The sequence below is a fragment of the Kordiimonas laminariae genome, from assembly GCF_023008165.1.
Classification (GTDB): domain Bacteria; phylum Pseudomonadota; class Alphaproteobacteria; order Sphingomonadales; family Kordiimonadaceae; genus Kordiimonas; species Kordiimonas laminariae.
In genome coordinates, this window is record NZ_JAKQZA010000011.1 from 1 (window position 1) to 57671 (window position 57671).

Sequence of the window (57671 nt, forward strand, 5' to 3'; positions counted from 1 at the left end):
TCAGCAGAGACCATTTTGTAGTATTCCACTGTAAGCGTGTATTCAGTATCGAGAGCTGTTTGTTCAAGATAGGTGGCTGCATTTGATACCAATGCCTCGTTGGGAAGGTCGCCTTTTTCTGGAACACCATTTTTATCTAAACGGTATCGAAGCCCGGTGGTTTGTGCATAAATGTTCAATTCTTTTAGTAAAGGGCTGAGGCCTTGCTCTTGATAGATAGCTTCGAAAGGGCATAGTTCGCAGGCATAAATGTCTGCCGTGGTTTCTTCGATTTGGCGATCAAACCACCTATCTAGATACAGGCTCAACGTAGCAATAGCCATGAAAGCTGCGATACCGTATATGGCAACCATACGGCCAATATAACTATTCAACATTGTTTGATACCTTGTACCCTATGCCCCGAACCGTATGTAGGAGGGGGTGGTCAAAGTCGTGATCGATCTTTTTTCTCAGATTGCTCATATGAACATCGATAACATTGGTGTTGGTGGTAAAGTTATAGCCCCACACATTTTCTAGCAGCATAGTTCGTGTCTGAACTCGATCAGGGTTTTTTAGCAATTGTTCGAGAAGTGTGAATTCTCTGGTTTTTAAATCGATTTTCCTGCCAGCTCGCGTTACCTCTCTAGTGAGGAGATTCATTTCTAAATCACCGATGGTTAGCCTTGAGTTTTCCTGGTTTGAAGAAAGTGGTTCAGAGCGGCGCATGAGCACTTCAAGCCGAGCTGTTAGCTCACTAAAGGCAAAAGGTTTTACAAGATAATCATCACCACCGCTTTTAAGGCCTTTCACACGTTCATCAACATCCGCAAGGGCGGACAGGATTAAGATAGGAACTTTGTTATCCACGGCGCGAAGCGCTTTGATAATAGACAGGCCATCCAGTTCGGGAAGCATTCTATCGACAATTAGAATATCGTATTTTTGATCCATTGCTAGAGTGAGGCCATCGCGCCCGTTACTGACGTGATCAATGCTATGCCCTAATTCTCGGAGCCCTTTAATCAGATATTCTGCAACGCCTGGGTCGTCTTCAATGAGCAAAAGATGCATCTTATCTACCTGTTGTTCCCGAACTGAAAGCCTTCTTGTGCAAGGCTAGTCTTCTATAGTTTCTTTATATTGACCAGTGTCTTCTGGCTGCCAGTCATATTCCATATTTCTGGCCGCCATTTTTGCAACCTTCAATCCTTTTAATCTAGCTACCAGATGAAGGGCCCCGTCGATGCCTGACGAAACACCGGCAGTGGTTAAAATTTTCCCATTATCAACGAAACGTGGACCTCTAATAGCTTCAAACCCTTGTTCTGCAGCCATGGCTGTGAGCCATTCCATCCAGGCTCCGTGAGTGGTGGTTTGCAAACCATCCAACATAGAAGAACCACCTAGAATGAGCACGCCATTGCAAACAGACATGGTGATAGCGCTTTTAGCTGAGGTTTCTTTGATCCAATCTATGGTCTCTTGTTGGTGGAGGATAGAGGCAACGGACCCACCTGGAATTATGAGAATATCTGCATCGGGCATATTAGCGAAACTATATTCTGGGATAATTCTATGACCCATGCCTTCATAAGCTTTATTTAAAGGGGCAACCGTATATGCATTGAAGACGTGAGCGTTTGCAAAAACTTCCATAGGGCCTGCCCAATCAAGAACATCAACGCCATCGAACACCAATATGGCAACATTCATTGTGTCAGTTGTCATCATATGATGGTCATCGGTTTTGACCTCAGCGAGGATATCCTTCTGTTTGAAGCGCATTAGTTGCTTGCGTCCTAACCAATCGAGTGTGCCTTCTATTTCTCCGGCGGTAATCAGTGTTCCTTGGAACTGAATACCCGCGTCAGCAAGAAGGAAGCGGATGTTCTTGCCGTCTGCTGCAAAGTGGATATCAGTGCTTGGCTTATTTTCCATCGCTCTCGTATCCATGCCCATATAAGTAAAGGTGGCTTCCAGACCTTGCCGTTTCTGGGTAACTTCGAAACTGATGGGATGTGTATGAGAAACCATTGGCATCTCTCCGTGCCAGTATCCGACGAGGGGAGATGGCACCTTCTTGAGAACCATCTGGTCCTTTGTATGATTTGATTTATATCGCTGTGTTACTCGGGTTTCACGTCGGCTGACATGGTCTGATGTTTTGTTTTCGGATTTAACATACACTTCTTGCGCGTGTGTTTTATCGGGTTGTTGTATTTCGGCGAAGAGGCCGAGACAGGCTGTCGTTAACACCAATCCAATCGTGGTGTGCTTTAAGGAGAATGCCATCACTATCGTTTCCTTTATTTGATGAGTGACGGCACGCTACTGTTTGCTCATTAAAAGAATCTTCGACTTAGATTAAAAGTTTTTCATGTTGCTCCTAGATTGATCAACCAGCTGATGGTCAGTACTTGTGGCAAAGTGATAACAGGAAGGAAAAGGGCAAATTTCCAGGATTTTGCTGTGTCTTTTAAAATCATGATTTCTGTATAATCTGTCGACACACCGGTCATTAGAAATGCGAAACTGTTTCCTGGTGCATTTGCTCGAGTGAGGAGGTCAGCTGCGATTGGTGTACTACCCTCTGAACATACTTCTATAATGGTTGCTACCAGTACAGTCAGACCAAGCCCGGCAAGGGTAGGTCCAAAGTATGTTTGAAAGCTTGCTGTATCAACAAACGCGCGAATTAAGGCAGCTAGTACTACACCAAATAAAATCCAACGAATAACCATTCGACTATCTTTTATACCCGTGATGAGCAAATCCTTGAAGTATGTGGAATCAAACCTTGTCGCTTTGATACCTGCAATAGCTGCGGGCCAAAATTTGAACTCTTCAGGTAAGTCTAGAGTGTTGGGGTTTTGGGGAAGCTTTCCTTCTTTAACCAACCAATCGAACAATAGCCCAGATATAATTGCGATCACCAATGAAAGGCCAATAAACGCTAAAGCCCAATTGAGACCAATCAGCGCAATGAGCACTATCGTCAAAGAAAAGCTATTCCAGGGACTTGCAACAAGAAAAGCAATAACTTGTCCTGCTGTGGCGCCTCGCTCATATAATTTGGCAGCAACCATTAAGATACCATGACTACATAGATCAAGTAGAACCCCTCCTAAAGTAGCTCTGACAATCCCGCCAAATCCACCATGGCGTCCAAAGATAGAAATAACAAATTCTCTTGGTATCTTAGCAAGGACTGCTACCATGAAAATCCCAATGGTAATGCCCCACCAAATGGTATTGATAAGTTCATAGACCGTAGTACTTAGTGTTTTAAGCCAAGCGATTTGCATCTGAATATCAGGTTGCACCAAATACGTTAAATACAGTGCAGCTACCATAGTTAATGATCCCCGCAGGAGCCAGTCAGGCTTACCTTGTTTACCATGGCATTTGGAGTTGGCTTGTTGGGAATAGCAACTATCCGTCATGAGTGATCTCCTCACCATAGAGATGACTTATAATACTACACTCGCTGAGTGGCTGTTCATCCGCGGGACAATATTTGGCTAGCCGTTCTAAGCTAGCTTGCATAAGCTGTAAGCGTTGAATTTTCTCCTCAATTTCTTGCAACTTTGTTTGAGCGCGGTCGTTTACCTGCGCACAGTCTGCTTCAGGATTGCCTGTTAAAGCCAACAATTCGCTAATTTCAGATAACGAAAACCCAAGGGTTTGAGCTTCTCGGATAAAACGTACCTTGTTTACGGTATCATCACCATAAACCCGATATCCAGATGAAAGCCTGTCTGGAGCAGGAAGAAAACCACTACGCTCGTAATAACGAATTGTTTCAACACCAACTCCTGTGTGTGCGGCCAATTTACCGATAGTAAAATGCTTCATGTTCGTCTCCTACACCCTGATTTTCTATGAGGGTGTCAAATTGATTCGTCGAACCCTACACCTTGAACTCTACTACAAGGTCAAGGGTTAATTCGCTGAGCTGGAACGCTGGAAGAATATTGGTTAATTTAATGATTGACCTTGGAGCATGGTCCAAGGCTATCCCTTTACTGATTGACTGCGGACCTTCTTTGAAGGGCTGTATTTCCCCTATGCATGTTCAATTGAGGCCCTGACACTATTTCCTCAATTGATACGGTTACGTTCCTCATGTGGCCAATCCTCGCATCGTATGTATAGGGTTACTTCCGGGAGGCGGTTATGCCTCCCGGCTTTTTATGCAAATAATGAAATATTTTTTCTTGACCCTGTAGGTAGGTCAAAAGTTATCAAGAGTTGTATGAAGGCGTTAAAGAACATCCTATCAATATTTTTTATATTCTCACTGTGTATAGGGGGAAGCGACGGGGTAGCGCTTGCGAGCATAGAATCAAACTTATCATGCCCCAAAATGCATCATGAAGCAGCTATGGCAATAGTACCTCATTCACTTGAGGGCAGTGAATGTACCAAGGCTGGGCAAGGCTTATGTAATGTATATTGCGGAACTGGCCTTCAGTATCAGGCGTGTGATGTTGAAGAGCCTTTCAGGCAGTATGTCTCGGGAAAAATAGTGTTCGACAGAATATCCAAGACATATATTGGATTTGTAGAGGACCAGCTAATTCCCCCTCCCGAATTGGTATAGAAAGCCGGAATTTATGAGAGTTTGTGGTTCAATCCTACTCCCAAGAACTACACCCTTCCCAAGAAAGCGAGCAAAGTATCATTCCCTTTAAACTTTGCTCCTGCATAAATTCCAGCTTTCCACGTTGGCCCAACGGTAGCAGTGCGGGTCAACCTGCCCTGAGAGGGGAGATACCGTACCAACCGCAAAAAGCTCTCTTCTCAGGGCTTAGTTTGATGGGCGTGTAGCTTGTAAACCAGCGGATATACAGACCCTGAGTTCTGTACAGAGGTTGTCATGAGGCCACCATTTCTCTTGATAACTTGGCATTGAGCCATCTGTGCAGAGTTCGTAACTTCCGGCAGGTCACCACTCGGCCTGCCGGCTTTTTACCAAGATGTTTCATGCATTAAACATGGCCATTTATTCAAGCACGCACTCTTCTCTATAGATACGGTTATCTCCTTTTTAATAGGAGTCGTATTATGAAGATATTGCGGGTGTGCTTGGCTATTTTATATGTCCCATTCACATTGATAGGTTTCAATTACATTGCCATTCAGATTGTCGTATCTGGGTATGATTACTATTTTTTAGTAATGTTGTTGGCCTTGGCGATCATGCTTTCATTTTTTGTAGAATACCTGATTCCTTACCAGAAAAACTGGAATACTGCACATAATGACAGTGTGAGAGACCTCCTTCATGCTTGTGTAAATGAGGCCGCCAACAGTATGTCGGTAATACTCTTGCCTATAATTGCGGCTTTTGTTCCCCATCTAAATTTTTGGCCAGATGAATGGCCAATATGGGGACAATTGTTACTAGCAGTTTTTATATCAGATTTAGGAATCACACTTGTCCATTATGCAAGCCATAAAAACATGTTCCTATGGCGATTTCATGCTGTCCATCATTCGGTCAAACGTATGTACGGTTTCAACGGTTTAATGAAACATCCTATACATCAAGCTTTTGAAACAATTGGAGGTACTTTCCCGTTAGTAGCTCTCGGAATACCAGTTGAGATCGCTGCTTTACTAGCATTTGCAATAGCCGTTCAACTGTTGTTACAGCATAGTAATGTAGATATGAAAATTGGCCCTTTGAGATATTTTCTTGCTCTTGCTCCCTTACATCGATTTCACCATATCAAGCGACCAATTGAGGGCGATGTAAATTTCGGCCTGTTCACGACTATATGGGATCGAATGCTTGGTACGGCTGTTTATGATGCTGATCGCATCTTTACATCCGAAGATTTAGGGATAGAGAAAGAGCCTGATTATCCCACTAAATATGTAGCTCAGATGCTTAAGCCCTTTTCTCGAGCGAATGATCGGGTGCAATAGTTATATTGATATTCAGAACTCCTTGAGAAGGAGAAACACCAAATGTTTGTTTCATAGTTCGAGAGAAATGTGCAGAATCTGAAAAGCCAGCTTCATGGGCGGCCTGTGTCAATGAATTACCTTTTCCAGTTAAATGAACTGCTTTGCAAAGACGACGCCAAAGAACATATCGCCTCAAAGGAAGCCCTGTAGCATTGCGGAATTTATTACTAAAAGAACTTTTAGACATGCCTGCTTGTTGCGCGGTGTTTTCTAACGTGATGTTACTGATCAATTGCTCTTCAATAAGAGTAAGAGCATGCTCAATTTTTCCATTAGAGACAATACGGGATGCCTTGCTTAGGTAAGCACACCATTTCTTGACATTGCACTTCTGCAATAGTTGAGGTGGAACAAGGGTGGGTTCAGCGTACACAATATCTACGTCATGGTGCGTAGGCCTCAACTGATGGAATGTATTAGAAGGGATTACAGTGAAATCATTTGTGGTTTTTTCAGAACCGTCAACATTCATTGCAAGTGGAACGTCAGCAGAAAATACGGCTTGTAAAGGATAATGCCTATGAGGGTGGGTGTCGCCAACCGGGCCTCTATAGTGTGCCCAGCCTAACCCCAGATTTAGTTTACCTACCCATTTTTTTTCAGTGCGATGATAAGTCATAGGAATGGGATGAAGCCTACTTGGGTTTGATATCTCACGAATGGTTTTCTGTATTGCCGTAAAGGTGGTTAACAATGCTACACTCGCTGAGGGGGCGGTTATCAGCTGGACAATATTTAGCCAAAGTTTTCAAACTTGCCTGCATTTTTTCAAGTTGAGAGATTTTGGCTTGTACTTCCTTTAACTTAGACTCTGCCTTCCTGTTAATCGTCGCACAGTCTGTATGAGGGTTGTCGGTTAATTGAAAAAGCTCGGATATTTCTTTCAATGTAAAACCAAGCTTTTTTGCTTCCATAATAAATCGCATTTTTCCAACAGTATCGTGATCGTATACTCGATATCCTGATGGGAGTCTTTCTGCTTTGGGAAGAAAGCCTTTACGTTCGTAATAACGGATCGTAGCGACATCCACACCTGCCTGTTCTGCTAGTTTGCCGATAGTAAAAACTGCCATCAAAACCCTTTCTGTGCGTCTGGCACTTTTAGGAAAACTAGGCAACATCATACGTTAAATGTAGCGATTTGAGAAGGTAGTTGAACCCCGTCATGATTGTGAGAAGAGGTTCAATGTTCTTCTGTAAGTATGGTAGTTAAATCCTCTTTTTTTCCCCAAGGAGGAAATTAAAATCTCTTCGGTAGAAGCGAAAAAAGAGTAACCCTATACCACTGATCGAAAAGAGAACTGCAAACAACGATGTAATAATAACGAGCCAATTGTTTGTGTCATGCCGTTCGTTGTAATCCATAATGTGGAGCATCCAGAAGAAGTCGTAAAACCTCCATATAGATGAACGCCGTGCGACAACTTTGCCCTCTACTGGGGAGACATAAATTGCAGAATTCTCTTTATCATCAAACGTGACCTGCCACACAGGTAAAGGGCCACGATAGTCCACACTCTTTTCACTTATCTCCACAACGCGTTTGATTTTTGCATTGAGAGCGAAATCAGCCAGAGCTACCTGTTGAGCTAGATCTGCTCCAATAGGAGAAATCAGGTTACCAGTTTGAGCATCTCTCAACTGCCTTTGGCCATTGTTGAGTTCAAGGTAGATAACCGGGTTCCCTAAAAAGTTACGGAATTCAATTTGTTTTGCAGAGTTCCCTGCTTTTTTCAGCAAGGCCGATATGGATATGAAATTTTGTTTGTTGGAAAAAATAAATTCCGTCTGAGGTGCAACTTTGTGTTGGCCTCTTACGGTATCAATGGGAATCCAAGTCATTACGAGACCACCAACGGTCCAAAAGACAAGTTGTACTCCCAATATTAATCCAATCCATTTATGAGTTTTGGCAAACAAAGTATGCCACTGCCTTTTTTTCATGACATTTTCCCAATAAACCCTGCTGAAAATTCAGCAGGGTGATTTAATTACTTATCGGCCCATTGAATCAAAGTGATGTACCAATTCCCCTGAACTTTCTGGAGCACCAGAAATTCTCGCGAGGTACGATCTATCTCTTTTCCTTTGTAAGATCCCGTAAGTCGGGAAAAGGTTGTTACCCAGGCTATATTTTCCATTATGCCTGTTTCGCGGGAGAGAATTTCGTGTTTGAGGTTTGGAAGAAATGCCATGTCAGACTTCATATGGCCATTCATATAACTAGCTTTACTTAGCTGAGCATGTTCGCCCTCTATAATAACTACATCATCAGCCAGTACTCTGGAAACGGTACTCACATCACCTGCTTGTAGGGCATTAAAGAACAGGCTTGCGATTTCTGCAGGCCCAGCCTTTCCAGGCAAAGAAGTAGTAGCTGGTTGGTTCCCATGATCATGTTCAGCACCTGAGGCCTCAGGTCCGTGATCGTGAGTTGGCTTATTGTTTTCATGGTCTGTACCGCAATCAGATCCCTTTTCTTCATGATTTCCATGATCGTGTTTTTTGGGGGCGGCACTGGTATTTCCGTGGTCATGTTGCGGCTGACTTGAAACTGTATCTCCATGATCGTGGCTTGCACCGTCTGCATGAGCATGGCCTTCTCCAGAAGTATCAGGTAGACGCATAACACCGACGCCATGTCGATACACAAGTTCTGCACCCAGGTATCCAGTTACGCCGACTAGACCGCTAACAACCACACTTAGTACAATAGTAAGGTTGGAAATAGTTTTTGCCTTATATACCCAGAAGGCCAATAGAAGGATGCTTGCAGCTGTAACTAATGCCCATAAACGGTGCACTTTCATAACCTTGTGGGCTATATCATCGTGAGCAACTGAGCTATAAGCATCAAAACCCGCCCAAAGTGTAAATGCTGTGATAATTGCACCTAACCATAGTGTCCATTTACCTGCTGTTTCTGCATAAGATTGCCAATCAGGCTTAAGCTTTGAAGCAAGCATAAAAAATGTAGACGACAGTATGAGGCCCACAGTGAAATGCACTAAAAAGGGGTGCCAGTTTGGAATGATTAAATTGTCCATTTTATTCCCATTTGTATTAGCCACTCCTTTAATGTGGGCGGCGGTCATAGATTACAATAACTCGCGGCAGGCCGAAGCCTGCCGGTTTACTAACTTGTTTAAAAGGTTCTTTTGAGTTGAATGCCGTATTGGCGTGGTTCGCCAAAGACCGATACAGGAAGAGAGCCATCTGCTTCTCCCAAAACATTCCTGCCTGAGGTAATGTAAGTTACATACCTATTGTTGGTTAGGTTTTGGCCATAAAGCGAAACCTCCCAATTGCCGTCCTCTGATAGATATGAAATGCGAGCATTCAGAAGTGCATATGTATCAGCACGGAATTGAGGCTGGTTGTTGCGCTTAAAGTCTACATTGTCGCGCCAAGCATAGTCAGTTCTGAAAGTCAGTTCACCAAAATCAGGCACTGAATATCGGTACTGTGCTCCAAATGAATACGCCCACTTCGGAGAGTTCGCGAGCCTATTACCGGAGAAATCTACACCATCTTCAAAGAAGTTTGTGTATGTCGCATCAAGATAAGCAACTGTAGCATTCAGATCAAAACCATCAGACACCCGTGCAACGAATTCACCTTCAAGGCCGTTAATTGTCGCTTTACCAGCGTTGGAAGTTGTCGCGACACCACCAACATATTCAACAACCTGCAAGTTGGTGTAATCGTACCTGAACGCGCCGATATTGGCTCGTAGACGACGATCAAACAATGTGGACTTAAGACCTGCTTCATAGCTCCATAGATATTCTGGGTCGAAGGAACCAGCATCACCCAACTGGAAGCCACCAGATTTGAAGCCGCGTGTTGCTGAAGCATATAGCAACACATCATCGCTGATATCATAGTCAAGAGCGAAACGAGGCGTCCAGGCTTTCCAGCTATCTTCTGGTGACCCACCATCGACTTCGGTACCGTTAACTATGGTCGCGAAATCATAGCTTTTCTTCTCATAGCTATAGCGAAGACCAAAAGTCGCTCTGAAACGGTCTGTAATAGAGTAAGTTCCTTGACCGAAAAGCGCATAAGCGTTGGTTACATTTCTTTCAGGAATTTCAATGGTGGGGTCTTGGAAGATCAGATCAATTCCGCCTGTACCATCTTCGTTCAGGAAAAAGGCACCAACAATCCATTCGAGCTTTTCTGGTTCATTGTTGGAAAACTGGATTTCCTGCGTGAAGGAACGTGATTGTTCTCTGAAATTGATATCAAACAGCGAAAGGTCTGTAGCATCCGCATCGATAACTTGGGCGATATCGCTTTCTCTATATGAAGTGATAGATTTGAAAGTAATATCTTCACCACTCCATGTAGCTGTTGAAGAAACACCCCAAACTTCAAGATTGCTAACAGGTGTAGTGTCGAAAGCTACTTCCCGGTCGCCTGTGGGAATTGTCGCACCAGCATCAGCAAAGCTTTGTGGATAGAAGGTACGTACTGCTGGGAAACCAGTTTCCCGTTCGTTGGTAAAGTCACCTCTCAGAACCACTTCAAATTCATCAGAAACATCGATAGCAATAGTTGCGCGTGCGCCGAAATTATCCTGATCTTGATAGGTGTCATCAGAAAGAATATCGGTGTAAATACCATCCCGATCATTCTTAAGAACTGTTGCCCTTGCTCTGACTTTATCGCTTAGTGGTCCAGATAGCGTGCCGCTGAATGTACGCTTGTTGAAGTTTCCTAATGTTACGCCTAGTGCGCCTTCCCATTCATCAGTTGGAGCTTTGGAAATAATATTCAGCGTACCACCTGTTGAGTTTCGACCAAATAATACCCCTTGTGGACCACGGAGCAGTTCAACACGTTCAATGTCAAACATATCCTGATAACCGGTAGTTGGACGAGGCTGGTAAACGCCGTCAATCTGAACAGTTGAACTCGGATCAGTCGCAACACCAAAAGCGGATGTACCAACACCGCGGATATTCACAATTGCCATGGAGTCATTTGTAACGGTGATGCCAGGAACAAAAAATGTAAAATCTTCAATGTTTCTGATGCCGATAGCAGCCATTACATCACCAGACAAAGCACTGATGCTCACAGGTGTATCCTGCAGGCTGGATTCGCGCTTCTGTGCTGTAACGATTACTTCTTCAAGCAAGCCGTCTTGATTGCTTTTCTCGGTTGCAAATGCCGTGCTTGAAAGGGTTAAAAGCGCACAACTTGATAGTAGTTTGATAGATTTTGAATGACTATATTTGATCATAGTTTCCTCCATATGGGCTAAGCCCAAATCTTCCTATTCCACGCAATAGACGCGGAATTCCTTATGAATGAATGAGTAAGGAAACGGGTTTTGGAGGGTGAACTAATGATGAGGGTATTGCGCTCACACAAGAGGTAGTATCCCAATCTACATAGTTGCGATTGGTATTCAGGTTCATTGACAATGCGATCAATTCCAACCCTGAATCACAAAGAACTCCTCCGGCATCGCAACAACTATCTGTATATGCATGAGGGTGAGTTTCTTCGGTATCAATGGATAAATTAAGATGCAAAGCGGCAAGGCTTCTAAATTCTAATTCATTTATTTCTACAATTGGATGCCTATTGGGAGCGTCGAACGAAGAAGGCGAATAATGCGATGTTGTTTCATCGTGAACAGAATATAGGTCTCCATTTTGCAATGTGATTGTTGGTGAAACAATCCATATTACAATTTGCAAAACATATATAAATGGAGAGGGTTTCATAATGTCAAACCGCTACCTTGAAGCCTTCTGATATAACTACAAATAGTACTGATGATTGAGGAGCCTAACGTTTGACCATGGTTCAGGGTCAAGCGTTTTATTGAGCTTGGTTAAAAAGCCTGTTCAGGAATTTCCGTATAAATGATTGATGATGGAGCAATCCGAAATCGGTTGGGAATTCGCAGGACAATATTGAGCAATAGCATCAAGATCTCGTCGCATGTTCTGTAATATTGCTATTTTTTCTTCTATTTGCAGTATTTTCTCCTTGGCCAAATCGTTAATCTGCTCACAATTTGAAGTTGGGTCTGTTGACAGTGACAATAGATCGGAGATTTCTCCTAGTGTAAAACCTAGAGCTTGAGCTTTACGAAGGAAAAGCAACTGTTTAATGTTTTCTTCCGTATATACTCGGTAGCCAGAGGGTAATCTGTCTGGTTTAGATAGAATACCGCTCCTCTCATAATAACGGATAGTTTCTACGCCAACGCCCGTTTTTTTCGCAACTTTCCCAATAGTAAGATACGCCATGGCTACACCTCTATAGCTCTATATTTCGTAGTCTTAGCGAATTGCCAATGACCGAAATAGAACTCAAACTCATGGCTGCTGCGGCAAATATAGGGGAAATCAATATACCTAAGAAAGGATATAGAACTCCAGCTGCTACGGGAACTCCTGCGGCGTTGTATGCTAAAGCAAAAAATAGGTTTTGTTTGATATTACTCATTGTAGCTTTTGCCAATCTACTGGCTCGGACGACACCAGTAAGATCTCCTTTAACCAGCGTGAAACCGGCGCTTTCTATGGCAACATCAGCGCCAGTTCCCATGGCTATTCCGACATCAGCTTGAGCCAAAGCAGGTGCGTCATTCACACCATCACCAGCCATAGCAACTATGTGTCCTTTGCCCTGCAATTCTCTGATAATTTTTGCTTTATCTTCAGGTAAAATATCTGCCTGAACGTTGTCTATTCCAAGCTTGTCAGCTACGGCCTTTGCAGTTTTGAAATTGTCACCTGTGGCCATGATAATCTGAAAGCCTTCGCTCTGCAGAAGACGTAAAGCTACTTCGGCGGATTTCTTAATAGGGTCCGCAACAGCTATCAAGCCGGCTAAGTTATTTTCAACGACGATGAACATGACCGTCTGCCCTAAATTTCTCCGACCATCTGCTAAGTTTGAAAGATGACCTGTTTCTAACCCCAGGTCGGCAGCCATTTTAGTATTGCCTAAGGCAACCTTCTTACCTTGAATTTTACCAATAACCCCCTTGCCTGTGATGGCTTCAAATTCTTCAATGTTCTGGAGGGCAATATGTTGATCGATTGCTCCTGTAACAATCGCCTCAGCAAGAGGATGTTCAGAACCTTTCTCCAGGCTTGCAGCAAGTGATAGAAGCTCCGTATCCGAAAAACCCTCTTCGGGAATAATATCAACTAATTTCGGCTTTCCTTCAGTTAGTGTTCCAGTTTTATCTACAATTAAAGTGTCCACTTTTGCGAAGCGTTCTAGAGCTTCGGCATTTTTGATCAGAATACCAACTTGAGCGCCTTTACCCGTGGCCGTCATAATTGACATTGGTGTCGCTAAACCCAGAGCACATGGACATGCGATGATAAGAACTGCCACAGCAGCAACAAGACCATAGGATAATGCCGGTGCGGGTCCCCACAAGGCCCATGATAAAAAGGACAAAACAGCGATCAAAATCACTATGGGAACAAATTGGCCCGCAACTGCGTCAGCTAGTTTTTGAATAGGCGCTCGAGATCTCTGTGCATTTGCCACCATCTCGATGATTTGACTCAACGTAGTATCTGCACCTACTCGCTTAGCTACAATAATCAGGCTACCTGTACCGTTGATTGTCGCCCCTGTAACATTATCTCCAATAGTTTTTTCAACGGGTACTGGCTCGCCAGAAATCATGGACTCGTCTACAGAAGAACGACCTTCTAAGACCGTGCCATCCACAGGTATTTTATCTCCTGGACGAATTCTGATTTTCATACTAGGCTCAACTTTTTCTAGAGGAACTTCTGTTTCAGAACCATCTTCAGCAATAATTCGAGCTGTTTTTGCAGCTAAATCCAGCAATGCTTTTATTGCCGACCCCGTTTTCTCTCGAGCTCCTAGTTCCATTAGCTGGCCAAGAAGCACTAAAACAATGATTACTGCTCCTGCTTCAAAATAGACACCAACATTACCATCGGCATCTCTGAAACCATCCGGGAACGTTTCAGGAAAAATAACTGCCGAAATACTAAATAAATACGCAGCTCCCACACCCATTGCGATGAGAGTGAACATATTAAGGCTTTTGAGTTGAATGGATTGGATCCCGCGCTGAAAAAAAGGTGCTCCGGACCATAGTATCACTGGAGTGCCTAAGACTAGCTCGGTCCAAAGTGTTAAACGTTCTCCCAAAAGATCTCTTATGAATCCTAATCCAACAAACGGTCCCATAGAGAGTATCAAAAGCGGAATAGTTAAAAGTGCGCCAATCCAGAACCTTTTTTTGAAATCAATGAACTCAGGGTTAGTATCCATGTTTGTTGCAGGTATACCTTTCGGTTCCAGTGCCATACCGCATTTAGGGCATGTGCCGGGGCCAATCTGCAAGATTTCCGGGTGCATGGGACATGTATATTCAGTTCCGTCAGGAAAGGTATCTGGAAGCGCTTCTGGATTAGTGTATTGATTGGGGTGTGCAACAAACTTTTCTCTACATTTTTTTGAGCAAAAGTAATGTTGAATCCCGGCATGAATTTCGAAGAATTCGGCAGATGGTTTGTCTACTGCCATGCCGCAAACAGGATCTCTGACAATTTCGATGTCATGACATAAGTCTAGGTTATCTTGCTTTAAATTCATCGGCTCCAATCCTTCACCTTTCACAGTTCATTTAAGGATGGAGCGAGTCTAAAACTTCCAGTAACTGGAAGAGCAAGGTGTATTGACTTTAGAGCTTAGCTTAGACTTACAAACAGTTTCAGATAGAATTACATCTATATTTTCTGCCTAAACGCGGGATTTCGAGGAAAGATATTTTCTACCCTTGACCCTGAACCATGGTTCAAGGCTATAAATTTGAACCATGCGATTCTACGAGTTCATAAAAGGCATCGTATCATTCATGATGCTGACAATCGTAATTACTTCCACTGCGCTAGCTAGTACAGTGGACCATTCGTGTTGTCCTGAGCTTGAAGAAATAATTTCTATGGATAGCGTCGCTGTGCATTTGGAGCATATCCAATACATGGAACCTATAAATGGTTCAGATGACACTCGACATGACAATTACCTTCAAACGCCTTGTGAGATTTCTTGCTGCATCAATTTAAGTGCTCTTGGTATTATGCCATATAATAAGATCGACTTATGCTCAGAGTTTAATCTGCGAGATTCCTCACTCCTCTCCTCTGATTTTGCCCGTTCAGCAGCTAACAGTCTAAATACACCGCCTCCACGTTTCCTGTCCTAGTCAGTTTTCCGAGTTGGATAACCGATTGCTGAAACGCATCTCGTTTGCGTCAGTCGTATATTCCCAATATACCCAAGGACATAGTAATGATAAAACCATCGTCGGCTTCGTTAGCCGTCTTATTAGCGACCCTGCCAAGCGTCGTTACATCGGATGTTTTCGCATATGAAGAAGCGCAACATCAGATACAAAATGAAATCAATATTGTACTCACGATCGATGAGGCTGTTAGGCTGGCCCTGACTTCTGATGACCCTTACCTCCGGCAACCGGAAGAAATGGCTTCTTCATACGAACAGGCTGGTATCGCAGATAGTCAGTTAGCGGACCCTAAAGTGCGGCTAAACTTTGCAAACTGGCCTTTGGATAGTTTTAGCTATTCTCAGGAGCCTATGACCCAAATTCAAGTTGGGGTAAGTCAGTCCTTTCCAAAAGGGAATACTCTCAAATTTCGTCGTGAAAAACGCAATGCTCAGGCAAAAGGTGAAAGGCATAAGCAAGCACTTCGTGAACGTGAAGTAGTCCTGGATACTCGTATGATTTGGTTAGAACTGAGCTATCTCAGTGGCGCAAAATCAAAGATTCAGGAAAGCCGTACCGCAGTAAAAGAACTACTAACTGTAATACAATCGGTATTCTCTTCCGGCAGGCAAACTTCTCAAGATATCCTTAGAGCTGAACTGGAGATCAGCATTCTAGACGACCGTCTTGTCAATATTGAACGACAGACCGCTATGTTGCGCGCTAAGTTGGCCCGTAGAATTGGAAACAAAGCATTCAGTGCACAAATCCCATCGTCCCCTCCTGGGTTGAGGCATCCAAGCGACCCGACTGCTGTCCTTGAAACATTAATTAGCCATCCTGCTGCAAAACTGCGAAGCGCGATGATTGAAGCGGCAGACAAGGATGTTTCAATCGCAGGGGAATCATACAAGCCAGGTTGGACCATCAATGCTGGATATGGGGCCAGAGGAGGCGATAGAACGGATTTTGCCTCTGTCGGAGTTACTATGGACCTCCCTTTATTCACTGAAAAAAGACAAGATAAAAGAGTTCAAGCCGCTAAAAAAGCCCGTCAAGCCAATCGCTTTTCAAAAGATACGGTGCTTTTGGAGTTGCGTAAGCAATTACAGGTGGCTCGCGCAGACTGGGAACAATTGGATGAAAGGATAAAACTCTATCAGTCTGTGGTCCTTGTACGTGCCAAAGATACACGAGAAGCAAGCCTAAATTCCTATCAAAGTGGTGTGACAGACTTTCCTGAACTTGTTCGTTCGAGATTGGCAGAACTAGACACCGAACTCAAAATAATTCGCCTTAAGGCTGATCGATTTAAAGCTCAGGCACAACTCCTGTTTTTAGAAGGTGAAAATGATGCGTAAAATTCTTCTGACATCTACAATTGCACTTAGTGTAGGGCTAGGCCTTGGTTTTATTGGGCGCGATATGTTTGGCGACACTGGGCAGTCTGGTCCTTCAAATTCGAAGGAAAAGGAAATTTTATATTGGGTGGCACCCATGGATAAAAATTTCCGCAGTGACAATCCTGGTAAATCCCCAATGGGTATGGATCTCATACCTGTATATGAGGGTGAGGAAGCTGGGGCAGATGACCCAAATGCACTCAAGATTAGTGCTGCTGTAATTAACAACATTGGTGTTCGTACTGAAAAAATCGGCCTAGAAGATTTAGCCCGAGAAGTTGATACCGTTGGCTATATTACACCAAATGAAGATTTAAGTTCACATGTCCATGTACGTTCAGCGGGCTGGGTTGAAAAATTGTACCGCAAGGCCGTAGGTGAATGGGTACAAAAGGATGAACTAATTTTCGAGTTGTATTCTCCAGAATTAGTTAATGCTCAAACTGAGTTTGTTCAGGCGATTAAGCTAAAGCAAAGTGCGTTAAAGGTTGCGGCGAAAGAACGTTTGAGAGCACTGGGGATGGAAGAAGGTCAAATTTCCCAGTTGGAACAGACAGGTAAAGTCAAACAATTGATAGAAGTCAGAGCACCACAGGACGGCGTTATACTAGCTCTTAATATCGGAGAAGGTATGCATGTTACACCAGGTAAAACGGTGTTTTCGCTTTCAGACTTGTCCAGTGTTTGGGTGAAAGTCGATGTCTTTGAAGGACAATCAGATTGGATTAAGGAAGGCCAAGATGTCCAGATGACATTGCCATTCCTTCCTGGAGAAAACTGGCAGGGAGCAGTTGACTATGTTTACCCCTTGGTGGACCCCAAAAGCCGAACAGTTCAGGTGAGACTTGCATTTGAAAATTCTGCAGGTCGATTGAAACCTAACATGTATGGTGAAATCCGAATAGAAGCCGAACCACTTGAGAATGTCTTAACTATTCCTCGTGAAGCTTTGATCAGAACAGGTAAAAATGACAGAGTGATTATCGCTGTCGAAGACAATAAATTTCGTCCGGCTGAAGTTTTAGTTGGTCGAGAATCTGGCGATAGACTGGAGATTAAAGCTGGTCTGCAAAGTGGCGAAACTGTCGTTACCTCGGGTCAGTTCCTTATTGACTCCGAAGCGAGTATTAATAGCTCATTCCTCCGCCTTCTAGATGCTGGGACAGAATCTGAGGATAATTTAGCCCATGAGATGGAAATGGAAACCCATCACGGCATGGGCACAGTAAATTCTATTACCGGCAAACATACCGTTAACCTTACACATCAACCAATTACCTCTTTGGGGTGGCCAGAAATGACCATGGACTTCACGGTTTCCAATTCTGTGGATCTCTCCCAATTCAGCGTTGGTGACATGATGCACTTTGAACTTCGAAAGAATTCAGAAGGCATGTTTGAAATCACTAGCGCATCGAAAATGTAGGAAACGGAGACGGAAATGATTGCTAATATTATTAAATGGTCAATTTCCAACCGTTTTCTGGTTGTGATATTGACCCTATTGTTTACTGGGTGGGGGGCTTATTCGCTTTCCAAGACCCCTTTGGATGCAATACCTGATCTGTCGGATGTACAGGTAATTATTAAGACAACGTACCCTGGGCAAGCTCCGCAAGTTGTAGAAGATCAAGTAACTTATCCTCTAACCACGGCAATGCTCTCTGTACCTGGGGCGACGACGGTTCGGGGGTATTCGTTCTTCAATGACTCGTATGTATATATCATCTTTGAAGACGGTACAGATCTATACTGGGCAAGATCGCGGGTACTGGAGTATCTAAGCCAAGTAGCGCCAACTCTCCCAGCTGGAGCACGATCAGCACTGGGACCTGACGCAACAGGGGTTGGTTGGGTCTATCAATATGCTCTTATCGACAGGAGTGGCAAGCATGATCTAGCCCAGTTGCGTAGTATTCAGGATTGGTTTCTGAAGTATGAGCTACAAACGGTAGAGGGTGTCTCCGAAGTTGCTACGATTGGAGGCATGGTTAAGCAGTATCAGGTTGTGGTGAACCCTGCGAGACTACGTGCCTACGACATTCCCCTCAATAAGGTAAAAATGGCGATCAAGATGGGCAATCAGGAAACTGGTGGTCGTGTTATTGAGATGGCCGAAGCAGAATATATGGTTAGAGCTTCAGGCTACATTGATGAAATTGCTGATCTTGAAGCAATCCCTGTCAGTTTGTCACCCAATGGTACCCCCGTCCTATTAAAAGATATTGCTGAAATTCGTATGGGGCCAGAGCTTCGCAGAGGTATTGGAGAACTCAATGGTGAAGGCGAAGCCGTCGGTGGTGTGATCATCATGCGTTGGGGTGAAAATGCGCTCTCAACAATTGATTTGGTGAAAGAAAAGTTAGAAACTTTAAAGAAGAGTCTACCAGAAGGTGTTGAAATCGTTGAAACCTATGACCGTTCTTCACTTATAAATCGCGCTGTTGAAACGCTGAATGAAAAGCTGATCGAAGAGTTTCTTGTTGTTGCTTTAGTATGTGCAGTTTTCCTTTTCCACTTAAGGTCATCTCTTGTTGTGGTGTTAAGCCTGCCAGTAGGTATTTTGGCCGCAATTATCGTTATGAATAGTCAAGGTATTAATGCCAACATTATGTCTCTTGGCGGTATAGCTATTGCTATCGGGGCAATGGTAGATGCAACAATTGTTATGATTGAAAACTTCCATAAACATATGGAAGAAGAGGAGATAACATCAGAAAATAGATGGGAGGTTGTCTCAAAGGCTGCTGTAGAAGTAGGGCCACCACTATTTTTCTCTCTACTGATTATTACGCTAAGTTTTGTGCCGATTTTTGCATTGGAAGCGCAGGAAGGAAGGTTATTCCATCCTCTAGCATTCACCAAAACATATGCAATGGCGGCAGCTTCAGCTCTCTCTATTACTATTGTTCCCGTTTTAATGGGGTATTTTATCCGGGGTAAAATCGTTCCAGAGCACAAAAACCCTATCAACCGAGGGTTAATGGCAATCTATAAGCCGTTCATTGGCGCTGTGCTGAAATACCCTAAAATGATGGTCGTGATTACGTTGTTGATCATGGCAAGTGCATATTATCCTCTCAGCAAGATTGGTGGCGAGTTTATGCCGGATCTTGATGAGGGCGATTTGCTGTATATGCCGAGTGCCTATCCCGCTATCTCTGCTGGTAAAGCGGCGCAGATTGTCCAACAAACCAATAAACTGATTAAGACTATTCCTGAAGTGGAGGTTGTCTACGGAAAAGCAGGCAGAGCTGAAAGTGCTACAGACCCTGCTCCTCTCACGATGATTGAGACGACAATTAAGCTTAAGCCGCGCAGCGAGTGGCGTAAAGGAATGACCACAGAGAAATTGAAGGCTGAGCTCAACCAATTGGTCAGTGTTCCTAGCTTAACCAACGTATGGATCATGCCAATCAAAAACCGCATTGATATGCTAGCAACTGGAATTAAAACACCAGTTGGTATCAAGGTAGCCGGTCCTGATCTAGAAGTTATCAGTCAAATCGGTCAGGACATTGAAGCTGTTATGAAAGATGTACCTGGCACTGCTTCGGTTTATGCAGAGCGGGTAACTGGCGGGCGCTATATCAATACCGATATTGATAGAGTGAAAGCCGCACGATATGGGCTGAATATAGCAGATGTTCAAGATGTCATTCGCACAGCAATTGGCGGTATGTCAGTTACTGAAAGCGTTGAAGGTCTTGAGCGCTACCCCGTCAATTTGCGCTATCCTCGCGATTACAGAGATTCTCTTGATCGTTTAAGGTCTCTCCCTATTGTCACACCAATGGGGGGACATATTCCGCTTGGCCAAGTTGCAGATATTACCGTTAGTGGTGGCCCAGGTGTTATTCGTAGCGAGAATGCTCGTTTGAACGGTTGGATTTATGTAGATATTTCCGGCGTTGACATCGGCAGTTATGTAAAAAAAGCGAAAGAAGTTGTTGAAAATAACATTGAACTTCCCGCTGGTTATTCAATCGCATGGTCCGGCCAATATGAATATATGGAAAGGGCAAAAGAAAAGCTGAGTGTAGTGGTTCCTGTTACACTGATTATCATCTTACTTTTGTTGTTTATCAACTTCAAAAATCTAACATCTGTTCTCATCATTATGGGTACATTACCTCTATCGCTCGTAGGCGGTATCTGGCTCTTATATTGGCTTGATTACAATCTATCAGTTGCTGTTGGCGTAGGCTTTATCGCATTGGCCGGTGTTGCCGTTGAAATTGGTGTGCTGATGATCGTCTATCTCAATCAGGCCTGGGAGCGCGTTCAAAAAACAGTTGAAAAAGAAGGTCGAGAGCTAACCAGATCTGATCTGGCTAAGGCTGTTGTTGATGGTGCACTTCTCAGAGTTAGGCCAATCATGATGACGGTTGCTGTTATCATCGCAGGTTTGCTGCCAATTATGTTGGGTACAGGCACTGGCTCCGAGGTGATGCGGAGGATTGCGGCACCAATGGTTGGTGGCATGATTAGCGCTACAATACTAACGCTGCTGGTTATTCCTGCTGCCTATTTATTGTGGAAGTCTCGGGAAACTGTTGTCGAAACTCAAGCAATAAATCAGAAATAGGGGGCAGCAATGACTAATCTGTTGTTTTGGAAGTTACATGCTCTTTTAGCGCATATTGCGGCTATCCTTATCATTACATCTACTGTGTTTTTTATGGTTGATTACCTTAGGAAAAAACACAGCGAACAAATGGGTGGTGTCGCAAAATGGCTTCTCTGGGCAGGTGTTTTGGCTGGTATATCAGGAGCATGTTTTTGGCTTATAGGCCCAAGTGAACTGCAAGGCGTGAGTAATACCCACGCACAAATTTCCTCGTATATTGGAACAGCAACATTTGCACTTGTTGCAGCTGTTGTCTTTGCATTCTTATTTCCTCACGGAAAAAAAGTGAGTGTGCAACAAGCAGCCAGTTCTTTCTTCGTTGGTGCTTTGGTCATCGTCGCCAGTATCGAAGGGTTTGGATTGTTCTATGGAGGAACACCGTTCTTTCCGTCTAACAATGAAACTTTAAAAGATACATCTTCAGGGATGAATAGCACGAGTAGCTCAGATTCAGTGAAAGAGTTTGTTGTTCAGTTTCAAACGGCACTACACAGTGATCGTTTTCTGGAAGTTTCAAATGCCTTTGATAGACAAGCCATCATCTTTGAAAATGGCGCAAAAGAACCTTCACTTGATGTTTATTTAAATGACCATCTTAAACCAGAAATGGCAATGCTTAAAGCAGCCAGACGCACTGTTCTTTCTCAGGAAATTACTGAGCATGGGGCGATCGCATCCGTTGCAACCCGTTCCTTGTTGAGCTTCTCAGTTAAAGGTGAACAGAAGCAATTTGATAGCACTGAGACGTTAGTGCTCTTCAGGTCTGATAGCAGTTGGAAAATCGTGCATGCCCATTGGTCATCACGGCCACACAGAAACTAACTTTAGGTTTTATGAAAGGATTTACTTATGAAGTTTTTTAAATTGCTCCTTATGGCAACGGTTATTGGTGTCTATTCGCCGGTGGTTTATGCTGACGGTGGGCACTCGCATTCCAAGAAAAATCAACAAAAACAATCTGCTATGGTTCACGCTAAGGTCAATAAAATTAAGAGATCGGAGAGAAAAATTAATGTCTCTCACGGCCCAATTAAACAGTTGGGTTGGCCTGCTATGACGATGGATTTCAGGGTGGCAAAAGAAGTCAAACTTGATTTGATCAAAGAAGGTCAGGAGTTGATGATCTCAATTGAGCCTGGTCCAGATGGATTATACATCATTAAAAAAGTCATGATGCACTAAATCTAACACATAGTTTTTTGGTTAGGGCCTACTGGCCCTAACTTTACTGATATAGAAACAGCTTCAGTTTTGAGAATCGTATATTTTGGTACAGACTTATTATCGTCCTGTGTGAACGTGTTTATTCAATGCGGGCACACGATTGATGCGATATATACGGGAATGGAAAATGATTTTTCTGAACAAATTAAACGTTTGGCCCAGAAATTTAATATCCCCATACACTATAAACATCCGTCTACAGAAGAGCTGATAGCCTATGTAAACGAAGGCGTGGAAATGTTTTTTGTTGCGGAATATCCGTTCAAGATTCCGTCTATTGATATGTTGAAGTATGGTGTAAACTTACATACCAGCCTTCTGCCTGAAGGAAGAGGGCCAACACCTCTTCCGTATCTTATAAAAGATATACCCCATGCGGCAGGTCTTACTCTTCATAAGCTCTCTAGTATGTTTGATAGCGGTGATATTATTCTGCAACAGCCTATCAATCTATCATCATCAGAAACGTTAAATAGTTTGTCGATTAAAATGTATTTAGCTGCATCGATTCTCGTCGAGCAATTGTTAGGTGATTTGTCAACTTACTATGAACGTGCCGTTCCGCAAATACCTCAGCAAGGGTTAGCTGTGCCAGATCTAACGGAACGATTGATAGAATGGACCAGCAGCGGAAGAAATATTGCGGCTAAAATAAAGGCATTTGGTCATTTTGGTGTGATCGTTTTTTTTGCTGGAAAATACTGGCGTGTCACACATGCTGAAGTTGTTGAATGTGAAAATGGTGAACCACCGGGTACACTTATTTATAAATCCAACGATTTAGTTGCTATCACAATTGTGGATGGCTTTATTGTTATTCCAGTATCTGCTTTTTTCTCAATAGAATTAAACTGAGAGTACCTTTAGAACAGGTAGGCAAGAGCCGTAGCTCTTGCCAGATGAGGTTACTTTTTGAGAAATGTTTTTCTCATATATCCTATAATGTCTTTTACATCCTTTTCAGTGAGCTCTGGATTGCCGCCAAGCGGAGGCATCGCTAAGTCAGCATCCGGACGCTCAAGCCCTTCTGTTATGTTTTGAAACAGAATAGCGTCAGTTTTTTTCAAAGGGCTTTTCTTGGAAGTGAAATCTGGAATGCCTGGCATCGTTGGCTTTCCTTTTTCACCATGACACGCAATACAAGTTTCCTCATATCGTTCTTGACCATTAGTAAGATCAAGAGGCTTCTCTATATTGATTGCCGTATTTGAGGCGAGCAATAACATGGAAGTGGTAATCGTCGATAATGACATAATCTGCTCCCTACTTATTGCTGGCTCTGAGAAATGCTTCTATATCTCTAGCGACGTTGCCCGGGATATTTGCTCTAACACGCATGTGTGTTACGTCTACATGCCATTCCTCGTCGGAGTTATCTTTTACGCTCCGCATATTGTGGCAACGAGCACACGTTTTTGCCCAGGCCTTTGCACCTCTTGCGATTTGCTGTGGGTCCGGCTTTTTGGGCTTGGCCTTTGTTTGTGCTGCCCCAGCACTGCCCAGGCCTACAAGTGTAACCAGAGCGACTGCTGTCAGATAAGATATTGTTTTCCCATATTTACGCATAATGTTTCTCCTTTATACACTTAAAAGCCATAAGACATGAGTAACTGTAGACGAGTGTCATCTTCACGATGCTCTGCAAGATAACTTCGGAATTCCAAGCCAGTTTTGACGACCACTGAAGGCGTTGCCCAATAGTTCAGTCCCAGATTGAATCTCTTCTCGCTAAGCTCATCTTCCATTTCATGATCGCCTTCTGCAGTGAAGCGACCATAACGAACCACTGGTTCCAGTTTGTCGATAAATGTTGAATTGGTGAGGCCAGAAAGTCGGTAAGCAGCTTGTGCGTACCATGCTTCCCATTTGAGATCATTGATTGGTTCCGAAACACTAGCGTTGTTTGGTCCATCTCGTTCTAACTTAGCGTTGAGGTATTCACCGCGAATATCCCAGTTACCACGGGTATATGCAAAGTCGGCGCCCCAGAGGTTGTAGGGACGTGATGTTGAATTCGTTGGATCTTCACTTCCACCTTCTATCGATGCAGCAATTAAGCTTTCGCCATCGGCGTCTTCTTCAAGTACTTTGGCGGTAAGAAATGAAGCACCAATTTCAAATTCATCAACTGGGAAGAAGGCAAAGCGACCGCTAAGTCCCTTATTTGAGTTATCGTCTCGGCCAAATCCTTCAAGCTCTACCCCATCATGTCCGGTTCTTGGGCCATTGCCAATTGCGACGGAATAGGTGAAGAGTTTGTTACCTATAGGGACCCCGCCTCTAAGCATTAATCCAACCTCGCTAAGTGGTTGGATACCACCATGGCCGAAACCTGCAGGTGCATTGACAGCTCTGTTGATCCAGCTGGGGTGTAAACGTTCTTGAAATTGACCTACTGGACTAAGAAATTTACCTGCTACTAAAACAGCATTGTCATGTAGCAAGAAGTCCAATTGGCTATATTCGACATCAATTTCGGTTTCACCGGTATTGCTGGTGCTGATTTCCAACTCAGACTCAAATAAGATGAGATCCTTATATTGGAAGTGAAAGGCTGGATTGAATTTGCCGCTAGTGAAGGTATCTGAGTTTTCGCCGTTGCTTACTTCAATGCCAACGTCAGCGTAACCAGCGAGGTGCCAGCTACTTGGGCGAATTGTCTCTGATTTTTCTTCCAAGTAAGCAACTTTAGAATTAGCCTTTTTCGCTATCTTCTCGCCTTTTTCAGCCTTTTGTTCGGTTTTTTGAAGCTGTTGTTTTAGCTTCTCAATTTCCAATTCAAGTAACTTTAGCTTTTCCGCCAAAACTTCCGGATTTGCGTCTTGCGCAAAGGTGGGGGGTGTAAGTGCTACAGCGCTTACGGTGGTCATTAAAGACACAGCAACGCCCCAGTAAGAAAGAGCCTTCATAGCTTTTCTCCACAAAATACAATGATAAATAGGTGTTTTGTTTGAAAGGCTGTCGGCCCCGGCCTTGTGAGTTCAGGTTTCTAGATATTCACAGATTAGGAGGACAGGGCACAGAGCCTTAGCTCTGTGTTTTTGGGGGCGGTGAGAGAGTTTCAGGGAATATCGAATAGAGCCAAGGCTCTACAATTTTATCCAACATTTTTTTGGTTACAGGAGTTGGAATTGCAATAGTTTCAGGAAATAGAAAAAAGGACACTATATGAATAGTATCAAAAAGGTGAATACCTGCGAAATGCTCCTGTTCTGTCGAAAAGTGTCCACATACTCTTTCAGGCAATATTGTTTTACTGTCCGCTGAAGATGAAAGATCTAATAAATTAAATATATTGTCAGGAGAGCTAGTACAGACGACCTCTTCTGAGGAGCTAAATATATGTTCTTGCTCAACATACATAGCTTTTGAAGCCACAGAAATTGCGACAATCAATAAAATAAGCAGTATATGTTTAAGCAGGTCCAAATCTTTTCACTCCATAGAGGTACTATACAATAGTATAGCTGGGATAGCTTGATTTATGTCAAATTTAAAAAGGCTGTTCAAATCTAGTAAGTTCGGTATAGTACCAGCAGGTTTCTAGGTATTCACATCTTGATATGAAGGATGTGGAATGACTACCGCTATACGTATTGGGGAAGTTGCCGATAGAGTTGGCTTACCCCAGAAAACTATCCGATATTATGAAGATATAGGATTAGTGACTCCTCTTCGAAGTGACAATGGATTTCGTTATTTCCGTGAAAAAGATATTCAGACTTTAATGCTGATCAAAAGTGCTAGAGATTTTGGTTTTAGCATAGCGCAATGCAAAGATTTGCTTGGAATGTTAGATGGAGCAGAGCGCAGTAATGTCTTATTCAAAGAATTCACTATTGCTCATCTTAAACAGCTGGAAGATAAAATTAGGCGATTAACAACTGCCTATGAAAGATTACATGAAGTAGCAAATTCATGTTCTGATGATGAGGAAACGTCTTGTACCATTCTGGAGTTGATGGTGAAGGTACCCACAGAAGGAAATTTGAATAACATTCAGTCTGTTAATGACTTAAATCTCATATAGAGAACTACCAATACATCGCAGACGTCAGGCCCAAATTTTATAATGTTTGGGCCTATTCCATAAATAACTAATTTTGATTATAGCGTTCATCAATTCTATCGTGGCGTTCACGCACTTCAATCGGCCATTGGCTTTTGATATATGATAACACCGCCAATATTTCCTCGTCAGACAGAACATTATTGTATGCTGGCATATCTGTTTTATAGGCAGGGTTTTGGATCAATGCTCCGGGCCCATACTTCGTCATAGCAAACAACATTGCAGTTGGATGATGCCAGGTATGACCTGACGCATTGTGAGGGGGAGCGGGGAGCTTTCCATTAGGTTTTCTTTGTCGCCAGTTAGGTTGTCCCTCAAGCTGAACTCCATGACACGCCGCACATTGTGATGTGTATATTTTTTTACCAATAAGAACCGAGTTTCTGTTCTCAGGCTCTAATTTGTAATCTGGTTCAAGATCAGTCGCAGAAACGTCAAGGTAAGATAAACCAAAAAGTATTGTGGTAAGTATGACAACTTTATTTACAGACATTTTCCAATTTTCCTGCGCGACAATTAATACACTATTGCTGGTAAGTTAAAACTTCCTCCAACTGGAAGGGCAATAGATAAACTGCAATGCTAAACAGCATGATCTATCAGCAGATTGACGAACACATTATTGATGATGAAAAGGCAAAAAGATTTCTAGTTAGTTTGGTGCATTTCTCAATGTTATTGAAAAACGAATATGATCTAGTGGCTAGGTTACTAGTAGTTGGTATTGGCATGGAGGGTAACCTGTTGGTGGCTACTCTCTGTCAAGTCAAAGAGTAGCCACCAACAGGTCTTATAGTGAACTGTTCAATTATGAATATGCTCATAACATATTAAAAATAAATGATTTTATTTTAGTGAACATGATCTAATGTTTCATAAAGGATGCTTTCGAGTAAGTCGTTAAAATAGCAAAGAAATTTATTAAGCGCCTGTCATATGACAGGCGCTTTTTTCTTGCTTTTTTTCTATAAAATGATAAGAACATAAAGTGAACAAAGTGAGTTTAAAATGGATAGTGCACTTTATATAAAATCAAATTATTTAACCCTGGAAGATGTTGCGGTTCGTTCGGGGATTTCTGATGCGCGGTTGATTGAAATGATTGAAGCGGGGTGTTTACCGCACGCTGCATACAGACTTGAACAAACCTATGAGGTTTCATCAATTTTCGGGCAACATAACCACAGTGAAAGTAAAGGGTATTACCCTTATTCTCATGTGGAAAAAGCAGCAGCTCTCCTTGAAAAAAACAAGCCCTGGGATGAGTTGGCCATAGAAGAAAAAGAACGTTTTAGAAGTATTTATAAAGTGACGCTTGAGGAACACCGGGCTGCTGATTTTGGAATGGCTGAATATTTCAGAAAAGATGGTGAGGCTGGTGGAGAAGCTTTTGAGGCGTTTATCGCCAGTGAGTGGCAACACTATCTTGATGGTACATATGGTTTGTGTACAAAAACGGCTTCCGCGCGCGAAATTGCTTTAAAGGAAGTCATGATCGCAAAGATTAAATATCTGCTGATCAGCGAGGCATTTTCAGAAATAGAGCTTACTGAACTTGAGAAAGCTGTTGATACCCTGGACGCAGTATCTGCCGAGTTTGCACCTCATGAACGGGAGAGAAGCTCTCGTGGGCAGTATATCGATGCGGTTAGAGCAAAATACTTTCAGTAATATTTGCCAAATAAAAAATGCCGGTCACAAGTGTGCCGGCATTCAGTGCGAAGGAGCGAAATAGGGTTATTGATAAACCCGTCTGTTGCTTCTTCTGTTGTAGCTATAATCATCATCGTTATAGCTGTAGTTATAGTTCTGGTGGCTCAGGCGGCTCGCTAAGCCAACGTAATAATCGTTGCTATAGCGGTGGATTTGCCGAGTAATTTCACGACCTAAATCTCTTGCAGCTTCTTCCCGGATTTCTCTCGCCACATGGTTTTTATAATCAGGGCCAGATTTATAGAATAGCTCAGCAACACCGTTAGATGGATAATGGTTTGTTGGCTGCACACCACAGTTTGTTCTTGCTCTCAGGTCTCTACCATAGCTGAAGTTCTCGGCAGACCGGATACGAACATGGTCACGGTATGTGGCTTGGCCATCAATGCGAACACGGATATTATAGTTTGCATACGCTTCGCCTTTTTCTTTTACCTTTGTGTAGTAGGCTTTGTAGTGCGCTCCACACCGGCCACCTGTATAGCGGCGGCTCTTTTTGTATTTTTTATCTTTGCTATCCACATCAATAACACGGAAGTTTAAATCGTAATCCTGTAGGCGTGCGCGGATAACCATGTCAGCCTCTCTAGGGTGATCAACAAGGATCGCATAGCCGGGAAGACCGTAGCGCACTTTGTTGATGGTCTGCCCAGAAAAGGCAATACGCTTTGCACCACGTTTCCGGCTATCAAGGTTGATGTATACCTTAACAGGATGAGAATGCCTGAAAGCTGGATCATGTGGATTGATAGCTGGTGCTACTTCTGTGTAGCGCTCGTTGTAGTAATTACCGTTGCCGTCGTTTGCATGCGCAGGGGCTAAAGCGCCTGTTAGGGCTAAGGCTGCTATAGCTGCTGTCTTTTGTATGTTTGTCTCTAGGAACATTGTCCAACTCCTTCGCTGTTGTGAATCAACTATGCACAAACGAGGGTTGCCTGATCCTGAGGCGGATGTTCATAAAGCGTTCATTTTATGTGGAGCAGTTTTTACGCAATAAAAAAAGCGGGCTTAAGCCCGCTTTTTCTCGAAAACTTAACGGTGCTATATTGCGCCGTGGCAGTGTTTGAATTTCTTGCCAGAGCCGCATGGGCATGGATCGTTACGGCCAACGCCAGAGAAAACATCTGGTCCTGCGGCCGCTGCAGCACCCGCAGCGCCTGCCGCTGTTGGAGTTGCAAATGGTGCGCCTCCCATATCTCCGTGGCAGTGCTTGTATTTTTTACCTGAACCGCATGGGCAAGGTGCATTCCTTGGTACAGTACCTTCCCATGTGGAAGCGTCATTTGGATCAAAGCCAAAACCGGCTTGTTCCATTTCATTCTCACCAGTGATTGGATCTAGGTGCTGTTCATGCATTTCTGTTGGTGTTTGTGGTGCGAAATCTGGTGCTTCTGTTTGCGGCGCCATTTCAACGCGGGCAAGCAGCTGCACGGCACTTTCCCGTGTGTGGTAAAGAAGGCCTTCAAATAGATTGAAAGCTTCTGTTTTATATTCATTCAGCGGATCACGCTGACCGTAAGCACGTAGGCCAACACCTTGGCGAAGATGTTCCAGATTCTGAAGGTGTTCTTTCCATTCCTGATCTACTACCTGCAGAAGAAGGCTCTTTTCGATGCTGGACCAGATTTCCTTGCCGTAGCGTTCAACCTTATCTGTGTTTTGTGCAGTGGCGGCTTCTTCAAGGCGTTCAATGAGTGTACTATCATCAACACCTTCTTCTTTCGCCCATTCAAGAACAGATACGTTCTGAAGGCCAAGAATTGTTACAACATCTTCTTGTAGGCCTTCCATGTCCCACTGTTCAGGATAGGATTTTGGAGGAATACGTTTTTCTACAAGGTGATGTACAACATCAGCGCGCATATCCGTAAGTGTTTCAGCAACGTCTTCAGAATCCATAATCTCGCGGCGCTGATCATAAATAACCGTACGCTGGTCATTCATCACATCGTCGAACTTCACGAGGTTCTTACGGATATCATAGTTGCGTGCCTCAACCTTCTGCTGGGCTTTCTCAATCGCTTTATTGATCCATGGGTGAATAATCGCTTCACCTTCTTCAATACCAAGGCGAACCAACATGCTATCCATACGCTCAGGGCCAAAGATGCGCATCAGGTCGTCATGGAGGGATAAGAAGAATTTTGTGCGACCAGGATCACCCTGACGACCGGCACGGCCACGCAGTTGGTTATCAATACGGCGGCTTTCGTGACGCTCTGTCGCAATGATGTAAAGACCGCCAGCCTCTAGAACCTTTGTCTTTTCTTCAGCTACTTCCGCACGGATTTTTTCTTCAATCTTTGCGATCTGCGCTTCGTCTTCAATGCCTTGTGTTTCGTCTGCAATACGCATATCCGCATTACCGCCAAGCTGGATATCAGTACCACGGCCTGCCATGTTGGTTGCGATGGTTACAGCACCGAAACGGCCTGCTTGCCCAACGATGGAAGCTTCACGCTCGTGATGGCGCGCATTCAGTACTTCGTGCTTGATTTTTTTCTTCTTAAGGAAATCGGAAAGCACTTCTGATTTTTCAATAGAAACAGTACCAACAAGAACTGGCTGGCCGCGTTTCTGTGCATCTTCAATATCCTTGAGGATTGCATCAAACTTTTCTTTAGCTGTGCGGTAGAATTCGTCATGCTCGTCAACGCGAGCGATTGGTAGGTTGGTTGGAATTTCTACGACGCCGAGACGGTAAATATCGCCAAATTCTTCAGCCTCTGTTGCCGCTGTACCTGTCATACCTGCAAGTTTCGGATACATGCGGAAATAATTTTGGAATGTGATGGAAGCCAGTGTTTGGTTCTCTGGCTGGATTGCTACATTTTCTTTAGCTTCCAGCGCTTGGTGCAGGCCTCCAGAATAACGGCGGCCATCCATCATACGGCCTGTAAATTCATCAATGATGATAACCTTGCCGCCGTTCACGATATAGTCTGTATCGCGCTCAAACATGGTGTGGGCTTTAAGAGCCTGATCCATGTGGTGCACAACAGCTGTATTTTCGTAGTCGTAAAGGTTTTCAGACTTCAGCAGACCAGCATCAGCCAGCACTTTCTCAAGGCGCTCGGTACCTTCTTCTGTAAGGGAAACAGATTTAGACTTTTCGTCTTTTTCATAATCGGCTTCTTCAAGACCTTTCATGATCTCATTGATAGCCAGATAAAGCTCTGATTTATCTTCTGTTGGGCCAGAAATAATCAACGGTGTACGGGCTTCATCTACAAGGATGGAGTCCACCTCATCGACAATCGCGAATGCGAAATCGCGTTGCACCATCTCAGAACGGTAATATTTTGAGCTGTTATCTCGTAGGTAATCGAAACCAAATTCATTGTTCGTACCGTATGTGATGTCCGCAGCATAAGCCTCACGACGTTCATCATCGGACTTGTTTGGGATAATCACTCCTGTTGTCAGGCCAAGGAAGCCGTATACCTGAGACATGGTATCCGCGTCACGTTCTGCCAGATAGTCATTCACAGTAATAACGTGTACGCCGTTGCCTGGAAGAGCGTTCAGATAGGCCGCGAGTGTAGCAACAAGTGTTTTACCTTCACCTGTTTTCATCTCTGCGATGCTGCTGTCATTAAGCACCATACCGCCGATAAGCTGAACATCATAGTGGCGCTGGCCTAGTGTACGTTTAGCTGCTTCGCGAACTACGGCAAAGGCTTCGACAAGAAGATCGTCAAGTTTTGTACCAGCCTCCAGACGATCACGGAATTCTTGAGTTTTGGCTTTCAGCGCATCATCAGACAGTTGTTCCATTTCTGGCTCAAGTGCGTTGATGGCATCAACTTTTGGCTGCAGTTTAGCGAGATATCTATCATTCGCTGAACCAAAGAGTTTTTTCGCAATCTTGCCAAGTCCCAACATAAGTAAATTCCCGGTGCGTTCTTATTCTTTCATCCGCTTTTTTTGATTCAGTGCGAGCGACAAGAATAAGCACATAAAAACAGTAATTATAAAGAGCAGATAAAACTGCCGAATTAGACGCACAGATAAGTATCAGGCAAGGGTCTGTCAACTAATCACATGAATTACGCCTTAAAAAATGCCATTTGGCTCTTCATTATAGAAAACAGGCTAACTATAGTGGGGTGCAAACAGCGCCCACCCTTTTGCTTGGAAAGTGATTCAATATGTCCTCTTTGCCTCTTTCACCGCTTGCTCCGCAACAGTTTCCTCAGCTTAAAAATGTTGCAGGGGTTGAGCTTGGCGCTGTAGCTGCAGGGTTGCGCTATAAAGGGCGGCCAGACTTGCTTTTGATGCGCTTTAAAGAGGGTACAGCGGCGGCTGGTGTATTTACCAAAACCAAGATGCCTGCGGCACCAGTTGACTGGTCGAAATCTGCACTGAAAGCTACAAAAGGCACAGCTCGATTGTTGGTGGTGAACGCGGGAAATGCAAATGCATTTACGGGGGAAAAAGGTGCTGTCGCAACTCGAAAAACTGCTGAAATTGCCGCTGAAATTGAAGGCTGTGCTCCCGAAGAAGTGATGATAGCCTCAACGGGTGTTATCGGTGAAATACTGGATGTATCACCGTTTAAAAAATTTCTAACTCGTATCCATGGTGGTTTGTCTGCAAGTCTGTGGAAAGATGCCGCAAACGCTATTATGACAACAGATACTTTCCCTAAAGCTTGTAGCCGGATCACAGAAATTGAAGGCAAGCCGATTACCATTACAGGAATCGCTAAGGGGTCAGGCATGATCGCGCCAGATATGGCCACTATGCTTGGTTTTATATGCACAGATGCACCGATTACATCGGCCTGCTTGCAGGCTATTCTGGCTGAAACAACCGACAAAAGTTTCAACAGCATCACTGTGGATGGAGATACTTCTACAAATGATACCGTTTTAGCCTTTGCGACAGGGGCTGGTGCAGAAGGCGCTATTGATAATCCAGATGATCCGCGCCTCGATAATTTCCGAAAAATGTTTGCTGAGGTAATGATCGATCTGGCACAGCAAATCGTGAGGGATGGGGAAGGTGCAACTAAATTTATAACTATCACTGTGGAAGGTGCTGAAAATCAGATGGCTGCACACAAGATTGCGATGTCTGTTGCTAATAGCCCCCTTGTTAAAACCGCTGTTGCGGGTGAAGATCCAAATTGGGGGCGCTTGGTGATGGCAGTTGGAAAAGCAGGGGAAAAAGCTGATAGAGATCAACTGGCAATTTGGATAGGTAAGCAGCAAGTCGCTAAAAACGGTATGGTACTGCCTTCATATGAAGAAAGCGAAGCTGCTGCTCATATGCAAGGCGAACATATAGATTTTAAAATTAACGTGGGTATTGGTGAGGCTTCAGCTACTGTTTGGACATGTGACTTAACCAGCGGATACATCGCAATTAACGCAGATTATCGTAGCTAGGAGAAAGATTCCGGTACGGGCAAAAGCTGCTTGGTAGAAATTTCATCCTTTTAGTGATGCTTAAATAAGTTGTTGATTTTAATAGATAAGTATCTGGCACGCCCTTTGAATGATAGAGCGAGGGGATTGAGATTGTATAGTGCCGGAGAAGCTTATGCCTACTGTGAACCTAGAACTTCAGATGAAGTTTTTGAAAGAGCTCGATGAAGCGTTGGCTGATGCTCTGACCCGTTACGGTGATGACGGTGAAGAGAAAATTGCCGAACTAAAATATATGAAAAGTGAAGTTGGACGTGCCTGCCGTATCATTGCGGAACGGATGACTGATACATCTGACAAGCGTCCTGCTGCCGTCGCATACGGCCACGAAAAACACCGGGAAGCTGTTTTTTCATAATATAAAACTGCCAGTAGCGCACTGAACTTCAGGTGCGCTAGCTTTGGCCTTCTTCTGTGTTCGTGGCATTCTCTTCAGCAACTGTAGACACCTCACCAAATATAGTACCCATAGAATCTGTAAATGTGGTCAGCACACCAATTAGCGCAATTGCGATTAGGCCTATAATAAGGCCGTATTCAATGGCCGTAGCCCCCGATGTATCTTGTATCATTTTTCTCAAAGAACGAAAAAAACGTGCTTGTGCGTTATGCCACTTCATTTGCCTGACCTTTACCGTTACATAGGTATGAACCACCCTGCGCTTTAATTCTAAACAGGGGGTTAAAGCGTGTTTTTGATTAAAATTTGGACTTTTACCTATGAATGAATGCCCAGAGCCGCTCGTGAATGTAGATGCTGATCTGCCAACCGTTCTTGTTTCTGCTATAGCGCTTATTGATCCAGAAGGCCGTATCCTTATTGCGCAGCGACCGGAAGGCAAGTCTATGGCTGGCCTTTGGGAGTTTCCGGGCGGTAAGGTGGAAGAAGGTGAAATTCCCGAAGCGGCCCTTATTCGTGAATGTAAGGAAGAGCTGGATATTGATATTACAGCAGCGTGTTTGGCACCGTTTGCGTTTGCCTCACACACCTATGAAAAATTTCACCTTCTAATGCCGCTGTTTGTATGCCGCAAATGGGAAGGCCTTGTACGCCCAATGGAAGGCCAGCAAACCAAATGGGTTAAAATTCGGGAGCTTAAAGAGTATCCGATGCCACCAGCTGATCTACCGCTCCTTGCCATGCTCAGGGATTTCTTTTGAAGCATATAGAACTGGAAGCGCTGCTATGGGCTGATCCTACAGCTATGAAATTACTAGAGGCTGTTGCTAAGGTAGGCCCGAAGGGCGCTTATATTGGTGCGGGTTTTCTGAGAAATCGGGTTTGGGATAGTTTCTATGAGGATGGTAGAAGCTTTCCTGAAGCGGATATAGATGTCGTCTATTTTTGTGTGGAAGATGATAGCGCTGAGGCTGATTATGCCTGTGAGGCAGAATTGAATGCTTATATGCCGGGGTATGATTGGCAAGTACGTAATCAGGCACGCATGCATCATTTCCATGGCTATGAACCTTTTATATCACTTGAAGATGGCCTGAGACATTGGGCCGAGACTGCAACAACCGTAAGTGTACGATTGCACGAAAGTGAGCTGGATTTTCTTGCTCCCTTCGGGTTCGATGATTTGATGAATCATATCCTTAGGATAACACCAAGCATGAAAAGCCGGGATCCAGAAGGGTTTCAAATACGGCTTGATAAGAAAGGTTGGCTTAAACGCTGGCCTGATCTCCGAATTGTGTCAGGATAATTATATGAAAATTATATTTAAAAATAATGGTTTGATGCTGAGTATTCTACTGTATTCAATTTCATTGTTTTTGAATGGTTTTATAGTGGGTGAAGAAAGTTATCATGGAGCAGTGCTGCTGCTTTTTGGTTGGGCTGGAGTGGGGCTGGATTACCAATTCAGTTGGTTTGCTAATCCTTTGATTATATGTGCGTGGTGTATGAATGCTATGCCTAAAAAGGCTTTGATAGCCAGCTTCTTAGCGATCTGTTTGGCAATAAGCTTTTTATTTGTCGATACAGTTGTCCTTGATGAGGGAGGTGTGGTTCGAGGTCAAGTTACAGGTTATGGTGCAGGGTACTGGTTTTGGCTTCTAAGTATTTGTAGTTTCTTTTGCACTCAGTTTTATAACCTTAAAAAGCGAATTTTAATCTACCGCTTCAATATGATTGATAAGGTCAAAAGATTATTCCTTAGCAGGTGGTTTGCCGCCTGCCTTTAGGGCGTCAGCCAAGCTCATTTGCGCGCTGCCGGGTTTAAGTGGTTTTTGCTGGCTTTCGTGCGGGTGCCAGCCCGTAAGATAAAGAATCTGGAATGTTGCCCGTATGCGGCCATCAGGGTTTGAATGTTGTTCCTGATAAATCTCACAGGCTCGCATCATTACATCCCGGCGCAGGAAGTTCTTTGGTCTGTCAAAAAGGGCGTTTGCCTCGCCCATACCGCGCAGTTCCTGCATTAGCTTGAGAGGATGTTCGTAAGTTACGGTGATAGTATCCATATCGGTTACAGGTAATGCGAAGCCAGCGCGTTGAAGGAGACTTCCCACATCTTTCACTTCCGCAAAGGGAATAATCCGCGCGGATGCGCCACCCGTTATTTCTGCCTCTGCCGCAAGGAAACTATGTCTGAGTTCATGTAGGGTCGTACCACCAAACATGGAAGCTAGCAGAAGACCATCTGGTTTCAGGGCACGGTTTAACTGAATAAGAATTCCCGTTAGATCATTTGCCCAGTGAAAACAAAGGTTGGATGCGATCATATCATAGCTGTTTGCTTCAATAGGAAGCGGATCATCACTTAGGATAATATGTTCAGCGTCTCTGCCTGTAAGGCGTGCGAAATCGCCACCCAGATCAAGAATATTTTCAAATTTTCGGTTAATTTCCAGAAGCCTGTCACTCATACGGTCAGCAATTTCCGCTCGAAGGAAATCAAAATCCCCTTGCATGCCATTGCCGCGCATCCGGTTCTGGTGTTTGCGGCTGGTATCAAAAATCTGCATAGACGCGTTTTGCATAACGGGTTCCTGAAAATAAACTCTATACTGGTTGAAAGCCATCCTGGCTGTTACGGTCAAACCATAATGAAAGCAAGCAACTTTATCATACCAGAGACCATATCAAGCTTCTTTATGAAAGGGCTTGATTTTCTGCTGCCTCCTCGTTGCACTGGGTGCAATGTGAAAGTTGCGAACCATGGCTTTCTATGTAGTGAGTGCTGGCAAAATCTCCAGCCTCTTTCCGCACCTTTTTGTTCATGCTGTGCTTTATCATTTGAATTTGAGGCTGATGATGAAAGCCTATGTGCCAGTTGTGTTGCGTCACCACCTGACTTCGATTGGGCGCGTGCTGCTGTCCTTTATGAAAATTTAGGGCGTTCTTTGGTGCTGCAATTAAAGCATTCCGGCACCAGTGCGGTGGTGCCTGTTATGGCGCAGATGATGGCAACTGCGCTTATGGGGAGCGCATATGATGTCATTGTGCCTGTGCCTCTTCACAAAAGCCGCTTTGTTCAACGGCGCTTTAATCAATCAATCCTATTGGCCAAAGGCTTGGCAAAACATACCGGAAAGCCTATTGAAGCATTTGTGCTGGAGAAAAAACGAGCAACAGAGAGCCAAGGTGGTTTGAACAGAAAAGAACGGTTCAGGAATGTGGGTGGCGTTTTCAAAATACCCCCAGAGAAAAGAACTGCTATCGAAGGAAAGCGGGTGCTGCTTATAGATGATGTTCTTACAACAGGTGCGACAGCCTCATCATGCGCTAAGGCACTTAAAAAAGCGGGGGCATTAGAAGTTGGTGTAGTGGCGTTCGCCCGCGTTGGACAGCCAGTGAAGGGTTAACATCTCTGTGATAATTCGGTTGATATCCTGTGATAGCTCTTTAATTTAATTCGAACCCCACTTAAGTAAGGGCGAATGTGAGTAAAAAGGAGCCTGATGTGGCAAACGTAGTAATTTATAGTTCAAGCATGTGCCCATATTGCTTCCGTGCGAAAGCACTTTTGAAGCAAAAGGGTGTATCATTCAAAGAAATCAATGTGGACCTGAAGCCAAATGTGCGCGCAGAAATGCGTAAAAAAGCTGGCGGCGTGAACACTGTTCCCCAAATTTGGATTGGTGATACGCACGTTGGTGGTTGTGATGACCTTTATGCTCTAGAAGCAAAAGGCGCACTATCAACTATGCTGGCGTAAGAATAATGGTTCGTATAGGCCTCATTCAGTTGAATTCAGGCAATGAAGTTGCTCAGAATCTTGATATTATTGAGGCCTATATTCGCGAAGCGCATTCAGGTGGCGCTGAATTTATCTCAACACCTGAAACATCCCACTTGATGGAAATGAACCGGGATGCGGTTCTTTCGAAAGCTAAATCGGAATCTGAAGATGAGGGTGTTCGGCGATTTGCTGCTCTTGCAGGTGAACTAGGGATATGGCTGCATATTGGCTCCCTGATCATTAAGGTTGGCGCTGAAAAGCTTGCGAACCGTGCTTTTCTGTTTTCTCCTGCGGGCGATATCGCTGCACGTTATGATAAGCTGCATCTCTTTGATGTGGATTTGCCGGGTGGTGAAAGTTACCGTGAAAGCAGGCTTTATCAAGCTGGCGAAAAAGCAGTAGTCGCAGAAACATCTTTTGCGAAGCTTGGAATGAGCATTTGCTACGATCTTCGTTTCCCATACCTTTACCGAGATATGGCTGATAATGGTGCTAATATTCTCCTGATCCCCGCTGCCTTTACACAGAAAACCGGTGAAGCGCACTGGCATACACTTATGCAGGCGCGTGCGATTGAAACTGGCTGTTATGTGGTGGCGGCTGCGCAAACTGGTGTGCATGCAACAGGGCGTGGTACATACGGTCACAGCCTTGTAATAAACCCTTGGGGTGAAGTTTTAGCTGATGCTGGGACAGAAACCGGGGTGACACTCGTTGATATAGACCTTGCCAAAGTTGAAGAGACGCGCTTAATTATGCCGTCTCTGAAACATACAAGGACCTACGAGTTTTAAGGCACCATGATAGTTTTTGATCTGAAATGCGGTGAAGGCCATACGTTTGAGGCTTGGTTTAAATCATCTTCTGCTTATCAAGAGCAGAAAGAAATGGGCCTTGTAACTTGTCCGTTCTGCGATAGCGCTGAGATTACAAAAGCGCCTATGGCACCAAATGTCGCTGCAAAAAGTAACCAGAAAGCAGAAGTTCCTAAAGCACAAGAGCCACAAAACCATATGGCTGCGGGCGATAGTGGCGAGTTAAGTAAAATGGTTGCTGAGGCAGAGAAGTTTCTCACTGGTGTACGCCAGCATGTGGAAAAAAACTTTGAGGACGTTGGAAGTAATTTCGCTGAAGAAGCACGTAAGATCCATTACGGCGAATCTGAGGAACGCGGTATTTACGGCGAAAGCACCAAGGAAGAAACGGTTGAGCTGATGGATGAAGGTATCAACGTTCTGCCAATTCCTATGCCCAAGAAGGCGGATGCTTAACTAATGCCTGAGGCCGGTGTGGTTGTCGTTCTCAATGGCACATCCAGTTCAGGTAAGACAACGCTCGCAAAAGAACTTCAGAAGCAGTTTGATGATGTATATTTACACTGCACTAGTGATATGTTCTGGGACATGACACCTTATGGTATCCCCGCAAATTCCGTTAATTTCCCAAATCTCAAGAAAGCAATGGCACAGTCTATTCATGCGCTGGCAAGTACAGGGCACAATGTAATTGTTGATACGGTTTATCTTGGTGGAAAATCACATCAACAAATGCAGGAAACGCTGCGAGGCATAACCTTATTCACAGTGAAAGTTGAATGTGATTTGGCAGAGCTTAAGAGAAGAGAACAAGCTCGAGGTGATCGCCGGCCCGGCCTTGCTGAATCGCAGTTTCATACGGTGCATAATGGTATAGCTTATGATTTTTGCGTGAACACAACGAACGTTTCTGCACAGACATGTGCAGAGTATATAGTTATGCAGGTATCTGGTTGATAAGAACCATGTTAATTTCGGAATAATACTTATTTAATCGACTGCATCTGGGAACATGAAATTGCCCTATTGATTGTATATATACCAGTGATAAATTGGCGTTGCACAATTGATTGGGGTTAATTCAGTGTCATCAAATTCTCCGTATTCAGGGTATCCAGAAACTGCTTTCTGGAGCCCTTCAGTCGCTCATAAAAATCCACTTCAAATATGTGGGTTATGGCAGCCGAAGTTCAAAATTGAAAAACATCATAAAATTTCAACAGCTGGCTCCTGTTTTGCACAGCATATTGGTCGAGCTTTGAAGAAAAATGGTTATCAGTGGCTTGATAGTGAACCAGCGCCTTCGGGATATTCAGCTGAGGAGGCGAGAGTTGACAATTATGGGATATTCACTTTTCGAACAGGCAATATCTATACAGTTACACTGTTAAAACAGTGGGTAGAATGGGCAATTTCCAGACAGAAGCCTGATGAGCTTGAAATTTGGGAAGAAGAGAGTGGGCGATTTGTTGATCCATTTCGCCCGAACATTACGCCAGATGGTTTTGAATGCAAGGAAGACCTTTATAAGGCCCGTGAAGGTACGTTTTCTGCTATTCGTGAAACGCTTAAGCAGACAGATGTTTTTATTTTTACTTTGGGGCTGACCGAGGCTTGGATCAATAAAGAGACAGGCTTAGTATATCCCATGTGCCCTGGATCAATTGGTGGGGCATTTGATGAAAACAAACATGAGTTCGTAAACTACCAGTATCCTGAAATAAGGCCTGTTCTTAGGGAAGTAATGGCCATGATAAAAGGCGTAAATCCCGATATTCGCTTTTTACTGACAGTATCACCCGTACCACTTACTGCGACCGCATCTGGTAATCATATTTTGCCCGCAACAATCCATTCCAAATCTGTATTGCGAGCAGTTGCAGGTGACATGTGTGGTCACCGTAAAGATATAGATTATTTCCCATCATTTGAAATTATTTCAGCCTTTCCGTTCAAAGGTATGTTTTATCAACCCAATCAACGTAATGTAGCGCCAGAAGGTGTAGACTTCGTAATGAAGGCTTTTTTTGAAGGGCAAGCGACACTGGGCGATCAACATGAAGCTTCAAACGCCTTAGGGACAACCATGGATGAGCTGAATGAAGAAGTATGTGAAGAAGCACTTCTTGATGCATTTAATTCACAAACAACAGCTGAATTGAATGAAAAGGGGCAGAGTGTCTGTTTCATCGGTTCTTCTCATTTAGGGTCTATCAGACGCGCATGGCAAGATGGCCCTAAAGCTGCATTTAAACCAACCTTTTTTGGAGCCCCAGGTACAGGGGTTATGAAGCTTTCTTTGAAAGACAATCGAATTATTTCAGAAGATGAAGGCGTTCGCAAAAGCCTTCGTGTTACTTCAGGTGGACATGATGAGATTGATTTGAATGCATATGGCGCTTTTGTTCTTTATGGCCTTGGATTCCCTCTGAAAAGCTTGGCAAACTATATAAAAACCGCGCAAATTAATACTGCATTTACTGATGATGTTGCTATTCAGAGAAAACTAGAAGAGCGCTGCGTGTGGCATGTGGAAAACAATCCACTGGTGAAGCTGGCTTTATCTATTAGAGGTGTAAGCGATAAGCCCATTTTGGCGTTTTCCGCGCCTATGTGGTCTGTTTTGGAAGAACGCGCTAGTAGAGAAAAATATGCGGTAATTCTTGAAAGTGGCACATGCCTGTTGGATATCTATTGGCGCGTTCTGGAAGAACGGTTAGGTAATCAGGATATCCAGTTAATACGTCAACCAGATAATACTTTGGAAAACCCATATTTTACTAAGGAGAAGTTTAGTATGGGGTATCAAAATAATAATATTCGCGATTTTGGGCATATGAATGTGGCATATGGCGCTCTCGCCCTTCGCGAAATGATCCCGTCCATCCGTGATTTGTTGACAGAAAGTGGTTAGTTAAGGTGCTTAATCTGCTGTAACGGCCATTGCGTAATTTACTGCCACATCTCTGTCTGAAAGGCTCCATTTCTGCATAAATGGATTAAAGACAAAACCAGTAGGAGCCTTCGGAGCAAATCCTGCTTTTTCTGAAAATGCGGCTAGTTCCTTTGGTGTAATGAATTTGTTCCAGTCGTGTGCGCCAACAGGCAACCAGCGAAGGATATGCTCAGCGCCCACAATCGCGAATAAATATGCCTTTGCTGTGCGGTTGATGGTGCTGAGAAGCATGATGCCATCCGGCTTTAAAAGTTTACGGCAAGCGCTTAGGTAAATATCCACGTCTGCTACATGCTCGATAACTTCCATGTTAACGATAATATCAAACTGTTCTCCTGCTTCAGCTAAAGCTTCGGCAGTGTTGTTGCGGAAATCAATTTCAAGCCCACTTTGTTCGGCGTGCAGGCTGGCAGTTTTAATGTTTTTCTCAGAAGCATCGACGGCAACGACATCTGCACCCAGACGGCACATTGGTTCAGAAAGCAAGCCGCCGCCGCAGCCAATATCCAGAAGACGCAAGCCTTCAAATGGCTTTATGAGATTCGCTTCTAGATCGAAGTGTTTTTCCACTTCCTGACGGATAAAACCGATTCGGGCCGGGTTCAGGATATGAAGCGGTTTGAAGGGGCCTTTGGGGTCCCACCAACTATCAGCAATTTTTGCAAAAAACTCTACTTCGTCAAGATCAACTGTTGCGCCTTTTGCGGTTGATTCAGCAATATTATTGCTTTCTTCGTTCAGCATTTCTTGTGTTCCTGATAAGGTTTTCCTATGTTAGCGCCCTTATCTATGCTTGCACCGCAGCATGGCAAGCTTTAAACAAATGCGCTGTATCTCCATTTGCCCTTTACGATCTTTTTGGTCAAGTAGATTGCGGCAATTAGGCAGACTGTAAACATTGTAACGCCCGGGTTTATTTATGGCACGTATTGTTAAGAAATTTGGTGGCACATCGGTTGGTGATATTGACCGTATTCGTAATGTGGCAAAACGAGTGGCCAAAGCAGTGGAAGAGGGGCATGAAGTTGCAGTTGTTGTTTCTGCAATGGCTGGTACTACAAACCAGCTGGTGCAGTTCTGCCGAGAGGCAGCCCCTATGCATGATGCACGCGAGTATGACACCGTTGTAGCTGCAGGTGAACAGATCACCGCTGGCCTTCTTGCCATATGCCTTCAGGAAATGGGGGTTCCAGCCCGTTCATTTCTTGGGTGGCAGTTACCACTTCACACCAACAATGTGCATGGTGCCGCCCGGATTGAAGAAATTGAAACCGAAGCGCTTGAAACCTGTTTTGAAGGCGGCCGGGTGGCCGTTTGTGCCGGTTTCCAGGGGATTGCTGATGATAACCGTATCGCGACCTTGGGGCGCGGCGGTAGTGATACATCAGCCGTGGCACTTGCAGCTGCCCTTAAAGCGGACCGCTGTGATATTTATACAGATGTAGACGGGGTTTATACGACAGACCCACGTATTGTGCCAAAAGCACGCAAGCTGGAAAAAGTAACATATGAAGAGATGCTTGAAATGGCGTCTCTTGGAGCCAAAGTATTGCAAACACGTTCTGTTGCGCTTGCCATGACCCACGGCGTGCGCACACAGGTGTTGTCTTCTTTTGAAGATAAGCCAGGAACGCTTGTTGTTAGTGAGGATGAAATTGTGGAACAGGAAGTTGTAAGCGGTATTGCCTATTCTAGAGGCGAAGCAAAAGTAACAATCGTTGGCCTTGAGGACCGCCCAGGTCAGGTTTCGCACCTGTTTGCACCGCTCGCAGAAGAAAATCTGAATGTGGATATGATTGTACAGAGTGCCTCCGAGGATGGCGCTTCAACAGACGTTACTTTCACAGTTCCAGAGGATGATCTGAAGCGTACGGTTAAGGTTCTTGAAGATAATAAAGAGACAATGAAGTTCCGCGACCTTGTATATCGCGGCAATGTGTGCAAGGTATCTGTCGTTGGTGTCGGCATGCGTAGCCATGCAGGTGTTGCGGGTACAATGTTTGATACACTCGCCGACAAAGGCATCAATATTCAGGTGATCTCAACATCTGAAATTAAAATTAGTGTAATTATTGACGCTGAATATACGGAGCTTGCTGTACGTGCACTCCATACCGCATACGGTTTGGATAAAGTGGAAGAATAACAGAATAGCATCCTTATAAACAGCCGGGAAGATTTGTATGAGTGATACTGGTGCTGCACGCCTGAATGAACTGTGGAAACGTGGTACAGAGTTTTTAGGTAGCGAATATGCGATCCTTGGTGGCGCGATGACATGGGTGTCAGAGCGTAATCTGGTTTCTGCTATTTCCAACGCTGGTGGCTTTGGTGTTATCGCTTGTGGCGGTATGGATACAGATCTTCTTGCAAAAGAAATTGCTGCAACACGTGAGCTGACAGACAAACCATTCGGTGTGAACCTGATCACACTTCATCCTGATCTGGATAATTTAATTGCGGTATGCCGCGAACAGAATGTGAGCCACGTTGTACTCGCCGGCGGTTTGCCAAGCGGTGGCGCAATTTCAGCTATTAAAGATTTTGGCGCAAAGCTGATGTGTTTTGCACCAACTGCAACACTTGCAAAGAAACTTGTACGTTCTGGTTCTGATGCCATCGTTATTGAAGGTAATGAAGCGGGTGGCCATATTGGGCCTGTTTCTACCAGCGTTCTAGCGCAAGAAATTTTGCCTGTTGTCCAGAATGTGCCTGTGTTTGTGGCAGGTGGTATTGGCCGTGGTGAAGTGATTGCTTCCTACCTTGAAATGGGTGCGTCTGGTGTTCAGCTAGGTACTCGCTTTGTGGTGGCTGAAGAGTGTGTGGCACACGAAAACTTCAAGAAAGCCTTCATTTCTGCCAAAGCCCGTGACGCTGTTGCAAGCGTGCAGATTGATGAAAAATTCCCGGTAATCCCAGTACGTGCCCTTAAGAATGAAGGCACAGAACAGTTTATGGTAACCCAGCGGGAAATCGTGTCGAAGTTCCATTCTGGTGAAATTGCACAGGATGATGGTCAGATGCAGATTGAGCATTATTGGGGTGGTGCACTTCGCCGCGCTGTGGTTGACGGTGATGTGCAAACTGGTTCAGTAATGGCTGGACAAAGTGTTGGCATGGCAAAACGTGTTGAACCGACACAAAATATTATTAATGAGCTTGTAGAACAAGCCCAGAACCACTTAGGTTAAGGCCACCGTTTTAACCTTGAACGTACGTTCGCTTAATTTGAACTTTAGAAAAGGGGGTCTGCTTGACTGACCATGTAAGTCAGCCAAGATTGCTTTTGAGACGTTTGCACAGCGTGATGGCAAGCGGCGGTAAAGCACAAGACAAACTTGATCGAGTTGTTCGGGTGATTGCCCAGAATATGGTGGCAGAGGTATGTTCAATATACCTCTCACGTGCAGGTGGTATCCTTGAGCTTTTCGCAACAGAGGGCCTTAAGGAAGAAGCGGTTCACCAAACACGTCTCCGGGTTGGTGAAGGCCTTGTAGGCCTTGTGGCTGAACGCGGTCTTCCGCTTAATCTATCAGAAGCACCGCAACACCCACGCTTTGTATATCGTGCTGAAACTGGTGAGGATATTTACCACAGCTTCCTTGGTGTGCCGGTATTGCGGGCTGGTAAGGTAACAGGCGTTCTTGTTGTTCAGAATGTAACGCCCCGAAAATACCGTCCAGAGGAAGTAGAAGCCCTGCAAACCATTTCTATGGTGTTGGCGGAGCTGGTAACTTCAGGTGAACTTGTTGACCAAGAAGAATTAGCAGAAGATGCTACCGATATAGGTGAGCCCGTGAGGTTGGACGGCATGGTTATGGCGTCTGGTGTTGGCGCTGGTATTGCCATCTTCCACCAGCCACAGGTGAAAATCACCAAAACGGTTGCTGATGATGTGGATGAAGAACGTGTTCGGCTTGAAGATGCACTTGGCGCTATGCGCTTGCAGCTTGAAGAAATGATCCAGCATCCAGATCTCGCCCATGGCGGTGAACACCGAGAGGTTTTAGAAACCTACCGTATGTTTGCCTATGATCAGGGCTGGCAGGATAAAATGCATGCGGCCGTGCAGTCTGGTCTAACAGCAGAAGCCGCTGTGAATAAAATCCAGCAGGAAAACCGTGCTCGCATGGCAAAAATCCCTGATCCATATATCAGGGAACGGATTGCTGATTTTGATGATCTCGCGACACGATTGATCCGCATTATTCAAGGTGATGAAAGTAACTACCGTACACAGTTAACTGAGGATTCGGTTCTAATCGCCAGGAACGTGGGTCCTGCTGAATTGATGGACTATGACCAGCAGTATCTGAAAGCTATTGTGCTTGAGGAAGGTTCCGTAACTGCGCACGTAACCATCATTGCGCGCGCAATGGGTATTCCCGTTATTGGGCGCGTTTCTGATTTGCTTACGCATGTTCAAACTGGTGAGCATATTATTGTGGATGCCAGCAGTGCCCACGTTTATGTCCGCCCAACCGAAGATGTTATTGAAAGCTACCGTAGTAACCTTGAGATACAGGAACAACTGTTCGCGGAATATGCTGCGGAACGAGAGCTACCTGCTGAAACGCTTGATGGCGAGCGTATTGATCTGTTTATGAATGCTGGCCTGCTTGTTGATTTGCCAAGCCTCGACAATACGGGCGCCTGCGGTATTGGCCTGTTCCGTACTGAATTTCAGTTTATGGTGTCGCCAGCGCTGCCGAAGGTGGATGAGCAAACTAAAATCTATAAAGCGGCACTGGATGCTGCGGGTGATAAGCCCGTAGTTTTCCGCACACTTGATATTGGTGGTGATAAGCAGGTGCCGTTCCTGCCGAGGGATGAAGAAGAAAACCCTGCAATGGGGTGGCGTGCTATCCGCATTGCTCTTGATCGGCCTGCACTACTCAGGTTCCAGCTTAGAGCGCTTCTTTATGCTGCTGCGGGTAAAACGCTGCATGTGATGTTCCCGATGATTGCCGAGGTAGCTGAACTGAGACGTTGTAAGGCGATTTTGAACAAAGAAATTTTACGCCTGAAGAAATTCGATAAGGAGCCGCCAGTTGACGTGAAGGTGGGTTGTATGCTTGAGGTCCCGTCTCTAAGCTGGCAGCTTGATATTCTTCTACAGGAAATCGACTTTCTTTCCATCGGTACCAATGATTTGATGCAGTTCTTCTTTGCATGCGACAGAAGCAGCCCGCGACTTGCTGACCGATACGATCTTTTGGCACCACCTGTGCTTGCTTTCCTTCATATGATTGTTCAGAGTTGTCATGAAGCAAATGTGCCGGTGACGCTTTGTGGCGAAATGGGCGGGCGTCCCATTGATGCTATGGCGCTTATTGCGCTCGGATTGAAGCGGCTTTCAGTATCCCCTACATCAGTAGGTCCCGTAAAGCGAATGATCCGTTCCGTTCATATGGGACAACTTAGAGATTTCATGCTTTCCAACATTAAATCGCCAGAGCATTCGATTCGCGACTCGCTCACTCATTTCGCCAAGGATCATGGTATAAAAGTTTGAAAAAGCGGTTTTTAGCCTAAAAAAACGTTTAAATTCAGCAATTTTCCATAGAATCTTAAATATATTTGACAGTTACGTAGAAATGTATTTCTTCTTTAGCGTGGCTTAAGAAACAACCGTGATTACAACAACTAAGCCACTACCTCAGGCAATCTGACTACGGGGACCTCCGATTGTTTGTGGTTTCGATCAATTCAGGGGAGCTGATCGTAAATTTGTTGGTACCCGGTGCAAAAGCATTGGAACTGTTGGCAAAATAGTCAACAGGGGACGGTTATTATGAACTATGATAATGTATCAGTTTCTGAGTTGTTTAAAAAAGCCCGCGAAGAGCAGGGTTTAGATATTAAAGAGATCGCGTCTGATATCTGTGTGCAGTCGCATTATCTTGAAGCAATTGAAGCTGGCAAATTTGAAAAACTTCCTGAACAAACTTTCGCGTTAGGTTTCGTGAAATCTTATGCGCGTGTTTTAAAGCTTGATATAGATGATGCGGTAAACGCCTATAAAGCTGAAATAGGCGTGGAAGAAATTAAGCCAGTTGTTACTAACCACTCTCCAGCCACTACAAAAACACCTGCTAAAACTGGTTTGCCATCGTGGCTTTCACCGGTAGCCGGGCTCGTCGGTGCAGCTGGTGTTTGGGTGTGGATGAGCGGTGGCATGGTAACACTTTCATATTCTGAAGCCTATGAAACCAGTGTTGAAGAGGCTCAGTTGGCTGCCGTTACTGCACAACTGGAAAAATCTCCGATTGAAAGTGTGGCTGCTGAGGCGAAAGCTGCCAAGTTTGTTGAGCCACCTGCTGATTTGCATGATACCCTTGCGGTTGAAACGCTAACATCATCTGCTACATCCCTTTTCCTTCCTGCTGCCCATGCTGATGAAGCACCAGAAGTTAAAGGTATGAACAAACAAATCCTTCTGGAAGCAGTTGAAGATAGTTGGGTACGTATCGGTAATCCTGATGGCACAGAAGTATGGTCTGGTATCTTGCGACAGGGACAAACCTTTCGCCCGGAAACCGGCGACGTCATGCTTTTATCTACGAGCAATGCTGGTGGTATCAAGCTTTCCGTTCGCGGTGAAACATCTGAATTGCTTGGTTCACGCGGTACTATAGTCAGTGAAATGCGCCTCAATCTTTCTGAATAAATTAAGAATGGCGGAGTCTTTTCGCCATATTTCACTTTAAAATTTGATCAAAAAATACTCAGCGGATGGATTCCTTCCTTCCGCTTGTGGCGTTTCTCCTTTATAAGCCTCATAAACATGGCAGAACTGTAAGGATTAAACGCAATGAGCGTGCGCCCGTGGAGAGATGTAATCAGAAGAAAATCCCGCCAGATTATGGTTGGGAATGTACCTGTTGGTGGCGATGCCCCCATTACAGTACAAACGATGACAAACACTCTAACCTCAGATGCCAACGCAACCCTTAACCAGATCAGGCAAGCTGAAGAAGCAGGTGTGGACATTGTTCGGGTTTCTTGCCCGGATGAAGCGTCAACCGCTGCGATGCCAACGATTTGCCGGGAAGCGAAAGTGCCCGTGGTGGCGGATATCCATTTCCATTATAAACGTGCCTTAGAAGCTGCAGACGCTGGCGCAGCGTGCCTTCGCATTAATCCTGGTAATATCGGTTCCGAAGAACGCGTGAAAGAAGTGGTGCGTGCGGCCAAGGCCAATGGCTGTTCTATGCGTATTGGCGTGAACGCTGGTTCTCTGGAAAAACACTTGCTTGAAAAATATGCGGAGCCATGCCCCGAAGCGCTAGTGGAAAGCGCTTTAGAACATGCCCGTATTCTGGAAGACAATGATTTCTTTGATTTCAAAATCAGCGTGAAAGCATCTGATGTGTTCCTTGCAGTAGCTGCATACCACGGCCTAGCAGATGCATGTGATTACCCACTTCACTTAGGTATTACAGAGGCTGGTGCGCTTCGTGGCGGTACCGTGAAATCATCCATCGGGCTTGGTTCACTTCTTTGGGCCGGCATTGGCGATACTATCCGTGTATCCCTATCCGCTGATCCTGTTGAGGAAGTGAAAGTTGGTTTTGAACTTCTCAAATCTCTCGGCCTAAGGCACCGCGGTGTACAGATTGTATCTTGCCCATCCTGTGCCCGTCAGGCTTTTCCTGTGATTAAAACCGTTGAAGTGCTGGAAGAGCGCCTCAGCCATATTCATACACCAATGAGCCTCTCTATTATTGGCTGTGTGGTAAATGGTCCGGGCGAAGCACGCGAGACAGATATTGGTCTGACAGGTGGCGGTAACGGGAACCATATGGTGTATCTGTCTGGCGTGACAGACCATAAAATCACCGATGATAAACTCGTAGATCATATTGTTGAGCTTGTAGAAGAAAAAGCAGCCCAGATTGATGCGGCAGCTGAAGCCAACTCTTAGCTATTTTTGAAGGAATTTACAGTGTCCAAGCTGCAACCAGCACGGGGTACCCGTGATATTTATGGTGAAGACGCCAGAAACATGACTGCTGTGGTGGATACCTTCCGCCGAGTGGCCGGTACATATGGCTTTGAAGAACTGGCGACACCTATTTTTGAATTTACCGAGGTTTACAAACGCCCTCTTGGTGAAGCGTCTGATATCGTTTCGAAAGAGATGTACACGTTTGAAGATCGCGGCGGTGAAGAAGTAACACTACGCCCTGAATTTACAGCAGGTGTGTGTCGAGCCTTTATCTCAAACGGCATGCAGCAGAAACTGCCGTGCCGTTTGATGAGCCACGGCCCGGCGTTCCGTTATGAACGCCCACAAAAAGGTCGGTACCGCCAATTCCATCAGATCAATGCAGAGCTTCTTGGTCAGGATAGCCCGGAAGCTGATATCGACATGATTGCAATGGCGTGGCGCTTACTGAAAGACCTTGGTCTTGGTGACAAGGTGATGTTGCATCTGAATACACTGGGCGATAAAGAAAGCCGTGCTGATTATCGTGCTGCACTTGTGGCTTATTTCGAAGGTCATAAAGAGAAGCTTTCCGAAGACAGTTTGCGCCGTCTTGAAAGTAATCCGCTCCGTATCCTTGATAGTAAGGACGAGAGCGATAAGGAAGTTGTGGCGAACGCGCCAAAGCTTTCTGAGCATTTGAACGACGCATCAAGCGCTTTCTTTGAAACAGTGAAGAAGGGCCTTGAAGCTGTTGGCGTACCTTATAATCATGATGAACGTCTCGTGCGCGGCATGGATTATTACTGTCACACTGCATTTGAGTTCGTGACCACTGAACTTGGTGCTCAAGGCACTGTTCTTGGTGGTGGCCGTTATGATGGTCTTATCGAGCAACTTGGTGGTCCTGCGGTTGCTGGTGTAGGTTGGGCAGGCGGTATTGAACGCTTGGCAATGCTTTCAGAAGCTGGCGGTGAACCTGCGCGCCCTGTGGTTATCATGCCAATGGGTGAAGCTGGCACCATGAAAGGCCTTGAAGTTGCTGAAACCCTCCGCGGTGAAGGTTTTGTGGTAACGGCTGACCGTTCTGGCAACATGAAAAAACGTATGAACCGGGCTGATAAAGCGAACGCTGCTTTTGCTGTGATCATTGGTGACAATGAAGTAGAGCAAGGTGTGGTAACGCTGAAACGCTTGGACAGTGGTGAGCAGTCTGAAGTGGCATTTGCTGATCTCGCTACTGCCATCAAAACTAATTAAAGGAGCGTTCTGCCGTGATTACTGATGAACGTATTTCTCAGCTTCTGGACCGTTATAGCTACCTTGAGCATTCGCTCGGTACACCAGATGAGTTCTCGAACGAAGAATTTGTAAAGCTGAGCAAAGAATATTCCGACCTTGGCCCAATTGTTGAGGCTGCGAAGGCGCTTCGTGATGGGCGTCAGGAAATGGTTGATCTGGCTGAAATGATGGAATCTGGCGATGATCCTGAAATGAAGGAACTTGCTCAGGAAGAATTCCATGATTTGAAAGAACGTTTGCCAGAAATGGACCGTGAGCTTTCAATCGCGCTACTTCCAAAAGATGCTGCTGATGAACGCTCTGCGATTGTTGAAATTCGTGCAGGTACAGGCGGTGATGAAGCAGCCCTTTTTGCAGGTGATCTTTACCGTATGTATGAAGGTTATGCGGCTTCAAATGGATGGAAGGTGGAAATGATTTCATCTTCTGCATCTGAAGTGGGTGGTTTTAAAGAAGTTGTTGCGAACGTAACAGGCCAGGGCGTGTTTGCACGCTTGAAGTTTGAATCCGGCGTACACCGTGTGCAGCGTGTACCGTCAACGGAATCAGGTGGCCGTATTCATACAAGTGCTGCAACAGTGGCGGTTCTTCCGGAAGCGGAAGAGGTTGACCTTGATATCAAACAGGAAGATTTCCGTATTGATACCATGCGGGCATCGGGCTCTGGTGGTCAGCACGTAAACACCACCGATTCTGCGGTGCGTATTACCCACATTCCAACGGGTATTATGGTTGTGCAAAGCGAGAAATCACAGCACAAAAACCGCGACAAAGCCATGAAGATTATGATGGCACGTCTTTATGAGGTCGAGCGTGAAAAGCTGCACGCTGAGCGTTCTGAAGACCGTAAATCACAAGTTGGTTCCGGGGACCGTTCTGAACGTATCCGCACCTACAATTTCCCGCAGGGCCGTGTGACAGATCACCGTATTGGTCTGACACTCCATAAGTTGGACCAAGTTCTGGCGGGCGATGGTCTTTCTGAAGTGGTGGAAGCACTTATTTCTGAAGATCAGGCGGAACGTCTGTCAGCTATGGAAAACGGTTTCTAATGACTGCTTCCTATACGCCGCTTGCCCTTGTAAAGCAGGCGGCGAATGTTCTCACAAATAGTGAAACGGCACGCCTTGATGCCGAATATCTCATGGCCGATGTGCTGCAGTGTAAGCGCATGGAGCTACCACTAAAGGCTATAGAGCTTACCGTTGTTGAGGCGACAAAATTTGCTGGCTATCTTGAGCGCAGAAAAACCGGGGAACCGATAGCGCATATTCTCGGTACTCAGGAATTCTGGAGTCTGGAGTTTAAAGTAACACCAGCCACGCTTATCCCGCGGCCAGATACGGAAACTCTTGTAGAGGTAACCCTTAAGCATCTTTCTGCTCAAAGTAAGGGCACTATTCTGGATATGGGTACAGGAAGTGGCTGTATTCTTTTAAGTTTACTTTCTGAGTTCCCAGCATATCAAGGAATTGGGGTTGACCGATCACCAGATGCTTTAGCCGTTGCATCAGAAAATGCTCAAAACCTGGGGTTCTCTGAACGAACTACTTTTTTGGAAAGTGATTGGTTTTCAAATGTTGAAACGCCTGTTGGCGGCTTTACAGCGATCGTTTCCAATCCTCCTTATATCCCGAGTGCGGATATTGATGGCTTGATGCAGGATGTACGTGATTTTGAACCGCTTTCTGCTCTTGATGGCGGTGAAGATGGTCTCAATCCATATCCCATTATTGCTGAAGGTGCTTTTGAGCGTTTGAGGTCTGGTGGTTTATTAGCTGTGGAGCTAGGTATTCATCAGGCAGAGAGTGTTGCAGATATTTTTCGTGGTGTGGGTTTTGTGGAAATTGAGGTTACGAATGATCTTGCAGGTATCGGGCGCGTAGTATCAGGGAAAAAAGTCTAGATTCTGGAATTTCTTTCTTGGAAAGCCAGAAAAGAGACGCTAATGTATAAATGTCTTCGAGGAAACCAGCTCGTTAACAGGTTCCGAAGACATACTCCGAACATTATCGAATTTCGATCTCGGAAACGGGCAGGTGAATTCTGCCATGAAATAAATTCAGACACTGTTGGTATTTAATCCATATGAAACAGGCACAGAACCCGCGTAATAAATCGCGCGGACGTCCAGCCCCTCGTAAAGGCGGCGGAAGAAGTAATAATAGTAGTAACCAGGGTAATCGTTCTGATAACCGCCCTCGTGGTAACCCTAAGCAGCTGCTTGAAAAATATAAAACTCAGGCGCGTGATGCTTTGCAATCAGGTGATCGCATTGAGGCTGAAAAGTGGTTCCAGTATGCAGATCACTATCAGCGTGTGTTGAATGACATGCAAGCGAACCGTGCTGAACGCGATGAAGAACGTGGTCGTCGTGGTCGTGGTCGCCGTAACCGGCATGATGAAGCAGAAACAGCTGAAGTATCTGAAGAAGCGACAGGTGAAGAAACAGTGACTGAAGAAGCGGCGGTTGATCCTGCTGAATCAGAACAACCTGTTGAAGTTCATCCTGAACTTGATTTAGCTGCCGAAACTGCCGTTGCTGAAGAAAAGCCAAAAGGCCGTACGCGCAAGCCTAGAGCCGAAGGCGATGAAACATCTGAACCTAAGCGCCGTGGTCGTAAACCACGTGAAACTACTGAGGGTGAAGCACCAAAGCGGCGTGGCCGCAAGCCAAAGGCTGTAAAAGAAGCAGAAGAAGCTGTCTCAGCGCCTGAAGGTGATGAAGCAGCATAAGCTTCTGTAAATTGCTAACGTTCAAGAAAACGGCTGCCCTTATGGGTGGCCGTTTCTCGTTTAAAGGATAAAGAAGCCAGCAATGAAATAGAGAATGAAAGCACCACCACCGGCCATAAGGGCGTAAGGAAGCTGCGTTTCTACATGATCAAGCACATCACAGCCTGATGCCACCGAAGATAATACTGTTGTGTCGGAAATCGGGGAACAGTGATCACCAAAGACAGCACCGCCGAGAATAGCTGATAGTACAAAGGCGGGATCGAGCCCTAGCTGCTGGATAATCGGCACACCAATTGGAATAAAGAGTGCCATGGTGCCGTATGATGTGCCCGTACTGAAGGATACAAAAGAGGCTGTCAGGAAAATAATGGGTACAACAGTGATAATTGGAAGGTTTTTACCAACGATACCTGCAATAAAATCACCCGTACCGAGTACTTTGAGACTGGCGCCAAAAGCCAAAGCAAGTACAAGGATGATTAGAAGGTTTACAAGCTTCTGCATGCCATCATTAGCAATTTTAATCATACCGCTGTGAGTAAATCGGCCAGTTCGGTACATCAAGATATACGCTACACTTGTTGCCAAAATCGTGGCGTAAAGAATTGCTCTCGAGCCGTCCCCGTTTGAGATATTGCCGTTACCTGTCATATAGAGAATTGAGAATATACCGCCAACCATTACAAGGAGCGGGATAATCATATGGCTAGCTTTGCCTTCAGGAATACCTTCTTCCTGACCTACTTGCTCTGCAGCCTTTGCCTCATATTTTTTCAATGGACCATGGGTTTTATCGCTGAGGACGGTATAGAGCGCAATGATGAGTGCGAGCCACGGATAGAAGTTGAAGGCGATACTTCCGATCACAGCGCTTAGTGGATCATCCAGGCCACTGGTGGTAAGTGTTCCAATAACGTAAGCGCCCCATCCGTTCACAACAATAAACAGGATAGAAACAGGCGCGCAGGTTACATCTACTAAATATGCAAGACGTTCACGGCTCATGCCGAATTTATCGAACAAACCCCGCGATAGAAGTCCGGTTGTGAGCATGCTGAGGCTGGTTTCCATAAAGAGCGCAACACCAACGAACATGGTTATAAGGCCCGTGCGTTTCTTGGATTTTGCGTAACCCTTTTCCACAAGCATTTTTACAAGCGCTGCAACACCGCCTGAATGCCTCAAGAAAGCGATCAAGGCACCAATAAGAATGGTGAACATAAACAGCCGGATATTGCTCGCGCTGCCAAAAGTGCTAACGATCCGTTCAATGGTTTCTGGTGCGCCGGCAATGGGAAGAAAATCGCCATCTTTGATAAGAATGAGGGTTTCTGAAATGAAGAGGCCAGATAGCAATCCCAGGATGATATCCTTCTTCCAAAGCACGATCGCGATGGTTAGTATCTGAGGTAAAATTGTTAGCCAATCCATGATGACACTCTTTCAAATTTAGTCTGAATTGGCTTCTACCTTTTAGTTTGTTGGAAATAAAGTTCTAATTCACACAATATTTTGTGATTTTGTGGAATTAAATTCCCAATTTTTATCTGGATAACTCAACTCTATCTTTAGGGTGGGCTTTGAGGTTTAAATAATCAAAACACGAATGAGCGAGCAAAGAGTACAGAGGCCTGTTTTATGACCAAGATTACACTACGAACAGCGGAAGAGAGCGATTATCCTTTTATTACAAGTCTTTCCCCAATATTGGCTCAAGAGGCTAGATTTGGCTGGCATAAGGCAGAAACTATTCAGAAGTTTCAGGACGAGTATATTGAGGAAATGCTGGATGAGGCTGAAGAGCCTCATATTACTCTGATAGCGGATAGGGTAGGGATACCCCTTGGGTTTGTGCATGCTAGAGAAACCAGTGATGAGCTTTCAGGCGAAAAACGCTGCACCGTACCACTTTTAGCGGTGAAAGAAGATGCCCAGGGATCGGGCGCAGGTAAAGCTTTGATGAAAGCGGTTGAGGTTTGGGCACAAAAGCAAGGTTACCGGTTGGTGCATCTTGAGGTGTTTTCGACAAATAAGCAGGCGCAAGGTTTCTATCGAGGAGCCGGGTATCAGGAAGAGACCATCCATATGATTAAAGCCTTGGACTAGTGGTATTATTCTCTGATGGCAGACTTGTAGCTTAATAGTTCTATACCCACATAGATATTAGAACGTGCCCAGCTGGGGCGTTCTGCGTAATATAAATTCCAATCGCTTCAAAAGGAGGGTTGGCACAATCATGGGGTTGATAACACATGAATATTGAAAGATTTACCGATAGAAGCCGTGGTTTTATCCAAAGCGCGCAAGGCATTGCTGTGCGGGAAAGCCACCAACGCTTCACTCCAGAACATATTTTAAAGGCTCTCCTGGATGATAAGGAAGGTTTGGCTGCGAACCTTATTCGCGCAGCGGGTGGTAAGCCTGAACAAGCGCTTGAAGGTGTAAATGCTGCCATTGATAAGCTGCCTAAAGTGGAAGGCTCTGGTGCTGGCCAGCTGCACCTTGAACCACTTACTGCACAGGTTTTTACCAAGGCTGAAGAAATTGCTGATAAAGCCGGGGATAAGTTTGTAACTGCGGAACGTCTTCTGCTCTCGCTTATCCTGACAGCGAAAACTGAAGCTGGCAAAATTCTTATGCAGGCTGGCGCAACGGCAGACAAAGTGAACAAGGCGATTAACGAAGTGCGCAAAGGCCGCACCGCTGATAGTGCATCGGCGGAAGATGCGTATGATGCGCTCAACCGTTTCGCGCAAGATCTGACAGAACGCGCAAGAGAAGGTAAGCTTGACCCTGTAATCGGACGTGATGAAGAAATACGCCGCACTGTTCAGGTACTTTCGCGCCGTACGAAGAATAATCCAGTCCTTATTGGTGAACCCGGTGTGGGTAAAACTGCTATCGCTGAAGGCTTGGCGCTTCGTATAGCTAATGGCGATGTACCAGATAGCCTGCGTGACAAGCGTATTATGTCTCTTGATATGGGTGCGTTGATAGCTGGTGCCAAATACCGTGGTGAATTCGAGGAACGCCTAAAGGGCGTGTTGCAGGAAGTAGCCCACGGTGAAGGAGATGTAATCCTTTTCATTGATGAAATGCACACACTTGTAGGTGCTGGTAAAACTGATGGTGCTATGGATGCATCCAATTTGCTGAAGCCAGCGCTCGCGCGTGGTGAACTCCACTGTATTGGTGCAACAACGCTGAATGAATACCGCAAATACGTGGAAAAAGACGCTGCACTTGAAAGGCGTTTCCAGCCTGTTGTTGTGCAGGAACCAAATGTGGAAGATGCCATTTCTATCCTGCGTGGTTTGAAGGAAAAGTATGAACTTCACCATGGGGTGCGCATTACTGATGCAGCGATTGTAGCATCTGCGACGCTTTCAAATCGTTATATAACAGAGCGTTTCCTGCCTGATAAAGCTATCGACTTGATGGATGAGGCAGCGAGCCGCCTGCGTATGGAAACTGAATCCAAGCCTGAAGAAATTGATGAGCTTGATCGCCGTATAATCCAGCTAAAGATTGAGCGGGAAGCGCTTAAGAAAGAAAAAGACGAAGGATCAAAAGCACGGCTTGAGGACCTTGAAAAAGAACTAGCTGATCTCGAGCAGGAATCTGCAACGCTAACTGCTCGCTGGCGGCTTGAGAAAGATAAGATTGCTGGCGGTAAGTTAGTGCAGGAAGAACTGGACCGTGCGCGGATTGAACTCGAGCAAGCACAGCGTACTGGTGATTTTGCCAAAGCCGGGCAGCTTCAGCATGGGGTTATACCTGATCTTGAGCGCAGGCTTCAATCTTCTGATGATAAGGCAGAGAATAGTTTGCTGCGTGAAGAAGTGACGGATGCTGATATCGCTTCTGTGGTTTCTCGGTGGACCGGAATCCCTGTGGATAAAATGTTGGAAGGCGAACGTGAGAAGCTTCTGAATATGGAGAGCGTTCTAGGTGAGCGTGTGATCGGGCAATCTGAAGCCATTGAAGCTGTATCTGCATCTGTACGCCGTGCGCGTGCCGGCATTCAGGACCCGAACCGTCCACTTGGTAGCTT

Annotated in this window: 54 protein-coding genes and 1 pseudogene (1 of these 55 running past the window's edge); 32 read left to right on the forward strand and 23 right to left on the reverse strand. The window is 44.9% G+C overall.

Annotation, left to right across the window (positions count from 1 at the left end):
- The 5 genes from MF542_RS16705 to MF542_RS16725 all read right to left on the reverse strand — a co-directional run.
- On the reverse strand, positions 1-377 hold a 377-nt coding region (locus tag MF542_RS16705), incomplete at its 3' end, for a hypothetical protein (RefSeq protein WP_247021571.1).
- On the reverse strand, positions 367-1056 hold the full coding sequence (locus MF542_RS16710; RefSeq protein ID WP_247021573.1) for a winged helix-turn-helix domain-containing protein: 690 nt from the start codon (positions 1054-1056) through the stop codon (positions 367-369). The genes MF542_RS16705 and MF542_RS16710, both read right to left, overlap by 11 nt.
- Before the next feature lie 45 nt (positions 1057-1101).
- Positions 1102-2277 (reverse strand): DJ-1/PfpI family protein, encoded by a 1176-nt coding sequence (locus MF542_RS16715; RefSeq protein ID WP_247021575.1) that lies wholly within the window; start codon positions 2275-2277, stop codon positions 1102-1104.
- A gap of 83 nt (positions 2278-2360) precedes the next feature.
- On the reverse strand, positions 2361-3428 hold the full coding sequence (locus MF542_RS16720) for a permease (protein ID WP_247021577.1): 1068 nt from the start codon (positions 3426-3428) through the stop codon (positions 2361-2363).
- Entirely contained in the window at positions 3418-3840 is a 423-nt protein-coding gene (locus MF542_RS16725; RefSeq protein ID WP_247021579.1) for a heavy metal-responsive transcriptional regulator, read from the reverse strand. Before MF542_RS16725 ends, MF542_RS16720 begins: the two co-directional genes overlap by 11 nt.
- A gap of 1212 nt (positions 3841-5052) precedes the next feature.
- Between MF542_RS16725 and MF542_RS16730 the strand changes: the two genes are divergently transcribed.
- Positions 5053-5919, forward strand: coding sequence for a sterol desaturase family protein (locus tag MF542_RS16730; RefSeq protein ID WP_247021581.1), 867 nt, complete (start codon positions 5053-5055; stop codon positions 5917-5919).
- Here MF542_RS16730 and MF542_RS16735 read toward each other — a convergent pair.
- The 7 genes from MF542_RS16735 to MF542_RS16765 form a co-directional block, all read right to left on the reverse strand.
- Positions 5882-6655, reverse strand: a complete 774-nt coding sequence (locus MF542_RS16735) for a helix-turn-helix domain-containing protein (RefSeq protein ID WP_247021583.1) — start codon at positions 6653-6655, stop codon at positions 5882-5884. The two genes, MF542_RS16730 and MF542_RS16735, sit on opposite strands and share 38 nt — an antisense overlap.
- The gene (locus MF542_RS16740; RefSeq protein WP_247021585.1) at positions 6615-7034 is read right to left on the reverse strand and encodes a MerR family transcriptional regulator; all 420 of its coding nucleotides are present in this window, start codon (positions 7032-7034) and stop codon (positions 6615-6617) included. The genes MF542_RS16735 and MF542_RS16740 overlap by 41 nt, the downstream gene beginning before the upstream one ends.
- A 136-nt stretch (positions 7035-7170) precedes the next feature.
- Positions 7171-7905, reverse strand: coding sequence for a PepSY domain-containing protein (locus tag MF542_RS16745; RefSeq protein WP_247021587.1), 735 nt, complete (start codon positions 7903-7905; stop codon positions 7171-7173).
- Between the two features lie 47 nt (positions 7906-7952).
- Positions 7953-9008 carry a DUF2231 domain-containing protein gene (locus MF542_RS16750; protein ID WP_247021589.1) on the reverse strand — a complete coding sequence of 352 codons (1056 nt, stop codon included), beginning with the start codon at positions 9006-9008 and terminating at the stop codon, positions 7953-7955.
- 98 nt (positions 9009-9106) lie between these two features.
- Positions 9107-11212, reverse strand: a complete 2106-nt coding sequence (locus tag MF542_RS16755) for a TonB-dependent receptor (RefSeq protein ID WP_247021591.1) — start codon at positions 11210-11212, stop codon at positions 9107-9109.
- 613 nt (positions 11213-11825) lie between these two features.
- A complete protein-coding gene (locus MF542_RS16760) occupies positions 11826-12233 on the reverse strand; it encodes a heavy metal-responsive transcriptional regulator (protein ID WP_247021593.1) in 408 nt (135 codons plus the stop codon).
- A 10-nt stretch (positions 12234-12243) separates the two neighbouring features.
- Positions 12244-14580, reverse strand: coding sequence for a heavy metal translocating P-type ATPase (locus MF542_RS16765; protein ID WP_247021595.1), 2337 nt, complete (start codon positions 14578-14580; stop codon positions 12244-12246).
- Between the two features lie 699 nt (positions 14581-15279).
- On the opposite strand from MF542_RS16765, the gene MF542_RS16770 reads away from it, so the two are divergent.
- The 6 genes from MF542_RS16770 (at position 15280) to MF542_RS16795 (ending at position 23326) form a co-directional block, all read left to right on the forward strand.
- A complete protein-coding gene (locus MF542_RS16770) occupies positions 15280-16575 on the forward strand; it encodes a TolC family protein (protein ID WP_247021597.1) in 1296 nt (431 codons plus the stop codon).
- The gene (locus tag MF542_RS16775) at positions 16565-18043 is read left to right on the forward strand and encodes an efflux RND transporter periplasmic adaptor subunit (RefSeq protein WP_247021599.1); all 1479 of its coding nucleotides are present in this window, start codon (positions 16565-16567) and stop codon (positions 18041-18043) included. Before MF542_RS16770 ends, MF542_RS16775 begins: the two co-directional genes overlap by 11 nt.
- A gap of 15 nt (positions 18044-18058) precedes the next feature.
- Positions 18059-21205, forward strand: coding sequence for an efflux RND transporter permease subunit (locus tag MF542_RS16780; RefSeq protein ID WP_247021601.1), 3147 nt, complete (start codon positions 18059-18061; stop codon positions 21203-21205).
- Between the two features lie 9 nt (positions 21206-21214).
- Complete coding sequence (locus tag MF542_RS16785; protein ID WP_247021603.1) at positions 21215-22069, forward strand: nuclear transport factor 2 family protein; 855 nt, start codon at positions 21215-21217, stop codon at positions 22067-22069.
- Positions 22070-22096: 27 nt separating this feature from the next.
- Positions 22097-22429, forward strand: a complete 333-nt coding sequence (locus MF542_RS16790) for a copper-binding protein (RefSeq protein WP_247021605.1) — start codon at positions 22097-22099, stop codon at positions 22427-22429.
- 162 nt (positions 22430-22591) lie between these two features.
- Positions 22592-23326, forward strand: a complete 735-nt coding sequence (locus tag MF542_RS16795) for a formyltransferase family protein (protein WP_247021607.1) — start codon at positions 22592-22594, stop codon at positions 23324-23326.
- 50 nt (positions 23327-23376) lie between these two features.
- Here MF542_RS16795 and MF542_RS16800 read toward each other — a convergent pair whose 3' ends face one another.
- From MF542_RS16800 to MF542_RS16815, 4 genes are all read right to left on the reverse strand, one after another.
- On the reverse strand, positions 23377-23724 hold the full coding sequence (locus MF542_RS16800) for a c-type cytochrome (RefSeq protein WP_247021609.1): 348 nt from the start codon (positions 23722-23724) through the stop codon (positions 23377-23379).
- Positions 23725-23734: 10 nt separating this feature from the next.
- Positions 23735-24037, reverse strand: a complete 303-nt coding sequence (locus MF542_RS16805) for a hypothetical protein (protein WP_247021611.1) — start codon at positions 24035-24037, stop codon at positions 23735-23737.
- 20 nt (positions 24038-24057) lie between these two features.
- Positions 24058-25380 carry a porin gene (locus MF542_RS16810; RefSeq protein ID WP_247021614.1) on the reverse strand — a complete coding sequence of 441 codons (1323 nt, stop codon included), beginning with the start codon at positions 25378-25380 and terminating at the stop codon, positions 24058-24060.
- Between the two features lie 118 nt (positions 25381-25498).
- A complete protein-coding gene (locus MF542_RS16815) occupies positions 25499-25900 on the reverse strand; it encodes a hypothetical protein (protein ID WP_247021616.1) in 402 nt (133 codons plus the stop codon).
- Between the two features lie 148 nt (positions 25901-26048).
- On the opposite strand from MF542_RS16815, the gene MF542_RS16820 reads away from it, so the two are divergent.
- Positions 26049-26501, forward strand: coding sequence for a MerR family transcriptional regulator (locus tag MF542_RS16820; protein ID WP_247021618.1), 453 nt, complete (start codon positions 26049-26051; stop codon positions 26499-26501).
- Between the two features lie 67 nt (positions 26502-26568).
- On the opposite strand, the gene MF542_RS16825 is transcribed toward MF542_RS16820, so the two are convergent.
- Entirely contained in the window at positions 26569-27036 is a 468-nt protein-coding gene (locus tag MF542_RS16825) for a c-type cytochrome (protein WP_247021619.1), read from the reverse strand.
- 515 nt (positions 27037-27551) lie between these two features.
- On the opposite strand from MF542_RS16825, the gene MF542_RS16830 reads away from it, so the two are divergent.
- A complete protein-coding gene (locus MF542_RS16830; protein ID WP_247021621.1) occupies positions 27552-28214 on the forward strand; it encodes a DUF6058 family natural product biosynthesis protein in 663 nt (220 codons plus the stop codon).
- A gap of 66 nt (positions 28215-28280) precedes the next feature.
- On the opposite strand, the gene MF542_RS16835 is transcribed toward MF542_RS16830, so the two are convergent.
- Positions 28281-29141 carry a hypothetical protein gene (locus tag MF542_RS16835; protein ID WP_247021623.1) on the reverse strand — a complete coding sequence of 287 codons (861 nt, stop codon included), beginning with the start codon at positions 29139-29141 and terminating at the stop codon, positions 28281-28283.
- Positions 29142-29297: 156 nt separating this feature from the next.
- Positions 29298-32141 (reverse strand): preprotein translocase subunit SecA, encoded by a 2844-nt coding sequence (secA, locus tag MF542_RS16840; protein ID WP_247021625.1) that lies wholly within the window; start codon positions 32139-32141, stop codon positions 29298-29300.
- A 266-nt stretch (positions 32142-32407) separates the two neighbouring features.
- Here secA and argJ point away from each other — a divergent pair, with 266 nt between their 5' ends.
- Positions 32408-33649, forward strand: a complete 1242-nt coding sequence (argJ, locus tag MF542_RS16845) for a bifunctional glutamate N-acetyltransferase/amino-acid acetyltransferase ArgJ (RefSeq protein WP_247021627.1) — start codon at positions 32408-32410, stop codon at positions 33647-33649.
- A 154-nt stretch (positions 33650-33803) separates the two neighbouring features.
- Complete coding sequence (locus MF542_RS16850; protein WP_247021629.1) at positions 33804-34046, forward strand: hypothetical protein; 243 nt, start codon at positions 33804-33806, stop codon at positions 34044-34046.
- Positions 34047-34083: 37 nt separating this feature from the next.
- On the opposite strand, the gene MF542_RS16855 is transcribed toward MF542_RS16850, so the two are convergent.
- Positions 34084-34260 carry a Flp family type IVb pilin gene (locus tag MF542_RS16855; protein WP_247021631.1) on the reverse strand — a complete coding sequence of 59 codons (177 nt, stop codon included), beginning with the start codon at positions 34258-34260 and terminating at the stop codon, positions 34084-34086.
- Positions 34261-34450: 190 nt separating this feature from the next.
- On the opposite strand from MF542_RS16855, the gene MF542_RS16860 reads away from it, so the two are divergent.
- From MF542_RS16860 to MF542_RS16870, 3 genes are read left to right on the forward strand one after another with little or no spacing between them, the layout of a single operon-like run.
- Positions 34451-34849 carry a (deoxy)nucleoside triphosphate pyrophosphohydrolase gene (locus tag MF542_RS16860; RefSeq protein ID WP_343265065.1) on the forward strand — a complete coding sequence of 133 codons (399 nt, stop codon included), beginning with the start codon at positions 34451-34453 and terminating at the stop codon, positions 34847-34849.
- Positions 34846-35397, forward strand: coding sequence for a nucleotidyltransferase family protein (locus MF542_RS16865; protein ID WP_247021635.1), 552 nt, complete (start codon positions 34846-34848; stop codon positions 35395-35397). The genes MF542_RS16860 and MF542_RS16865 overlap by 4 nt, the downstream gene beginning before the upstream one ends.
- A 4-nt stretch (positions 35398-35401) precedes the next feature.
- Positions 35402-35878 (forward strand): hypothetical protein, encoded by a 477-nt coding sequence (locus tag MF542_RS16870; RefSeq protein ID WP_247021637.1) that lies wholly within the window; start codon positions 35402-35404, stop codon positions 35876-35878.
- Here MF542_RS16870 and MF542_RS16875 read toward each other — a convergent pair.
- Positions 35843-36673 carry a methyltransferase domain-containing protein gene (locus MF542_RS16875; RefSeq protein WP_247021639.1) on the reverse strand — a complete coding sequence of 277 codons (831 nt, stop codon included), beginning with the start codon at positions 36671-36673 and terminating at the stop codon, positions 35843-35845. The genes MF542_RS16870 and MF542_RS16875 overlap by 36 nt on opposite strands.
- 114 nt (positions 36674-36787) lie before the next feature.
- Between MF542_RS16875 and MF542_RS17905 the strand changes: the two are divergent.
- The 7 genes and pseudogenes from MF542_RS17905 to MF542_RS16905 form a co-directional block, all read left to right on the forward strand.
- Positions 36788-36961 (forward strand): annotated as a pseudogene (locus MF542_RS17905) (double zinc ribbon domain-containing protein); the annotation flags it as partial.
- Between the two features lie 78 nt (positions 36962-37039).
- Positions 37040-37498, forward strand: a complete 459-nt coding sequence (locus MF542_RS16880; protein ID WP_247021641.1) for a ComF family protein — start codon at positions 37040-37042, stop codon at positions 37496-37498.
- A 98-nt stretch (positions 37499-37596) separates the two neighbouring features.
- Positions 37597-37851, forward strand: coding sequence for a glutaredoxin 3 (gene grxC / locus MF542_RS16885; RefSeq protein ID WP_247021643.1), 255 nt, complete (start codon positions 37597-37599; stop codon positions 37849-37851).
- Between the two features lie 5 nt (positions 37852-37856).
- Complete coding sequence (locus MF542_RS16890) at positions 37857-38669, forward strand: carbon-nitrogen hydrolase family protein (RefSeq protein WP_247021645.1); 813 nt, start codon at positions 37857-37859, stop codon at positions 38667-38669.
- A gap of 6 nt (positions 38670-38675) precedes the next feature.
- Positions 38676-39146 carry a DUF1178 family protein gene (locus MF542_RS16895; protein ID WP_247021647.1) on the forward strand — a complete coding sequence of 157 codons (471 nt, stop codon included), beginning with the start codon at positions 38676-38678 and terminating at the stop codon, positions 39144-39146.
- Positions 39147-39149: 3 nt separating this feature from the next.
- Positions 39150-39647, forward strand: a complete 498-nt coding sequence (locus tag MF542_RS16900) for a chloramphenicol phosphotransferase CPT family protein (RefSeq protein WP_247021649.1) — start codon at positions 39150-39152, stop codon at positions 39645-39647.
- Positions 39648-39774: 127 nt separating this feature from the next.
- Positions 39775-41604, forward strand: coding sequence for a GSCFA domain-containing protein (locus MF542_RS16905; RefSeq protein WP_247021651.1), 1830 nt, complete (start codon positions 39775-39777; stop codon positions 41602-41604).
- Positions 41605-41613: 9 nt separating this feature from the next.
- Here MF542_RS16905 and ubiG read toward each other — a convergent pair whose 3' ends face one another.
- Entirely contained in the window at positions 41614-42390 is a 777-nt protein-coding gene (ubiG, locus tag MF542_RS16910) for a bifunctional 2-polyprenyl-6-hydroxyphenol methylase/3-demethylubiquinol 3-O-methyltransferase UbiG (protein ID WP_247021653.1), read from the reverse strand.
- A 175-nt stretch (positions 42391-42565) separates the two neighbouring features.
- Here ubiG and MF542_RS16915 point away from each other — a divergent pair, with 175 nt between their 5' ends.
- From MF542_RS16915 to MF542_RS16955, 9 genes are all read left to right on the forward strand, one after another.
- Complete coding sequence (locus tag MF542_RS16915) at positions 42566-43792, forward strand: aspartate kinase (protein WP_247021655.1); 1227 nt, start codon at positions 42566-42568, stop codon at positions 43790-43792.
- A gap of 37 nt (positions 43793-43829) precedes the next feature.
- On the forward strand, positions 43830-44837 hold the full coding sequence (locus tag MF542_RS16920) for an NAD(P)H-dependent flavin oxidoreductase (protein WP_247021657.1): 1008 nt from the start codon (positions 43830-43832) through the stop codon (positions 44835-44837).
- Positions 44838-44899: 62 nt separating this feature from the next.
- On the forward strand, positions 44900-47161 hold the full coding sequence (gene ptsP / locus MF542_RS16925; protein ID WP_247021659.1) for a phosphoenolpyruvate--protein phosphotransferase: 2262 nt from the start codon (positions 44900-44902) through the stop codon (positions 47159-47161).
- Between the two features lie 279 nt (positions 47162-47440).
- On the forward strand, positions 47441-48316 hold the full coding sequence (locus MF542_RS16930; RefSeq protein ID WP_247021661.1) for a helix-turn-helix domain-containing protein: 876 nt from the start codon (positions 47441-47443) through the stop codon (positions 48314-48316).
- A gap of 144 nt (positions 48317-48460) precedes the next feature.
- A complete protein-coding gene (ispG, locus tag MF542_RS16935; RefSeq protein ID WP_247021663.1) occupies positions 48461-49573 on the forward strand; it encodes a flavodoxin-dependent (E)-4-hydroxy-3-methylbut-2-enyl-diphosphate synthase in 1113 nt (370 codons plus the stop codon).
- 21 nt (positions 49574-49594) lie between these two features.
- Positions 49595-50836, forward strand: coding sequence for a histidine--tRNA ligase (hisS, locus tag MF542_RS16940; RefSeq protein WP_247021665.1), 1242 nt, complete (start codon positions 49595-49597; stop codon positions 50834-50836).
- A 14-nt stretch (positions 50837-50850) separates the two neighbouring features.
- A complete protein-coding gene (gene prfA, locus MF542_RS16945; protein WP_247021667.1) occupies positions 50851-51930 on the forward strand; it encodes a peptide chain release factor 1 in 1080 nt (359 codons plus the stop codon).
- A complete protein-coding gene (gene prmC, locus MF542_RS16950) occupies positions 51930-52784 on the forward strand; it encodes a peptide chain release factor N(5)-glutamine methyltransferase (protein WP_247021669.1) in 855 nt (284 codons plus the stop codon). The genes prfA and prmC overlap by 1 nt, the downstream gene beginning before the upstream one ends.
- Before the next feature lie 182 nt (positions 52785-52966).
- Positions 52967-53614, forward strand: coding sequence for a DUF4167 domain-containing protein (locus MF542_RS16955; protein WP_247021671.1), 648 nt, complete (start codon positions 52967-52969; stop codon positions 53612-53614).
- 60 nt (positions 53615-53674) lie between these two features.
- Here the strand turns inward: MF542_RS16955 and MF542_RS16960 are convergent, their stop codons facing one another.
- On the reverse strand, positions 53675-55048 hold the full coding sequence (locus tag MF542_RS16960; protein WP_247021673.1) for a Na+/H+ antiporter NhaC family protein: 1374 nt from the start codon (positions 55046-55048) through the stop codon (positions 53675-53677).
- A gap of 207 nt (positions 55049-55255) precedes the next feature.
- Here MF542_RS16960 and MF542_RS16965 point away from each other — a divergent pair, with 207 nt between their 5' ends.
- Both MF542_RS16965 and clpB read left to right on the forward strand, forming a co-directional pair.
- On the forward strand, positions 55256-55723 hold the full coding sequence (locus MF542_RS16965) for a GNAT family N-acetyltransferase (RefSeq protein ID WP_247021675.1): 468 nt from the start codon (positions 55256-55258) through the stop codon (positions 55721-55723).
- Between the two features lie 146 nt (positions 55724-55869).
- On the forward strand, positions 55870-57671 hold the 5' portion of the coding sequence (clpB, locus tag MF542_RS16970) for an ATP-dependent chaperone ClpB (RefSeq protein ID WP_247021677.1). 772 nt of this gene lie beyond the right edge of the window; the window shows 1802 of its 2574 coding nt (coding positions 1-1802); its start codon is at positions 55870-55872; its stop codon lies beyond the right edge, outside the window.

Excerpts from the sequence above, each read along its gene's own strand:
- MF542_RS16710 (WP_247021573.1), bottom strand. The coding sequence starts at position 1,056 with ATGCATCTTTTGCTCATTGAAGACGACCCAGGCGTTGCAGAATATCTG.
- MF542_RS16715 (WP_247021575.1), bottom strand. The coding sequence starts at position 2,277 with ATGGCATTCTCCTTAAAGCACACCACGATTGGATTGGTGTTAACGACA.
- MF542_RS16720 (WP_247021577.1), bottom strand. The coding sequence starts at position 3,428 with ATGACGGATAGTTGCTATTCCCAACAAGCCAACTCCAAATGCCATGGT.
- MF542_RS16725 (WP_247021579.1), bottom strand. The coding sequence starts at position 3,840 with ATGAAGCATTTTACTATCGGTAAATTGGCCGCACACACAGGAGTTGGT.
- MF542_RS16730 (WP_247021581.1), top strand. The coding sequence starts at position 5,053 with ATGAAGATATTGCGGGTGTGCTTGGCTATTTTATATGTCCCATTCACA.
- MF542_RS16740 (WP_247021585.1), bottom strand. The coding sequence starts at position 7,034 with ATGGCAGTTTTTACTATCGGCAAACTAGCAGAACAGGCAGGTGTGGAT.
- MF542_RS16745 (WP_247021587.1), bottom strand. The coding sequence starts at position 7,905 with ATGAAAAAAAGGCAGTGGCATACTTTGTTTGCCAAAACTCATAAATGG.
- MF542_RS16750 (WP_247021589.1), bottom strand. The coding sequence starts at position 9,008 with ATGGACAATTTAATCATTCCAAACTGGCACCCCTTTTTAGTGCATTTC.
- MF542_RS16755 (WP_247021591.1), bottom strand. The coding sequence starts at position 11,212 with ATGATCAAATATAGTCATTCAAAATCTATCAAACTACTATCAAGTTGT.
- MF542_RS16760 (WP_247021593.1), bottom strand. The coding sequence starts at position 12,233 with ATGGCGTATCTTACTATTGGGAAAGTTGCGAAAAAAACGGGCGTTGGC.
- MF542_RS16765 (WP_247021595.1), bottom strand. The coding sequence starts at position 14,580 with ATGAATTTAAAGCAAGATAACCTAGACTTATGTCATGACATCGAAATT.
- MF542_RS16770 (WP_247021597.1), top strand. The coding sequence starts at position 15,280 with ATGATAAAACCATCGTCGGCTTCGTTAGCCGTCTTATTAGCGACCCTG.
- MF542_RS16775 (WP_247021599.1), top strand. The coding sequence starts at position 16,565 with ATGATGCGTAAAATTCTTCTGACATCTACAATTGCACTTAGTGTAGGG.
- MF542_RS16780 (WP_247021601.1), top strand. The coding sequence starts at position 18,059 with ATGATTGCTAATATTATTAAATGGTCAATTTCCAACCGTTTTCTGGTT.
- MF542_RS16785 (WP_247021603.1), top strand. The coding sequence starts at position 21,215 with ATGACTAATCTGTTGTTTTGGAAGTTACATGCTCTTTTAGCGCATATT.
- MF542_RS16790 (WP_247021605.1), top strand. The coding sequence starts at position 22,097 with ATGAAGTTTTTTAAATTGCTCCTTATGGCAACGGTTATTGGTGTCTAT.
- MF542_RS16795 (WP_247021607.1), top strand. The coding sequence starts at position 22,592 with ATGGAAAATGATTTTTCTGAACAAATTAAACGTTTGGCCCAGAAATTT.
- MF542_RS16800 (WP_247021609.1), bottom strand. The coding sequence starts at position 23,724 with ATGTCATTATCGACGATTACCACTTCCATGTTATTGCTCGCCTCAAAT.
- MF542_RS16805 (WP_247021611.1), bottom strand. The coding sequence starts at position 24,037 with ATGCGTAAATATGGGAAAACAATATCTTATCTGACAGCAGTCGCTCTG.
- MF542_RS16810 (WP_247021614.1), bottom strand. The coding sequence starts at position 25,380 with ATGAAGGCTCTTTCTTACTGGGGCGTTGCTGTGTCTTTAATGACCACC.
- MF542_RS16820 (WP_247021618.1), top strand. The coding sequence starts at position 26,049 with ATGACTACCGCTATACGTATTGGGGAAGTTGCCGATAGAGTTGGCTTA.
- MF542_RS16825 (WP_247021619.1), bottom strand. The coding sequence starts at position 27,036 with ATGTCTGTAAATAAAGTTGTCATACTTACCACAATACTTTTTGGTTTA.
- MF542_RS16830 (WP_247021621.1), top strand. The coding sequence starts at position 27,552 with ATGGATAGTGCACTTTATATAAAATCAAATTATTTAACCCTGGAAGAT.
- MF542_RS16835 (WP_247021623.1), bottom strand. The coding sequence starts at position 29,141 with ATGTTCCTAGAGACAAACATACAAAAGACAGCAGCTATAGCAGCCTTA.
- secA (WP_247021625.1), bottom strand. The coding sequence starts at position 32,141 with ATGTTGGGACTTGGCAAGATTGCGAAAAAACTCTTTGGTTCAGCGAAT.
- argJ (WP_247021627.1), top strand. The coding sequence starts at position 32,408 with ATGTCCTCTTTGCCTCTTTCACCGCTTGCTCCGCAACAGTTTCCTCAG.
- MF542_RS16850 (WP_247021629.1), top strand. The coding sequence starts at position 33,804 with ATGCCTACTGTGAACCTAGAACTTCAGATGAAGTTTTTGAAAGAGCTC.
- MF542_RS16855 (WP_247021631.1), bottom strand. The coding sequence starts at position 34,260 with ATGATACAAGATACATCGGGGGCTACGGCCATTGAATACGGCCTTATT.
- MF542_RS16870 (WP_247021637.1), top strand. The coding sequence starts at position 35,402 with ATGAAAATTATATTTAAAAATAATGGTTTGATGCTGAGTATTCTACTG.
- MF542_RS16875 (WP_247021639.1), bottom strand. The coding sequence starts at position 36,673 with ATGCAAAACGCGTCTATGCAGATTTTTGATACCAGCCGCAAACACCAG.
- MF542_RS16890 (WP_247021645.1), top strand. The coding sequence starts at position 37,857 with ATGGTTCGTATAGGCCTCATTCAGTTGAATTCAGGCAATGAAGTTGCT.
- MF542_RS16895 (WP_247021647.1), top strand. The coding sequence starts at position 38,676 with ATGATAGTTTTTGATCTGAAATGCGGTGAAGGCCATACGTTTGAGGCT.
- MF542_RS16900 (WP_247021649.1), top strand. The coding sequence starts at position 39,150 with ATGCCTGAGGCCGGTGTGGTTGTCGTTCTCAATGGCACATCCAGTTCA.
- ubiG (WP_247021653.1), bottom strand. The coding sequence starts at position 42,390 with ATGCTGAACGAAGAAAGCAATAATATTGCTGAATCAACCGCAAAAGGC.
- MF542_RS16915 (WP_247021655.1), top strand. The coding sequence starts at position 42,566 with ATGGCACGTATTGTTAAGAAATTTGGTGGCACATCGGTTGGTGATATT.
- MF542_RS16920 (WP_247021657.1), top strand. The coding sequence starts at position 43,830 with ATGAGTGATACTGGTGCTGCACGCCTGAATGAACTGTGGAAACGTGGT.
- MF542_RS16930 (WP_247021661.1), top strand. The coding sequence starts at position 47,441 with ATGAACTATGATAATGTATCAGTTTCTGAGTTGTTTAAAAAAGCCCGC.
- ispG (WP_247021663.1), top strand. The coding sequence starts at position 48,461 with ATGAGCGTGCGCCCGTGGAGAGATGTAATCAGAAGAAAATCCCGCCAG.
- prmC (WP_247021669.1), top strand. The coding sequence starts at position 51,930 with ATGACTGCTTCCTATACGCCGCTTGCCCTTGTAAAGCAGGCGGCGAAT.
- MF542_RS16955 (WP_247021671.1), top strand. The coding sequence starts at position 52,967 with ATGAAACAGGCACAGAACCCGCGTAATAAATCGCGCGGACGTCCAGCC.
- MF542_RS16960 (WP_247021673.1), bottom strand. The coding sequence starts at position 55,048 with ATGGATTGGCTAACAATTTTACCTCAGATACTAACCATCGCGATCGTG.
- MF542_RS16965 (WP_247021675.1), top strand. The coding sequence starts at position 55,256 with ATGACCAAGATTACACTACGAACAGCGGAAGAGAGCGATTATCCTTTT.